Source organism: Rufibacter immobilis, from assembly GCF_003721565.1.
GTDB lineage: Bacteria > Bacteroidota > Bacteroidia > Cytophagales > Hymenobacteraceae > Nibribacter > Nibribacter immobilis.
In genome coordinates this window covers 747120-804790 of record NZ_RJJE01000009.1, presented here as the reverse complement: position 1 = coordinate 804790, position 57671 = coordinate 747120, and the positions used below count along the sequence as shown (strand labels likewise).

Below are 57671 nucleotides of genomic sequence, written 5' to 3'. Positions count from 1 at the left end.
CAGGACTAAGTTCCGATAAGCTCGATTTAGAACTTCATAAGATTAAAAATAAAATTTCAGAAGAAGCTAAGAAACAATTAAATGGAATCTTGAAAATAGATGAGCCTTTAAGTGACCCAGACAGAATAGAAGAGTATAAGAAGAATTTTAGTGACGTTGTAGCAAAAGTAAATGCAGTAGGGCAAACAGATTTGGCTGATTATGTGATTCATAGAAAATTAATTCTGTCTCTGTTTGAGAAAATATTGTCAAAAAAAGAAAACGGTGAATATGAGTATGAATCTCAAGTGCATAATCTCCTGTTTCCTATGAAAAATGATTCTGAAAGTATTGATTATAATCATCAAAATTTATGGATAATTGATGAGAAGCTTTCTTACCATAAGTTTTTAGCATCAGATTTACCTTTACATGAGAATAAACAGGGAAAGGATGGAAGTAGGCCTGATATATTGGTTGGCTTTGATAAGCCCGTTGCTTACATTGACAAAAAAAGTAGTGTATATTCATCAATGGTTATCGTTGAGTTTAAACGACCTATGAGGAACTACTACTCTGCTAATCAAGATCCTGTTCAACAAGTTATCAATTATGTTGAAGAGATACAAGATGGAAAAGCTTTTGATCCAGCTGGAAGACCTATTAATGTTACAAAAAATTGTAAATTTTTCGCATATATTATTTGTGATATAACAGATAAAATCCAAAGCTCATTGAGGAGATATTCATTTCAGAAGACAGCAGATGAGGCAGGGTATTTCCATTTTAATACTGAGATGAATGTCTATTTTGAAGTTATATCTTATGATAAGATGTTGATGGATTCTCAACAAAGGAATCAAATTTTATTTGATAAGTTAGGTATCAAGTATTCGTAAGGGATTTATTCTTTTATGATTGTCTAACTACCTGAACGGCCACTTCACCAGACTCACCTGCCCCATGGCGTCTTTCTGGTACACGGCCAGGCACTGCGGCTGAAACTGGGCGTCAAAGTTCTTCTCGCCGGGAGTGACGCTCTCCGGAGCCGGTTGGCCTTTCGGGAAAAAGTAGACGGTGGTGGTGCCGTATTTGGTGTGGGGCATGTAGTCGCCGTACTGTTGCATTTGCTCCCAGAGCGTGTCTGCCACGGTCACGGCATAGATGCGCTGGATGGGGCCGGTATTATTCTCGTTGCGGTAGAGGGCTACTTCCTCAAAATCGCCCTGAAGGTCCTGCACGCCGGGTTGGGTGAAGGCGTCTTTCATGAACCAGAACATCAGCACCGCGCACACCGCGATCAAGGCATATTTCAATTTCTTTCCAGACATCTCGTGCTTCTTCTATTGGTGAAACGCCCAAACTTACGCAGCCTAGGCCGAAAGGCAAGAGAAAACAGAGCTTCTGTTTAGGGGCCGTTTTCAGAAAAACAGCCCCTAAACGGAGTTTCCGGCAGTCAATCGCCTTCTTCCAACTGGAAAAGCTCAGTTACCGGTAATTGAAGCGCCGCCGCCAGCTTAAACGCCAGCACCGCCGAGGGCACGAATTTCTTGTTCTCAATGGCGTGGATGGTCTGCCGGGAAACTCCTACTTTCTCCGCCAAATCGCCCTGTGACAGGTTGTGCCGCGCCCGCTCCACTTTCATACAGTTTGTCATGGAGGCCGGACTAATTAGCAGAAGTGATAGACTGCTTCTTGACGTAGTAAATGATCAGGAAAACAATGAGTTGAAGATTGATCAGGTAAGACGGATGTATCCTGAAACCATGGCTGAAGAAATAGCCAATACTCACAATCACTACTGTGAGGAAGAAAGTGATTTCAATAGCCTCCATCCGGAGCCACTGCAAAAGCTCGTCGTGGATCCTGTCTTTGGCCATGGCATACAATACAATGCCCAGAATGGCTATGATTTCCAGAATCCACAGGGTTTGGCTCGGTAGCGGGAGCAACGAGGTGTCACCGCTGGGACTGGCCTGGTGAAAATCATAGTAGCCACTGGTAATGCCCCTTATGAAATCTGGCAGGCTGGCGCCAACAAACAAAATCAGCCCAATCTTCTTAAAATAATGCGGAAGTAAACGAAGCGTCATAGAGGTAAAGTTTAATTATCTAAATGTAATGTAAACTTTACATAAAGCAAGAGTCTCTTTACATTTATTTTCTTCTGTCTTCCCTAATCATTGATAGAAACCGCGGCAGGATCGCAAAGCCGTTTAGGGGCCGTTTTCAGAAAAACAGCCCCTAAACAGGATTTTTCTGCATTCTGATCACGAGCAGCTCATTCTGGATAACATTTTTCCAAGGATTGAGTAAATGCTATACCACTATGTCTTCTAGGGTGCGGCCCTGCGGCGCGCCTGCCACGGTACACGGTGGTGCAACGGTTGTGAACGCAGCCACATCTTCTATTTATCAAGACAACAGACAACTATGGAACTGGATGATATGGCCCCTGAGGTGGCCCAGGAATTTTACCCGCAGGCCCTGCGCATGCTGCATGAAAGCGGCTTGCCTTTCTTGATGGGCGGCGGTTTCGCCCTCAGGCAGTACACGGGCATGCAGCGCGCCATGAAAGACATGGACGTGTTCTGCAAGGCCGGCGACTGCCCACGCCTGCTCAAGATCTTCTCAGATGAAGGCTTCAAGACCGAACTGGTGGACGCCCGCTGGCTGGCCAAAGCCTACAAAGACGGCAAGTACGTAGACTTCATCTTCAACAACCCCGGCAACAACACCCCCGTGAACGATGGCTGGTTCCGGAAAGCGCCCGAAGGCACCGAGTTTGGGGTGCCGGTCAAATACATCTCCGCCGAAGACCTGTTCCGCTGCAAGATTTACGTGCAGAACCGGGAGCGTTATGACGGCTCAGACCTGAACCACCTCATTCTTCGGCACGGCCACCTCATGGATTGGGAACGCATTCTGCAGACCCTGGAGCAGCACTGGCAACTGGTGCTGGCGCAGCTGCTGTCTTTCCAGTTCGTGTACCCAAGCGAGCGAGACATCATTCCGCGCTGGTTGTTTGACGAACTGCTGCTGCGGGCCAAAGAACAGTTTGACATGCCGCCGCCCACAGAGAAAGTATGCCGAGGCCTGCTCATTGACCAAACGCAGTACGCCCCTGCCGTAACGGAGTGGGGCTTCAAAGCCATGACCATCATGACCATTTAGCAGACGCCGGATGTTAGATTCTAGAGGTTTGATCTTCAATAAGAAAGGAGCGAACGAGCATCTGGTTTAAACCAAGGCCCGTTCTTCTCCCGTATGATATGACTCAAACAAGAGGTCTAACCTTTATTGACTAGCGTCTAAACTCTAAACTAGAATGGAACAACAACCGCAACCCTACGTTACGCCACAGCCCGTTCAGCCCATGCAACCTGCCCCACAAGCTACGGAGGCACCAGCGCCCGCAGAAGCGGCGCCCAAGCCCGTCAGGATTGCGGCCGTAGGCGACATTCATGTGCGCGAAACAGACAAAGGCAAGTGGGTTGATTTTTTCAAAGTGGTTTCTGAACAGGCAGACGTGCTGCTGCTCTGCGGCGATCTCACCGACCACGGTTACGCCAAGGAGGCCGAAGTGCTGGCCGAGGAAATGCGGGCCTGCACCATTCCGGTAGTCTGTGTGCTGGGCAACCATGACCATGACAAGCACGAGCACGAGAAAATCAGAGACTGCCTCCTGCGCGACAATGTGCACTTCCTGGACGGGGAGGCTGTAGTGATCAAGAACGTAGGGTTTGCCGGAGTAAAAGGCTTTGGCGGCGGCTTTGACAAATACATGCTCTCCATGTTCGGCGAAGCCAGTAACAAAGCCTTTGTGCAGGAAGCCGTAGACGAAGCCCTTAAGTTGGAGGCCGGTTTGGCGAGGTTAGACACTGAGCACCCCGGCATTAAGAAAATTGCGGTGCTGCACTACGCGCCCATCAAAGCCACGGTAGAGGGTGAGCCAGAAGCCATTCATCCGTTTTTAGGCTGCTCCCGTCTGGCAGAGCCGCTAGACCGGCAAAACGTATTGGCCTGTTTCCATGGCCACGCCCACGTAGGAACGCTGGAAGGGGAAACGCACAACGGGGTGAAAGTCTTCAACGTGGCCAAACCCATCCTCCAAAAAGCCGGCTTTGCCCTACCGTTTTTCCTGTTTGATGTGTAAAAGCCACTTCGGCCATGAACCAATAGAGATCCTTTTGCCGCACTTTCCTGGGGAAGTAGGTAAAAGGATTTCCTGTTTAGGGGCTGTTTTTGGAAAAAGAGCCCCTAAACGCAAATCGGTGCAGACGCCTGTAGATTGAAACAAGTCCTGAGTCTTGAGTTCTGAGTCCAGAGTTTGGTTCTGGCTTGGTTTGGGACGAAGTAGCCATAGAGGGGAAAAGGCGCAGACGCTCGCAGGTCCTCCGGACGCTGCGAGGTCTTTTGAGTAGACAGTAGCGCGGCGGGAGGCGGGTTGGACCCACCCCTACCCCTCCTAGGAGGGGAATTATCTGCTAGATTGGGAAAATTGCTTAAGCAGTCCGTTCAAGAGTAAATCTTCTGCTGCCTCTACGCCCAAATAAACAACAATTCTGTATTGCTTCCGCTATGCAATAAATTCCCCTCCTTGGAGGGGTTGGGGTGGGTTTACATCTGCACCACTTCCGCCTCCAAGCTCCAACAGCCTCTGCTACCCGCACCATTTCCAGTCTTTCCCTAGAGCGCCTCGCTTGTGGCCACAGAAAGGCAATACTAAGAGGAAGCTGCATTCCTTGGCCGCAAGGGCAGTGCGAGAGGGGAAGACGGGGCCCCGCGGCCGTGAGCGCTTACCGCCAAAGATGGAATAGTAAAGTTCATGAACCCACGGGCAAGCGGTTACTCCAAGGCATCAACCAACAACAGCATCAGTCAACAACAGAAACAACCAACAACGTACACAGAAAAGGCTCAAATTGCAGCTCCGCAGCTTCCGCCGGAGGCAATAAAAGAGAGAACAAGGTCATCCTCACCGCGGTTAGCCTTTTCCCTCTCTAAGCCTTACCTTTGCTGCTCAAGTGTTTATTTGTATCCAAACCAACAAAGCATATGTCTAACGGATTTTTCAATGTTCCTATCCCGGTGAACGAGCCTGTGAAGAGCTACGCACCAGGCAGTAAAGAAAGAGAAGAGCTTCAAAAAGCATATAATGAGTTGCGCGAGCAGCAACTGGATATTCCCATGTACATTGGCGGGCAGGAAGTGCGCACTGAGAACAAAGTGCCGTTCACGCCTCCGCATGACCATAAGCGCGTAGTAGCGCATTACAGCTACGGTACCGGCGAGCACGTGCAGCAGGCCATTGACGCCGCACTGGCTGCCCGTGAACAGTGGGCCGCCATGCCCTGGGAAAGCCGCGCCGCCATCTTCCTGAAAGCCGCCGACCTGCTGGCCGGACCATTCCGGGCCCGCATGAACGCCGCTACCATGATTGGGCAGTCCAAGAACGCGTTCCAGGCCGAGATTGACGCCGCCTGCGAGATGATCGACTTCTTCCGGTTCAACGTGAAGTACATGACCGACATCTACAAAATGCAGCCCGAGTCTATGCCCGGCATGTGGAACCGCCTGGAGCACCGTCCGCTGGAAGGGTTTGTGTTTGCCTTAACGCCGTTCAACTTCACTTCCATTGCCGCCAACCTACCCGCCGCCCCGGCCATGATGGGCAACGTGGTGGTATGGAAACCGGCCAACACGCAGATCTACTCTGCCAACGTGATCATGGAGCTGTTCAAGGCGGCGGGTCTGCCAGACGGCGTGATCAACCTGGTGTATGTAGACGGTCCTGAGGCCGGCGATGTGATTTTCCGTCACCGTCAGTTTGCGGGCATCCACTTTACCGGCAGCACCGGCGTGTTCAACCACATCTGGAAAACCATTGGCGAGAACATCAACACGTACCGCGGCTATCCGCGCATTGTGGGTGAGACCGGCGGAAAAGACTTTATTGTGGCCCACAAGTCTTCCAACGCGAAAGAAGTGGCCGTGGCCATTACCCGCGGGGCGTTTGAGTACCAGGGGCAGAAATGCTCGGCGGCCTCGCGCGCATATATTCCCAGCAACCTCTGGGACGATGTGAAGCAGTACGTGGTGGAAGACCTGAAATCCTTCAAAATGGGTGACCCCGAAGATTTCAGCAACTTCATCAATGCCGTGATTGATGAGAAATCCTTTGACAAGCTGGCCAGGTACATTGACGCCGCCAAAAACGATGACTCCGTGGAGATCATCGCCGGAGGCAATTATGACAAGAGCGTGGGCTACTTCATTGAGCCTACCATCATTGTGGCGCAAGACCCGCAGTACGTGACCATGTGCGAAGAGCTCTTCGGGCCGGTGCTCACGCTGCACGTCTATGATGCCGAGAAGTTTGAGGAGACCCTGGAGATGGTGGACAAGACCTCGCCGTACGGCCTCACCGGCGCTATCTTCGCCACAGACCGTTACGCCGTAGAACTGGCCACCAGAAAGCTGAGCCACGCGGCCGGTAACTTCTACATCAATGACAAGCCTACCGGTGCCGTGGTGGGGCAGCAGCCGTTTGGCGGTTCCCGCGCCTCGGGTACCAATGACAAAGCCGGTTCCATGCTCAACCTGCTGCGCTGGACCAGCGCCCGCACCATCAAAGAAACGTTTGTGCCGCCGGTAGATTACCGCTACCCGTTCCTGCAGAGCGACAAATAGTTTTGCCTTGTTTTTAGAAAAAGAGCCCCTAAACCCCACCGTTTAGGGGCTCTTTTTCTGTAAATAGGCCTAACCTAGAGAAGGTTGGTGTTTTAGATGCGAAGCAAAGCCTTTACCTTACCCTAAATAAAAATGACTGCCATGAAAACACCCGTTCCGGTGACGCTGCAAGGGGAGCACGTCATCCTGCGCCCTTTACAGGAAAGTGACATTCCAGCACTGGCTGCCGTGGGGCTGGAGGAGGAGCTCTGGCGTTTGGGCACCACAGTGCTGCGTACCCCGCAAGACATGGCCACCTATGTGCGCGCGGCGCTGAAGCAGCAGGAAGCCGGTGCTGGTTTGCCCTTCGTGCAGGTGCACCCGCAGACCGGGGCGCTCATGGGCAGTACCCGTTTCGGGAATATAGATGTGCCCAATGCCGGGCTGGAGATTGGCTGGACCTGGATTGTTCCCGCCTACCAGCGCACGGCCGTGAACACTGAGGCCAAGTACCTCCTGCTGCGGCACGCCTTTGAGGAGCTGGGCTGCATCAGGGTCACGCTGAAAACCGATGTCCTGAACAAACGCTCTCACCGGGCCATGCTCCGGATTGGGGCCAGAGAGGAAGGCGTGCTGCGCAACCACATCATCACCTCAGAGGGCCGCGTACGCGATTCCGTGATCCTGAGCATCATTGACCGGGAGTGGCCGCAGGTGAAGGAGCGTCTGGAAAACCTGCTGCAGCCAAGGCTCCCTGCATAATCCTGCGGGGGCGGTTCTGCGTATGCCCTAGAAACGTACGCTTCTATGAACCAGAACACATCACCGGTTTCCTCCCTGGATGAACGCCTCAAGTGGGTAGATTCTTTCTCTAAACTGCTGGATAACCAGTTCCTGCTGCCCGGCACCAAGTTCCGGTTCGGGCTGGACCCTATCCTGGGCTTGCTGCCCGTGGTGGGGGACATGACTTCCTTCGCTATGTCGGGGGTGTTGGTTATGACCATGGCCAAACACGGGGCCAGCCGCGCGCTGGTGATTAGGATGCTGTTCAATATTTTCCTGGATGCCGTCATTGGCAGCATTCCGGTGGTAGGCTGGCTGTTTGATTTCGGGTACAAAGCAAACCAGCGCAACGTGGAGCTGCTGCGAAAACATTACCAGGAGGGCAAGTACCAGGGCAAAGGCACCGGTTTTGTGCTGGCGGTGTTGGTGGGTTTTCTGGTGCTCTTCGGGCTGCTCCTGTACGGCCTCTGGAAACTGGCGAACTTCCTGTGGTACTGGGCTTCCTCGGCTTGGTAAAGCTGGTTTGGCGCTAATTTTCAAAAAAGAGGCCCTAAACGTAAATGATAGATGGCTCCGCCGGATGGGGCGCTGCTTGAAATAAAAAACTACTGCTGAACCGCCTCTCCTGTTTAGGGGCTCTTTTTCCAAAAAGAGCCCCTAAACAGGAGAGGCGGTTTTTTGCAGGGTTATTAGCAGGGTGGATAGGTTTGTGTTTAAAAATTTAAAAAGAATAAACACATTTTAATTTTATTTAATAACTACATCTTCTATATTTATCCAGCAATAGGCGGCGTGGGTGCTGCCTTGCCATTCATCCTTTAAAGCCTCTGTCCTTTTTCTATGAAGAAAGTCTCCAAACTGCTTTTCATGTTATGCGTGTCTGGGTATGTGCAGGCCCAGTCTTTAGAACCTAAGTTAAACCAGGCCATCCTGCAAAGCAAGCAAGGGGCGGTGGTGGAGTTGCCGGGCTTCCTGAAGCAGAATTTCCGGTCTATTGAGTACCAGAAAATTGTGCAGCCGGGTCCGCAGTTCCTCATTTCAGATGACCCCGAATACATCAGAGTGCCCGAGGCCATCGCGTTTCAGGAGCCGGTGCAGCCCGGGGCGGTGCGCCTGTACGTCTACAACGTGAACGGCGTGAAAGAGCCGCAGAAGATAGACCGCAAAATCACCACGGTCATCAAAAATACTGGTACCGCAGACATGCACCTGCGCATGCTCAAGTACTCGTCGCAGAAGCCCACCACCAACTACTTCCTGGCCGGCAAGCAGGGCCTCGCCGATTTCTTCGCGGCCCAGCCCGAAAAGAAAATCAGGACCATTAAGCCGGGGCAGGTGGTGGCCATTGACGAGCAGCTGGAGAAAAACGTGGTGAAGTACGATGAGCTGGTGCACGGTTTCTATGAGTTCGTGATTGACCAGCCCGGTCAGGTGAGCGTGATCCAGACCGATCTGAAAACCTCAGGACCGGCCGCGCTGGCCAGAATCAAGGAAATATTGCCGCCCAAAGGCCATAGCGGCGCAGGCCGGGGCGTGTTTGGGGTAAGCAATTACCGCGTCATCACAGAAGGCGTGCTGGATACCAAAAACGGCCCCGCCGAAATCATCATGGCCGATGGCAAGAAAGACCCCTGGGTGAAAGGCCACGAGAGCACCCGCGACCAGGTGGCTACCCTGGCAGGAAACTACGGCGTGATGTACGAGGTGGAAATGAAGTGGAAAAGCTCAGACGGCAAAGGCCTGGCCCTGGTCACCTGGAACTCCCGCGCCGACGACAACCAGTGGTGCGGCGGTATGGCGGCTACCATGGTCATGAGCAAAGGCAAGTTTGACGCCGGTATCATACAACTGCCCAGCGACCGCCTCAACACCAAGAAAGACCCGGAGGCCATTGTGATTCAGGTGTTCCCGCCGGCGGCCAACGGGGAAGAGCAGACCATAAAATTCACGTACTCGCCCCCGGGCGCGTCTTGTCTGCCCACTCCGCTTATTTTTGTACCAGTAGACATGAAATAAGACCGCCGTTTTAGTATGAACAGAAGTATCAAATTTGGCTTCCTGCTGGCGCTGCTCTGCATGGTTTACACCGCGGGGGGCGCTACGGCACCGGGCCAAGAGAAAACCGCGGCTACGCAATGGCACGCCGCGCAGCAGTTTGGCGTGCGGGGCCTGGGTTGGGAAGAACTGGCGCAAACCTTCACCCGCCTTCCGGCAAAAGCCCAGGGAGTTGTCTCTGAGGAAGTCTGGCGGCTGGGGCAGAACTCGGCGGGGCTGCATGTGCGCTTTGTCTCCAATTCCAAGAGCATCAAAGTAAAGTGGAGCGTGCGCGGGAACGTGAGCCTCAACCACATGGCCGCCACGGCCGTGAAAGGCGTGGATCTGTACGCACGCAGCCCTCAGGGGTGGCAGTGGGTAGGCGTGGGCAAACCCTCGGGCAAGAAAAATGAAGCCGAGGTGGTGACCAACATGGCGCCCGGCGAGCGGGAATTTCTGCTCTATCTGCCCTTGTATGACGGCGTAGATTCAGTGGCTATTGGGGTAGAGAACGGCGCCAGCATATCGGCTGCCGCCCCATATGAGAAGAAACCCATCGTGTTCTACGGCACCTCCATTACCCAGGGAGCGTGTGCCACCCGGGCCGGGATGGCGTACCCGTCCATCATCGGGCGCTGCCTGAACCGCGAAACCATTAACCTGGGCTTCTCGGGGAACGGGAAAATGGATCCCGCCATGGCCAATCTGCTGGCTGAACTGGACCCCGCGCTCTACGTCCTGGACTGCCTGCCCAACATGAAACCGGAGGAAGTGCAACCCAGAACCCTGGAGGTGGTGCGGCTGCTCAAAGCCAAAAGGCCAGACACGCCCATTCTGCTGGTGGAGAGCATCACCTACGCCCACGTCTGGATAGACCAGCGCGTAGCCGATGTGGTGCAGAAAAAGAACCAGGCCTTGCGCAAAGCCTATGAGCAACTTGCCGCTGAAGGCGTGAAAAAGCTGTATTACCGCAATACCAAAGATTTGGTGAACCCCAACGGAGAAGGCACGGTAGACGGTATCCACCTCACAGATTTAGGCTTCACGCACTTAGCCAACGCGCTGGTGAAAGAAATCAAAACCATAGACAAGAAAAACAAACTCAAATAATTCTTAGCTTTCCGGTTTGCGTTTAGGGGCTGTTTTTCCAAGAACGGCCCCTAAACGCCTTTACCGTTTCAACTAACTTTATACCATCCTATGATCAGACAATTCTCTTTTGCTGCCGCGCTTCTGTTGTTTTTAAGCGTTTTCTCTTTGCCGGCGCTGGCCCAGAAACCAGATAATCCGGCGGCCTGGGAAAAAGAAATACAGGCCTTTGAAAAGAGTGACAGCGCCAACATGCCCGCCCCAGGCGGAATTGTGTTTACTGGAAGTTCCTCCATCAGGGGCTGGCGCAACTTGCCGCAGGAGTTCCCAGATTATCCCATCATCATGCGCGGCTTCGGGGGCTCCCGCATAGGCGACGCCACCTACTACTTTGACCGTATTGTGAAGAAGTATCAGCCCAAGCAGGTGTTCTTCTACTCCGGCGACAATGACGTAGCCAGCGGCAAAACCGCCGAGATGACCTTTGAGCAGTTCAAGGGCTTTGCGAAGAAAATGAAGAAGGAACTGCCTAGGGCGGAGCTGGTGTACCTGTCTATTAAGCCCAGCATCTCCCGCTGGAATCTGTACCCTACCATGCAGGAGGCCAACAAGAAGATCAAGCGCTACGCTTTCTGGCACCGCAACGTGAAGTTTGTAGACGTGGGAACCGCCATGCTGGGCACCGACGGAAAACCCAAGCCTGAACTCTACATTGGCGACGGCCTGCACATGACCCCGGCCGGTTACGCCATCTGGAATGAAATCATCAAGCCACACCTGAAGAAATAAGCATACGATGAGGATTGGGCAGAGAAGGTCTGGGAGGATGTATGCGCTGCTCCTGCTGCTGGCACTATGGGGTGGCCTGGGCTGCCGGTCTGTTCCCCCACCGCCGCAAAACACAGCTGATCTTGCCGCTGCCGCTCCTGACCTGATCCCGTACCCCCGGCAGTTGCAGCTGGGGCAGGGAGCGTTTCAGCTGAAGGCATCCACGCGTATTCAGGTACAGGTTACCTCTGAGGAAGTGACCCAAACAGCGCAATTCCTGGCGCAGGCCTTGCAAGAATCCTTGGGGCTAGCGCTGAAGGTAGAAAACAAATCAGGGAAAGCGGCTAATGCTATCGTCCTCAGGCTAAACTCAGAATTGCAGACGGGGCCGGAAGGTTACACGCTTTCCGTGACTCCTACTTCAATCATCTGCGAAGCCAAAACGGGGAAAGGCTTGTTTTGGGCGGTGCAAAGCCTGCGGCAAATGTTGGCGGTTAGATTAAATGAGCCCAATGCAGATAACATTTTTGCCGTTCCGGCGATGACTGTCACAGACGAGCCGGCTTTTGCCTGGCGCGGCTTGTTGCTGGACGTGAGCCGGCATTTCATGTCCAAAGATTTCCTCAAACGCTACATAGACCTGCTCTCGTTCTACAAACTGAACACCCTGCACCTGCACCTAACCGATGACCAGGGTTGGCGGCTGGAGATTCCGGGTTACCCCCGTTTAACGCAGGTGGGCGCCTGGCGCCAGGAGCCTGAGGGGACCCGGCACGGCGGCTACTACACCGCCGCCGACATACGGGAGCTGGTGGCGTACGCGCAGGAGCGGCACATTGCCATTGTACCTGAAATAGACGCTCCGGGGCACGTGCAGGCTGCCTTGGCGGCGTATCCGGAGTTTTCCTGCACCGGCGGCCCCTTTGAAGTATCCAATCATGCTGGGGTGCATCCAGATATTCTCTGCGCCGGAAATGAGAAGACCTATGACTTTCTGGAGGCGGTGTTCGCGCAGGTAGCAGGCTTATTTCCGGCAGAATACGTGCACATAGGCGGAGACGAAGCCCCTAAGGCCCGTTGGGAAAAATGCCCTAAATGCCAGGCACGAATGAAGCAGGAAGGCATTGCCCATGAGGAAGAGTTGCAAGGATATTTCACCCGCAGAATGCTGGCTACGCTGCGGAAGCACGGCAAAAAGCCCGTAGCCTGGGATGAAGTCATGAAGGGCGGCATTGGGTCTGAAACGACGGTGCAGGCCTGGCACGGGGTAGGAGCCGTGAAAGAAGCGCTGGGTAAAGGGGCTGCTGTCATTGTTTCGCCGCGCAGCAGCTTTTACTTTGACCTTAACAGCGGCATTACTAATCTCCGGAAAGTGCTGGAAACGCCCATCATTCCCCCAGATGCCCCGGCCGCACAGCAGTCTTTAGTCCTGGGGTCGGAAGCCGCGCTTTGGACGGAGACCGTGCCCCAGGAAAAAGTAGACGCTATGATTTTTCCCCGTCTGTTGGCGTTTTCCCAGAATGTGTGGCAGTCTAAACCAACGGTTCCCTTTGAGGACTTTGCCCGCCGGTTGCCGGCCCATTACGCTTACCTAGACAAAATTGGGGTGCGGTATGGCTTTGAGACTTGGCCGGTAATCCTTCAGCCGCGGTATGATCAGGCGGCCGGAACATTCCAGGTGCAATTACAGCCGGGGCTGGCTAATGTGGCGCTGCATTATACGCTAGATGGTACGGTTCCCACGCTTTCGGCGCCGGTGTACACCGGGCCGCCCGTTCAGTTCTCTACTTCGGCCACGCTCAAAGTAGTGCCTTTCAAAAACGGGGAACCTTGGAATGAGCCCGTGGAGGCTACATTTGTGAAACATCTGGCTTTGTATAAAACACCGGTTTTCACCCACAGCTACCACCCGGCTTATCCCGGGGGAGGCCCCAACGCTCTCACTGACGGCATTCTGGGAGATCAGGATTACCGAAAAGGGTTCTGGCAGGGCTTTGAGCGGAAAGACCTGGAGGCAGTCATTGATCTGGGACAGGAGCAGGTGGTGCAAGAAGTGAGCATCCGGTTTTTGCAGGACGTGAACTCATGGATTTTTCTGCCGACGATGGTAGAGTTTCAGGTGGCGGGAAATGACAAGAAGTTCTCAGTGGCCAAACCCCAGGAGCACACGGTGCCCGTTACATTGGAGAAACCTCTGGTAAAGGAATTCTCCCATCAGGCAGCTTCTAAAAAAACGCGCTACATTAAAATCAGAGCGAAGAACATAGGCGTTTGTCCGCCAGGGCATCCGGGAGCGGGCGGTGGCGCTTACCTCAAGGCCGATGAGATCATGGTCAAGTAAAGCCGTTCTAAGAACTTAACTTCCAGAGGAAGAACTTAGACTTGCCTATTCCTGGTGTAACAGCTAGAAAAGGTACAGGATCTGAAGAGCAGACATTTTCTGCACTCACAAAGACACGTTTACCAAAAGCCGTTTAGGGGCTGTTTTTTGAAAAACGGCCCCTAAACGGCTTTTGTAATGATGGGACGGAAATGTGGTTGGGACTATTCCAGCGCGAGCAGCCGGTGGCGCACCAGCAGGCAGGCGCCAATCACCCCGGCTTGTTCGCCCAGTTTGGAGACTTTCAGCTGCGTGTCATTATTCACCAGGCTAAGCGAGTACTTCTTGATAGCACTCTTGATGGGCAGCAGAATGTAGTCTTCGGTAGAGGAAAGGCTGCCGCCTAAAATCACCAGTTCGGGGTTGAAGAGGTTGATGAGCACCGCTATGCCCTTGCCAATCTTCTCGCCAATTTTGGCAATGAGTTCTATGGCCAGCACATCGTCATTGTGGGCAGCGGCAATAATATCATCTAGCCGAAGGTCTTCGGGCTGCACGTTGTCGCGGAGGGCCAGGGAGGAGGCGCCGTCTCTGAGGCGTTCCTTGAACATTTCCACCAGCGCCCAGCCAGAGGCTTCGGTTTCCAGACAGCCTTTCTTGCCGCAGTTGCAGATGATCTCGTTCTGGAAAAGGGGAATATGGCCAAATTCACCGGAGTACCCAGACTTGCCGTAGTACAGCTGGCCGTTCATCATCATGCCCATCCCTATCCCGTAGTCCAGGTTGAGGAACAGGACGTCTTTCTCATTGTTGACCACACCGGAGCAGAATTCGCCGTAGGCCATGGCGCGGGAGTCGTTCTCCAGAAAGACCTTGATGCCCACAGCATTTTCAATGATCTTGCTCAGCGGGTCTTCATGAAAGTGGAAGAAGCTGTAGCTGTAGCCTTGGGTATAATTGATACGGCCAGATAAGTTGATGCCCATGCCCAAAATTTTCTCTCTGGAGATAGGCAGCTCTTCTATAAACCCATTGATGATCTGGCAAAGCTCGTCCAGAGACTCTCGGGTGTTGACCAGTTTGTACGGGTACTGCTTAAAGTCACTGGCCAGGCTTTTCTGGAAGTTGGTAAGGCCAATATTAATATGGTGCGTTTTTACCTCAATGCCCAGAAAAAACGCTGAGTCCGGAGCCAGGCCATATACGTTGGGCTTTCTTCCGCCGGTAGAATCTACTTTGCCGTGGTCTTGTACCAGTCCGTCCTGGATGAGCTCGTTCAGCAAGCTGGTAACCTTGGGTACGCTCAGGTTCAGTTCTTTGCCCAGTTCTGCAATGGTGGCGTTCCCTGTATTGGCGAAATAAGAAATAACTTTCTTTTTAAGGTTCACATTCTTGAATGCTACCCCGGTTGGACTGTCACTGTTAATTTCCTCAAAGAAAGTTCTCGTCATCTTTTGAATGTTGTATAGTGGATATGAATTCTGCCGCAGCTGCTTTAATAGGTTCAAATGCTCCGGCCAAGTACTATATGTAATATTGAATACTTAGCAATTTAATAAAGCAGAAGTTTATTACGAAGAAGCTCACTTAATAAAAATATTTAATAAGATTTTTTAATTTATTAATTTAAATAATTACCTTGGTAGTAAATATTCTTGCTCATGCTAACTAAACCCAAAGCTTACTCTTTTCTAGCGTTTATCTGCTTTATATTCTGTGCTTGTCTGGTGCAGGCGCAAGTAGTAAAGACCGATTTATTGATCATTGGCGGAGGCGCCAGCGGTACTACCGCTGGGGTGCAGGCTGCCAGAATGGGTACAAAGGTATTGATTGTGGAGGAAACTCCTTGGCTAGGCGGTATGCTTACGGCCGCCGGGGTGGCCGCCATTGACGGAAACCATCAGATGCCGTCTGGTTTGTGGGGAGAGTTCCGGCAGAAGCTGTACAATCACTATGGCGGACCTGCCGCGGTAGAGACGGGCTGGGTAAGCAACACCTTGTTTGAGCCAAGCATTGGCAACAAGCTGCTCAAAGAGCTGGCCAATGAGAAGAACCTGACAGTTTGGTATAACACCACCTGGCAAGAGGTGAAAAAGAACGGCACTGGTTGGCAGGTAACCGTGAAAAACGGAAAGAAAAAACGCACCATTGAGGCCAAACTGGTGATAGACGCCACTGAACTAGGCGATGTGATGGCCAAAACCGGTGCCAAATATGACATTGGTATGGACAGCAAACATGACACCGGTGAGGAGTTTGCCCCAGAGCAGGCCAATGACATCATTCAGGATATGACTTACGTGGTGGTGCTGAAAGACTACGGCAAAGGCGCAAACAAAACCATCAAGAAACCCGCGGGCTACAACCCAAAGGAATTTGACTGTGCCTGTGATGTGTCTGACCCAGCCGCCGATGGAGGACCTAACGAGAACTGCCTCCAGATGATGGGCTACAGCAAGCTCCCCAACAACAAGTACATGATCAACTGGCCTAAGTGCGGCAATGATATTTACCTGAACATTATAGAGAAAACTCCGGCAGAACGCACCGAGGCCCTGAAAGAAGCCAAACTGCATACGCTCCGCTTCCTGTACTACCTGCAAACCGAACTAGGCTTCAAGAACCTGGGAATTGCCGATGATGAATTCCCTACCTCCGATAAAATGCCGATGATTCCGTACCACCGTGAATCAAGAAGGGTAAAGGCATTGGCTCGTTTCGCGTTGCAGCACGTGTCCCAGCCGTTTGACCAGAAAGAAGCCTATTACCGCACCGGGGTAGCCGTGGGCGATTACACCATTGACCACCACCACCTCAAGAACCCCAACGCCCCGGCCATTGACTTTGTGAAAATCAAGGTGCCTTCTTACAACGTGCCGCTGGGGTCCCTGATCCCGCAGGGCGTAGACGGTCTGATTGTAGCCGAAAAAAGTATTGGCGTGACCAATATCGTGAACGGAGCCACCCGTCTGCAGCCGGTAGTATTAGGAATTGGGCAGGCGGCTGGAGCTTTGGCAGCAGTGGCTCTTAAAAACAACGTGCAGCCCCGTGAGGTGAACATCAGAGAAGTGCAGCAGGCTCTGCTGGACTCCAAAGCCTACCTCATGCCTTACATTGACGTGAAGCCGCAAGACCCGCATTTTGCCGCCCTGCAACGCATAGGTGCTACCGGAATTCTGAAAGGAACGGGTCTGCCTTACAAATGGGCGAACCAAACCTGGTTCTATCCAGAGCGCCCTGTGAGCGAATACGAACTGGTATCTGGTCTCAAACCTTACTATGAATCCCTGAAAGCCTTCCAAGCCTCGGGCAGTAATCTTACGCTCAAGTTCCTGGGTGAAATTCTGGCCACGGTGAATACCTCTATTACCTATGAGAAAGTGGCCGCCGAATATGGAGCCCTGAAACTTAATAGAGCTGCCGCGCCAGAGCTGGAGCTAAACCGCCGCGAAGCTGCACTGTTGGTAGATCGTCTCTTAAACCCGTTTGCCCTCAAGATCAATTTTGACGGTCATCTGGCAGGGCAAGGAATATAATCTTTACCTAATAACACCGCTTACTGCACAAATTTCTCACGCCTAATTAAAAAGATAATGGTAAACACTCCAGGAGGAGCAACTTGCAAAAAACTACTGGTTGCCCTCATGCTTCCCATTTTTATGTTACTCTGCGTGTCCTCTGGCGTACTGGCGCAGAGTAGAACCGTCTCCGGAGTAGTGACAGATGCGGCAAAAGAGCCGCTACCAGGAGTATCCGTGATTGTGAAAGGAACCACCAACGGGTCATCTACAGATGTGGAGGGCCGCTTCAGTCTGCAAGTGACAGAAGCCAATCCGGTGCTGGTGGTGAATTATATTGGCTATGAGTCACAGGAAGTGACGGTACAGGGGAACAGCCCGGTGACCATTGTGCTGCAAACTTCTGCCAAGGCCCTGGAAGAAGTGGTGGTGGTAGGGTATGGCACCCAAAAGAAGGTGAACCTGACTGGTTCGGTATCAGTGGTAGATGGAGGGGAGTTGACTAAGCGTCCCGTGGCCTCTACCGGTTTGGCCTTACAGGGTATTGCCCCCGGGGTGAACGTACAGCAGCAATCAGGTTTGCCGGGCGGTGATTCGCCCACCATCCGAATCAGAGGACTAGGTTCTATTGCCGCCGGCAGCAATCCGTTGGTGCTGGTAGACAACGTGGAGATGAGCTTAGATGCCATTGACCCCAACAACATTGAAAGCATTTCTATTCTGAAAGACGCTGCCGCCGCGGCGGTTTACGGTTCAAAAGCAGCGAATGGCGTGGTGCTCATCACTACCAAGCGGGGCAGCGCCAAGGGCATTAACGTGCAGTACAACATGTACGCCGGTTGGCAGAAAGCCACCAACATGCCAGACAAGGTGAATGCCCTGGACCACATGAAGTATTTTGACATTGCGCAGGTGAACGACGGCAACCGGCCTTCTTTCACAGATGCCATCGCCCGGTATGAGGCTACCGGACCAGACAATTTCTCTCTCTTCAATACAGACTGGGTAGATGAAGTGCTGTCTAACAACGGCGCTATGCAGAGCCATAACCTCATCCTCACCGGGGGAACAGACAAAATCAAAACCTTCGCCTCTGGTTCTTATCTTAACCAGAACGGACTTACCCAAAATACTAATTACCAACGGATAGATTTCCGGTTCAATACTGACATGGAACTGGCCAAAGGGTTGACGGCTTCCATGGACTTGGTCATGAACCGTGGTGACAGAACCTGGCCGGGAGATTCGTCTCCAGGGTTCCTCATCCGGCAGGCCATTGGTTTGCCCGCTTACGTGCCCGGCAGATTCAACACCGGTGAGTACGGTGCCGGTTGGGAAAACCGTAACCCCATTGCGCAGGCAGAGGCCTCAGGGTTTAATGACAAGATCACCAATTCCAGGATCATCAGCGGTACTTTGCGTTACACTCCTATTGAGGGCTTAGAATTATTTGCCACTTACAGCATTAACAGAGCCAATGAGCGGAGTACTAACCTTATCAAGCAATATCAGGTGTATGAGCCGGACTTGGTGAACAATGTACTGAAACTAAAAACCCTCTATCCGCCTAATACCTCTATCTCAGACATGTCTACAGATATTGGGCAAGACCTTTTCCGTACCCAGGCTACGTACAACAAGTCTTTCGGGAAACACAATCTTACCCTGCTGGGCGGTTTTAGCACAGAAGACAATATCTATAGTTTCATCAACGGTTCCCGCGCCAATCTGCTGACCCCGGATCTTCCGTTCCTCAGCAGCGGCGACCCTGCCACGCAGATAGCTTTGTCTGGTGCCAGACGCCAGACCATGGTGTCTCTCTACAGCCGCGTAGCCTATAACTATGACGAAAAATACCTGCTGGAACTGAACGGCCGCTGGGATGCCTCTTCCAGATTCCAGGATGGAAACCGTTGGGGCATGTTCCCGTCTATCTCTGCCGGTTGGCGTATTTCCCAGGAAGATTTCTGGGAAGGGATTTCTGGCGTAGTGAACGAGGCTAAAATCAGGGCTTCTTACGGTGCCTTGGGCAACCAGAACCTGGGCAGCAGCACCTTCGGGTTTTACCCAACTTATCCTTCGTATGCTGCCGGTAACGCCTACAATTACTTCTTCAATAACTCCGTTAGCCCAGGCTATGTGCTGTTAGATACCCCAAACCGGGGCATTCTGTGGGAGACCTCCAAAATCTTTGACATTGGGGCTGACTTCGGGTTGCTGAACAACCAACTCTCCATCACCGCCGATTATTTTAGCCGCGATATTGAGGACATGCTTCAGCGCATTCCTATTCCTAACTACGTAGGCGCCGCCGCCCCTTATGTGAATGCAGGTACTATGCGCAACACGGGCTGGGAACTGGGCGTGACCTGGAAAGATGACATCAACGATTTCCACTACCAGATACAGGCCAACCTCTCAGATGTGAAAAACGAGGTGACCAACCTGAATGGCCAGGAGTACGTGACCGGAAACCTGATTGGCCGTGAGGGCTATGCCTACAATTCTTACTATGGCTACATCGCCGAAGGCCTGTTCCAGAGCCAGGATGAAGTAAACGCCTCACCGCGTATTGCTGGCAACAAGCCCGGTGACGTGAAATACCGCGATGTGAGCGGCCCTAACGGAATCCCGGATGGCTTGATTGACACCTATGACCGCGTAGTGTTGGGCAACTCCATGCCACGCTATGAGTACAGTGCCAACTTTGCCGCTCAGTACAAAGGTTTTGACGCCACTATTTTCTTCCAGGGCATAGGCAAGCGTGACAACTACATGTCTGGTACTGGTGTGCAGCCGTTCTACTCCGGTGGTTTCCAGGGTACCATGTATGAGTTCCAGAAAGACTTCTGGACCCCAGAGAACCCAGGGGCTGCTTACCCACAGCTGAGCATCAAGAACGTGTCTGACAATCCTAACTATCGGCCTTCTTCTTACTGGATCAAGTCTGGCGCTTACCTGCGGTTGAAAAACGTGGTATTAGGTTACACCCTGCCCAAAGAATTGACCCAGAAAGTGAAAATCAGCTCCTGGAGATTCTACGCCAGCGCCCAGAACCTCTTCACCTGGGATAACTTCTACCCAGGCTTTGACCCGGAAATCAATGACAACACCGGTGATTTCTACCCTATCATGAAAACATTCACCTTCGGGATGAACATCAAATTCTAAGGACTAAGAAGATGAAGAAAAAGGTTTTATATATAGCGAGTTTGTGCTTGTCCATGTCTTTGCTGCCTGCCTGCGATGATTTTCTGGACCAGGTACCATTAGATACCCCCACCACGGCCACTTTCCTCGCCACTGAGGTAGAGATGAACGCTGGCCTCACCGGCGTGTACAGTTCCATCAGGTGGGAGAGTGCCACCGTTCCGTTCCAGGTATTCTTTGACCACTGGACTGATATTGGGATAGAGCGTAACCAAGGCAATGCCGCCGGAGTGTTTGATGTGAACAACGGTTCGGTTTCCAGCCTTTGGAACTTCGCCTACACGTCCATACAGCGGGCCAACAACCTGCTTGCCGGCATGGAAGCAGGCAAGGGCAATGTGGCGGAAGCTACCTACAACAGAATTCAGGCCGAGGCCCGGGTGCTGAGAGCGTTCGCTTACTACCACCTGGTGTTCATGTACGGTGACGTGCCTTTGATCACCCAACCGCTGCAGCCCGAGGAGTTCTATACCCAAACCCGCACGCCCAAGGCTGAAGTAGTGAGTTTCCTCTACAAAGAACTGGACGAAGCAGCCGCAGCCCTGGACTGGACCGCCAAGGAAAGAGGCCGGCTCAACAAAGCCGTAGCCTATGGTTTAAAAGCCAGAATTGCGCTTTACAACAAAGACTACGAGACGGCTGCCGCCAGTGCCCAGTTGGTGATGGCAAATGCCGGGCTTGATCTGAACCCTAGATTCCAGGACCTGTTTACCCGCGCGGGGCAGAATGCAAACGTGAACAAAGAGATCATGTTTGAGCTCCTGTACTCAGATGCTTACACCAATTCTATTACCTATGTGCCACTTGGCCACGGCTCCAGAAGCTTGGGCGGGCAGTCGGGACGTTTCCCAACCCAGCGGTTGGTAGATATGTTTGAAGGCAAAGACGGCAAACGCATAGACGAGTCTCAGGTGTATAACCCAACTGCTCCGCGCCTCAACCGCGACCAGCGCTTAAAATACACCGTGGTGATGCACGGAGACACCATCACAGAGAACAAGCAGACTGCCGTCTACAACATTTACAGTGACAACACCAAATTCTTTGAGAACGGCAACTGGGTGTCCAGAACCAACGGTGACTTCACTAATGCGTTTGGACCGGTGAAAAACGGGGTGGGCTATCTGTGGGCCAAGTACAGCTTCTCAGATGAAACGCTCTTCACCTCCAAAGTAAGCTGGATTTTTATGCGCTACGCTGAGATTCTGCTCACCTACGCCGAGGCTAAAATTGAACTGGGCCAGATCGATAATACGGTGATTGACGCGCTCAATAAAGTACGTGCCAGAGCCGGTCAGCCGAATGTGGATGGCTCCATTGCGGGCAACCAACGGGAGTTGCAGGAACTGGTGCGCCGGGAGCGTACCGTGGAACTGGCTCTGGAAGGCTTCCGCTGGTTTGACATCCGCCGCTGGCAGATCGCTGAGCTGGTGATGCCGGGTGCCGTGTACGGTGCCGCGCTGAACCCCGCCAACGTGCCGGCCACGCCAAACTTTAAACTCTCTGACAAGCACGACCTGAACAGCATTCCGGACTATACGGCTTCTGCGGCCCTGCGCTTCAAGCGGGACAACCGCCTCTTTGAGGCCAAGCATTACCTGTTGCCTATTCCGCAGCGTGAGCGTGACCTGAGCAAAACCCTTAGCCAGAACGACGGCTGGAACTAATCTGGTTTCCCGTTTAGGGGCTGTTTTTCCAAAAAGAGCCCCTAAACGGGAAATACCACTGAAGCGCTATGGCGGCGCTTTTCTGTAAAATTCTGTTTTAACATTCGCTTACATGAAGAAGATCTTTTTACCGGTGATTGGGGCTGCTTTGATGGCTTCCCTGAGCATGTGCTCTAAACCGCAGGCTGCCTCTACCGCCGCCCCCTCGGCGCAAGCCAATACCAATCCCATGGGCAACACCAAAGGCCGCAACCTGCTGTACTTTGACGCTACCGCCAACTTTAAGCGGTTCTCTTACCAGGATTCCGTGAAGTACTATCTGGCTAAGTCAAAAGATGCGGGCGTGACCGATGTGATTGTGGACGTGAAGCCTATCTCCGGGGAGGTGCTGTACCCCAGCCAGATTGCACCCGTGATGAACGAGTGGGCGGGCTTTACCAAAACTGAGAAATTTGATCTGCTCACTGCTTTCATTGAAGAGGCGCACAAACTGGGCATGACCGTTCATGCCTCCACCAATATTTTCGTGGCGGGCCACAACCACTTCAGCCGCGGACCGGTGTTCACAGACCCGGCCAAGAAAAACTGGCAGTCATTGAATTACACTGCTGAGGGCATGAAACTTATTAGTACCCTCAAGCACAAGTACTCGGCTATGGTGAACCCGGCTTTGCCTGAGGTGCAGAAATACGAGCTTTCCATCCTGAAGGAACTGGTGAGCAAATACCCCAAGCTGGACGGGGTGGTGCTGGACCGCGTGCGCTATGACGGCATTGAGGCCGATTTCTCTGACGCTTCCAGAAAGCTATTTGAGAAATACATCGGCAAAGCCGTAGCCAACTTCCCGGCAGACATTTACACCTACTCCAAAGACGCCAAGACCAAAGACGGCAAGCCCGAACGCGTTCCTGGCCCGCTGTACAAGCAGTGGATTGAGTGGCGCGCCAAGGTCATCCATGATTTTATCTACGAGGCCCGTGCAGAGCTCAAGAAAATTAACCCCAAACTCATCTTCGGGGATTACACCGGCTCCTGGTACCCTACATATTATGAAGTGGGCGTGAACTGGGCCAGCAAGGAGTATGACCCGTCGCAGACCTACAGCTGGGCCACGCCAAACTACAAGAACTTCGGCTACGCCGAGGCGCTGGACCTGTACACCACCGGCAGCTACTACTTTGAGGTAGCCAAGTCTGAAGCCAAGAACATTGACGTGAACACTGTGAACCGCACCGAGGCGGGCCAGGGCAAAGGCAAAGAAGACTGGTACACCGTGGAAGGCTCCGCCGAAATGGCCATGAAGATCACCAAAGGCAAAGTGCCGGTGTACGCCGGTGTGTACGTGGACCAATACATTGGCCACCCGGAGCAATTTGTGAAAGCCCTGAAAATGTGCCGCGCCAAGTCTGATGGGGCCATGGTCTTTGACATTGTGCACGTGATCAATGAAGGCTGGTGGGCTGAGCTGAAACGCGGCCTGACCGAATAAACAAACCAAAAGCTTGAAGCTGCGTTTAGGGGCCGTTTTTGAAAAAAGAGCCCCTAAACGCAAAGCGATTTATCGCATTCCTCGCATTGATTGTCATTCCTGCCACGAAGCTGCTGGTCAACAGCGGGCGCTCTCCACACATGGCGCCATTGTTAGCCAGGGCCGGGCAGGGTGACAATTAGAGGGAATTCAGAAACAGAATAGTAGCCTACCAGACCCAAGCCCCACGCCTTAAACACTGTTCGCTATGGCTCTACTTGCCACTCCAACCCTTAAAACAAAATCATTTGCTGAAGCTCCCGCTGCTGTGGGGAAGCCTGCGGCTGCACGGGCGTTGGGCATAGATGCGCTGCGGGGTTTGGCTATTATTGGCATGGTGTTCTCCGGGGTATTCCCGCATGAGGCCCCGTGGCCGGGCTGGATGTTCCATGCGCAGGTGGGGCCGCCCAATTTCACTTATACCCCAGAGGTGCCCGGCATTACGTGGGTAGACCTGGTGTTCCCGTTTTTCCTGTTCTCCATGGGGGCGGCGTTTCCGCTGGCCATGGGTAAGAAACTGGAGCAGGGGCAATGGTCTGAGGTGCTGCTGAACGTGCTCAAACGCGGGGCGCTGCTGCTGTTCTTTGCTCTGGTAATCCGGCACTTGAGCTGGTTCGGGCTGCAAGGGCCGGGCTGGGTGAACCAACTGACCTCGCTGCTCACCTTCGGGTGTTTTTTCCTGGTGTTCATGCGGTTCCCAAAGTTGGGCAGCGGCCAAGCAACAGGATTGAAAATAGCGGGTTTTGCCCTAATTGCGGCACTGCTGGGCGCGCACCTGATGTTCACCGACTTCACCTTTGACAAAAGCCGCAACGACATCATCATTGTGGTGCTGGCCAACATGGCGGTGTTCGGGTCCATCATCTGGATCTTGACCAGAAACAACCTGCTGCTGCGCATGGGCGCGCTGGCGTTTTTTGCCGCCATTAGGCTCACGCATGACCTGGAAGGCAGCTGGACCAGCGCGATCTGGGACTTTCACCCGTCAGTGAAGTGGATGTACCAGTTCATGTTCCTGAAATACCTCTGCATTGTGCTGCCGGGCTCGGTGCTGGGTGATCTGCTGGTGAAGTACCGTAGCACAGAGCCTTCCGCCGGAGCTGGTGTTTCTAAAGGCTTGCTGAGCTTGGTTTGCTTCGCTTTTATAATAGTAAATCTATACGGCCTCTATACCCGGCAGATTGGGTTAACGCTGGCACTGGACGCGCTCTTAAGTGGGGCGGGGCTGTGGCTTTTGCGCAAACCGGCCACGGTGCAGGAGCAACTGTTCCAGAAACTCTTCGGCTGGGGCGTGTTCTTCCTGTTTTTAGGCCTTGCATTTGAACCGTATGAGGGCGGCATCAAGAAAGACCCGTCTTCTTACAGCTTCTGGTTTCTAACAAGCGGCCTGGCCTTTTTTGCCTACATTCTCTGTGAATTGCTTTCCCAGAAACTTTCCCAGAACCTGCTCTGGAAATCCATCATCCAGTCGGGCCAGAACCCCATGGTGGCGTACGTGGCCGCTGGGTTTCTGGTGTCTCCGCTGCTGGCGCTCACGCACCTTTCTGAGGGGCTAGATTCCCTGCGCGAGGCCAATGTGTATCTGGGCGTGGTCAAGACCTTCGTGATTACCGGTGCCGTGGTGGCCGTGACGGCCTTTACCACCCGCAAAGGCTGGTTCTGGCGCACCTAGCTTCCTTGAAAATTGACAAACCAACAAACAAACCGCCCAATAAATAGAATAGAATGAATTTAAGTGTATTAGATATTGCCATCATCTTTGCCTACATCGTGGGTATCTTGGGCATAGGGTTTTACATCTCCAAGCAAGCCTCTAAAGACATGCAAAGCTACTTTCTGGGCGGCAACACCATGAAGTGGTACTACCTGGGGCTGAGCAACGCGTCGGGTATGTTTGACGTGTCCGGCACCATGTGGACCGTGATGATCTTGTTTGTCTACGGCCTCAAAAGCGCTTGGATTCCTTGGCTCTGGCCAGTCTGGAACCAGGTGTTCGTGTTTGTGTTCCTGGCTATCTGGATGCGCCGCTCCAAAGTAATGACGGGCGCGCAGTGGATTACCTTCCGCTTCGGTGATGGTAAGGGTGCCAAGCTTTCGCACATCATCATTGTGGCTTTTGCTGTGATCAGCGTACTCGGGTTTATCGCTTACTTTTTTGAAGGGATAGGCAAACTGTGCACCACCATTCTGCCCTGGGACATGAGCTTCTACCTGGGCGATTGGTTTGTGTCTTCGGAGCGTTCTTACGCACTCATTATCTGCGCTATTACCACCCTTTACACCGTGAAAGGTGGGATGTACAGCGTGGTGGCCACTGAGATTCTACAGTTCATTATTATGACCATCTCGTGCTTTGTGATTGGGTACGTAGCCTACACCTCAGTGAGCGCGGAGCAAATCAATGCGGCCATCCCAGCGGGCTGGAAAGACCTGACGTTTGGCTGGAACCTGAACCTGGACTGGAGCAATACACCCTTCCCGGCGGTGAACCAGAAACTGGAAACCGACGGGTTTGACCTCTTCGGGCTGCTGTTCATGATGATGCTGTTCAAGGGAATCTTCGCGTCTATTGCTGGTCCGGTGCCGTCTTATGATATGCAGCGCGTGCTCTCGGCGCGTACGCCTTCAGAGGCCGCCAAGATGAGCTTTACTACCATCTGGGTCATGTACATTCCGCGCTATTTGATGGTGGCCGGGTTTGCGGTGCTGGCGCTGGTATACCTGGTGCCCGAACTCAACAGCATGGGCGCCAACATGGACTTTGAAAAAATTCTGCCATTCGCCATCAATAAGTTTGTACCGGACGGCTTCAGGGGCTTGCTGCTGGCCGGTCTGTTGGCGGCGTTCATGGGTACGTTCTCGGCCTTCGTAAACTCGGCCCCGGCCTACATTGTGAATGACATTTACCGCAAATACATCAATGACAAGGCCTCTGATAAGAAATACGTGCGCCTGAGCATCATCTCGTCTATTGTACTGGTGATGGTGGGCATTGTGTTCGGGTTCAACGCGGGTTCTCTGAATAAACTTACGCTTTGGATTACCTCGGCGCTGTACGGCGGTTACGTGGCGGCTAACCTGCTCAAGTGGGTGTGGTGGCGCTTCACCGGCTACGGCTACTTCTACGGCATGCTGTTCGGGTTGATTGCGTCTACCATCAAGCTGTTCGTGTTCCCGGAGATTGTGGATATCTACGTGTTCCCGGTCATTTTGCTGTTCTCTCTGATTGGCTGTCTGGTGGGCACTTATATGTCGCCGCTGCCTAACCGCGAGGCTGTGAAGAACTACTACAAAGAAACCCGTCCGTGGGGTTTCTGGGGACCTATCAAGCGCGAAGTGATGGCTGAAGACCCCACGTTTGTGCCCAACAAAGACGGCGGCCGCGATGCCCTCAACATTGTGGTGGGCATTGTGTGGCAGATGTCACAGGTACTCATTCCTATTTACTTCATGATTAGAGAGAATTACTACGCCGCCGCCTGGACCGTGGTGCTGGTGATCACGAGCGTGATCCTGAAGAAGAACTGGTGGGACAAACTCAAGGAAGCAGATCAGGTTCCGGTAGCGCCGCTGCCCACCCAGGAGAAAATGGTAAAAGTTGGCTAGCCCTATGATTAAATCCATCATGATGGGCCTGCTGCTGGCGGCTTTCCTGGATCCCGGTACTGCCGTGGCGCAGGAAGCCGCCCGCATAGACAGCAGCTACGCCAACTCCCATTACCGCATGCGTCTGGATTTTTTCCGGCAAATGCCGAACAGGAAGAAGGAGATTGTCTTTATGGGCAACTCTATCACGGAGGCGGGCGAGTGGCAGGAGTTGGTGCCGGGCAAAAACGTGGTGAACCGCGGCATCAGCGGAGACGTGACCTGGGGCGTGCTGGCCCGTTTGGACGAAGTGCTTGAATCTAAACCTGCCAAAGTTTTCCTGCTCATTGGCGTGAACGACCTCAAGCGCGGCCTGGACCCGGCAATAATAGCCAACAACCACCGCCGCATCTTGCAGCGCATCAAAGCAGAATCGCCCAAAACCAAGGTGTACCTGCAAAGTGTGCTGCCCGTGAACGAAGGCCTGTTGAGCAGCGCCTACCAACACGTGACGTTGGCGCGAATTTCTGCACTGAATCAGGAACTGAAGTCGCTGGCACAACAGCAGGGCGTCCCGTTCCTAAACCTGCACCCGGCCTTGGCCGATGTCCAGGGACAACTGGACAAAGAACTCACCACCGATGGCATTCACCTCAAGTTAGTGGCCTACATCAAGTGGGTAAATCAACTGAAACAGGCCAAAGTCCTGTAACGCCGTTTAGGGGCCGTTTTTCCAAAAACGGCCCCTAAACGGAATTTGAGTTTTTATCCTCCAACCCGAACATTAGAGACCACAAAGTCTTTAGTAGCCGGGGCGGAGGTTCAAAGGAAAAGACGTTTAGCGCCTGTTTTTGGAAAAAGAGCCGCTAAACGGAAAAGAAAAGAAGATGAGAAAAAACGCTTTGCGGTTTCCGGGTTTGCGGTGGTTAGTGGTGGTTACGCTTTGTACGCTGTTGCCCTTAGGTGCCTTTGCCCAAACCGCCAAGATTGACAGCAACTACGTGAACTCCCACTATGAGCTGCGCATGAAGGAATTTAGTGCGCAGCCCATTCCTAAAAACGCGGTGGTGTTTCTGGGCAACAGCATCACGGCGCGGGGCAAGTGGGCGGAGCTGCTGCCCGGCGTGCCGGTGGCCAACCGCGGCATTGGCGGCGACATCACGCACGGGGTCCTGGCAAGGCTGGATGCCATTTTAGCGGCCAAACCCAAGAAGATTTTCCTGCTCATAGGCATCAATGATTTGTCACGCCGTATTCCGGAGTCCATCATTTTGCAGAACTATGAGCGGCTGGTGCGGCGCGTGAAACAGCAGTCGCCTAAGACCAAGCTGTACGTGCAGAGCGTGCTGCCGCTGCTGGATGACATGCTGAAACCTGATTACCTCAAGAACCTGAATCCAGCGGTGACAAGCCTGAACACGCAGCTCCAGGCCTTCGCCAAAAAGCACAAACTCACTTACATCAATCTGCACCCAGTCTTCGCAGATGCCAGCGGCCAGCTCAAGAAAGAGTACTCACTGGATGGCATCCACGTCACAGACGCGGCCTACCCGGTGTGGGTGCAATATCTGAAAGAGAAGAAATACCTGTAACCATACCCCTGAAAACAAGGAAAGCTGCGCCTGGCAGTTACCCCACTTTGAATAAACACGCATGAAGATTACCGGAACCTTTATAGACGAAATCTCCCACGACATCCCGCACCAGAACTGGGGCCGCGAAGAGTGGGACCGCGATTTCGGGTACATGAAAGCCGTGGGCATTGACACGGTCATCATGATCAGGAGCGGCTACCGCCGATTCATCACCTATCCGTCACAATACCTGCAGCAGAACTTCAGGTGCTATGAGCCGCCGGTAGACCTGGTGCAGATGTATCTGGAGCTGGCCGAGAAACACGGGCTCAAGTTTTACTTCGGGCTGTATGACAGCGGCCATTACTGGGACACCGGTAATCTGCAGTCTGAGATTGACGCCAACCGCTACGTCATTGACGAAGTCTGGAAACAGTATGGCCATTTCAAGAGCTTCGGGGGCTGGTACCTGAGCATGGAAATCAGCCGCAAGACCAAAGGCGCCACCGAGGCTTTCCGGACGCTGGGTCAGCAGTGCAAAGACGTGAGCGGCGGGCTGCCCACGTTCATCTCGCCCTGGATAGACGGCAAGAAAGCCGTGATGGCGGCTACCTCGCAACTCTCCAAAGAAGACGCAGTCTCGCTGCGCCAGCACGAGGAGGAGTGGAGCGAGATTTTCTCGGGCCTGCACGGCTCCGTAGACGCGGTGGCGTTCCAAGACGGGCACATTGACTACCATGAGCTGGAAGACTTCTTCGCCATTAATAAAAAAATGGCCGACCGTTTTGGTCTCCAGTGCTGGACCAACGCCGAGAGCTTTGACCGCGACATGCCCATCAAGTTCCTGCCCATCAAGTTTGAGAAGCTGCGCCTCAAGCTGGAGGCCGCCCGCAAGGCCGGGTATGACAAAGCCATCACGTTTGAGTTTTCACATTTCATGAGTCCGCAGAGCGCCTATTTGCAGGCGGGCCACCTTTACAACAGATACAAAGAGTACTTACAGAGTTTACGATAATCAAAAATTTTATGAACCACTATTCTAAGCTGTACAAGCAGGAGTTACTGGAGAATGTGATTCCCTTCTGGATGAAGCATTCTAAGGATGAGAAGCACGGCGGATTTTTTACCTGCTTAGACCAATTCGGAAACGTATTTGATACAGATAAATTCATCTGGCTGCAGGGCCGCGAAACCTGGATGTTCTCCATGCTCTATGACAAAGTGGAGCAGCGCCCTGAGTGGCTGGACATGGCCGTGCACGGTGCCGAGTTCCTCAAGAAGCATGGTCGTGATGCCGAGGGTAACTTCTATTTCTCCCTGAACCAACAGGGCCAGCCGCTGGTACAGCCGTACAATATCTTCTCAGACTGTTTCTCGGCCATGGGCTTTGGCGGAGCTTACAAAATCACGGGCAACGAAGAGTACGCAGACATTGCCAAGAAAACGTTCCAGAACATCCTCAACCGCCGCCAGAACCCCAAAGGCAAATACAGCAAGGCGTACCCCGGTACCCGGGACCTGCGTAACTTCTCGCTGCCCATGATTTTGAGCAACCTGTCGCTGGAGATAGAGCACCTGCTGGACAAAAGCCTCATTGATAACCTTATGCACGAGATCATCCATGAAGTGATGGAGGTGTTCTACCATAAGGAAAGCGGCCTTATTTTGGAGAACGTGTCGCCAGACGGTTCGTTCGCCGATTGTTTTGAGGGCCGTGTCATCAACCCCGGGCACATCATTGAAGCCATGTGGTTCATCATGGACCTGGCCGTGCGTTTGGGCGACAAAGCTTTGGTGAACCGCACCATTGAGATTGCCCTCAACGCCCTGGACTACGGCTGGGACAAGGAGTTTGGCGGCTTGCTGTACTTCAAAGACATCAAAGGCTACCCGCCGCAGCAGCTGGAGTGGGACCAGAAACTTTGGTGGCCGCACGTAGAGGCCCTGGTGTGCATGGCCAAAGCCTACGCCGCCACCGGCGATGAGCGTTGCCAGAAATGGTTTGATAAACTGCATGACTACACCTGGAACAATTTCAGAGATGAGCAGTACGGCGAGTGGTTCGGCTACCTGAACCGCCGCAATGAAGTATTGTTGCCGCTTAAAGGCGGTAAGTGGAAGGGCTGTTTCCATATTCCGCGCGGCCTGTACCAGGTGTACAAAACGCTGGAGAACGTGTCTGTGGGGCAGCCGGAAGTAAACACGCTTGTCAAGTAATTTTCAAGCAATGGTCAAGGGACCGCTACAGCGGTTGGCCTGCCATTGTTTCTGTACGGACGCTTTTCTCAGTAGGTAGGCGTTTGCCAAGTCTAAATTCCAAAGCAAGTCTGCCGGTGCCGGCATTCTGTCTTCACCCCCAGTTGGGAAGATTGGTCAACGGCAGTAGAAGTTAGTTGCGTTTAGAGGCTGTTTTTCCAAAAATAGCCTCTAAACGCCTTTCCCGCAGTTTTATATGACTGAACCTGATTTTCTGGCGTTATCTCTAAAAACATACCTATGATCTCATTTTTTGTGTCTGTTGTGGCGCTTATTGTAGGCTACTTTGTTTACTCTAAAGTAGTGGAGCGCATCTTTGGGGTAGACCCTAATCGGCCTACGCCGGCAATCACCATGGAAGATGGCGTAGATTATGTGCCCATGCCGCGCTGGAAAATCTTCCTCATTCAGTTCCTGAACATAGCCGGGTTGGGGCCCATCTTCGGGGCGGTGGCCGGGGCCATGTGGGGGCCGTCTGCTTTCCTCTGGATTGTGCTGGGCTCCATCTTCGCCGGAGGTGTGCATGATTATTTCTCCGGAATGCTGTCTCTGCGGCACGGCGGGGAGAGCATCACCGAGACCACCGGCCGATACCTGGGCAATGGCATGAAACAGTTCATGCGCGTGTTCACTATCATTCTCATGATCATGCTGGGCGCGGTGTTCATCATGGGGCCCGCCAAAATCCTGAATGACATCTCGGGCAACGCCGGGGGCGGCGTAACCATGTGGGTCTGGATTATCTTCATCTATTATTTTCTTTCCACCATTCTGCCTATTGACAAGCTCATTGGCAAGATGTACCCGCTGTTTGGGGTGGCCATGCTGTTTATGGCGGTGGGCATCTCCCTGGTCATGTTCAAAGACGGCCTGCACGTGCCTGAGGTAACCTGGGACAGTCTGTACAACCAACACACCAGCCCCGACAAGTTTCCGCTGTTCCCCATGCTGTTTGTGACGGTGGCCTGCGGAGCTATCTCGGGGTTCCATGCGTCACAATCACCCATGATGGCGCGGTGCATGACCAATGAGAAACAGGGCCGCAGTATTTTCTACGGGGCCATGATCACTGAGGGCGTGGTAGCCTTGATTTGGGCGGCCATCAGTATGAGTTTCTTTGGCGGCGTACGTGAATTGAACGAGGTCATGACCCAGCAGAACGGAAACGCGGCCTGGGTGGTGAGCCAAATCTCCAACTCCCTGCTGGGTAAAGTAGGGGGTATTCTGGCCTTATTAGGGGTGGTGGCTGCGCCGATAACCTCCGGCGACACCGCCTTTAGAAGTGCCCGCCTCATTGTGGCAGATTTCCTGAAGTCTGACCAGGGGCCGTTCAAAAACCGAATCTTCATCAGCTTACCCCTTTTTGCCGCCGGTTACGCCCTTACCCTCATTGATTTTGGGGTGGTGTGGCGTTACTTCGCCTGGACAAACCAGTCTCTGGCCACGGTGGTGCTGTGGGTAGTGACGGCGTACCTCATCAGGGAGAAGAAACAGTACTGGATTTCACTGGTGCCGGCGGTGTTCATGACGGCGGTGGCTACGTCCTATATTTTGGTGGCCCCCGAAGGATTCCAGCTGCCAGTGGAGATTTCTTATGCGGTGGGAATTGGTGCGGCGGTGGTGCTGCTAGGGTTCACTTTGCTGCACGTGTCCCGCGTGAAGAACAGTCCACCCACCGTGGAACTGGTGAAATAGCCCCAGTATGACAGGGAGGACAATGTCTGTTTAGCGGCTCTTTTTAGAAAAACGGCCCCTAAACAGACACTTCCTCTCGGCTGAATCTTCCATGGAGTGGCTTGCCGTTTAGCGGCTCCTTTTCTGAAAACAGGCTCGAAACGCATTTTCTATACCTCTGGAGGAAGGAGTTTGCTTCTTCTCAGCTATCTCTTTGCCCAATGATATCCTTTTGCCGCATGTCTAGAATTGGCTTTCTGCTTCTGTTGGTACTGGTCAGCTCCTCTGTTTTCGCCCAAAAAGCCAAGCCCGCCCCCGCCTTGGCCCTGATTCCGGAGCCGGTGCAGGTAGCGCAGACCAAGGGCACGTTTGAACTCACCGCCAAAACCGTTATTGTACTACCGAAGGGGCACGAGGCCCATCTTGGGGTGGCGCAGCTCCTGTCACAGCGTTTGCAGGTGCCCACCGGTTTTGCGCTGCCCGTGAAAGTGGGTGCCCGAAAGAAAAATAGTATTCAGTTCCAGCTGTTCCCGCAGCCGCAGCCAGAATTGGGCTCCGAAGGCTACACGCTGGAAGTAACGCCGCAGGCTATCCTGCTTCAGGCCAACGCCCCGGCCGGGTGGTTCTACGGTATTCAGACACTGCTGCAACTGTTGCCGCCCGCGGTAGAGAGTAAGCAGACGGTAGCTGGCGTGCGCTGGGAGATTGCCGGGGTGAAGATCAAAGATTACCCCCGGTTGGCCTGGCGCGGGCTCATGGTAGACGTGAGCCGCCATTTCTTTCCCAAGGAGGTGATGAAGGCCTACATAGACCAGATGGCCAAATACAAGCTCAACACGTTCCACTGGCACTTAACCGACAACCAGGGCTGGCGCGTGGAAATCAAAAGCCTGCCCAAACTGACCCAGGTAGGTGCCTGGCGCGTGCCCCGCACCGGCTACTGGAAAGGTTTTCAGGCGCCGCAACCCGGTGAGGCGGCCACCGACGGCGGCTTTTACTCCCAGGAAGACATCAAAGAGATTATCCGCTATGCGGAAGAACGTTTTGTGACCATTGTGCCTGAGGTAGACGTACCCGGCCACAGCCTCGCCTTGATCGCGTCTTATCCCAACCTGTCCTGCACCCAGACGCCGCAACAGGTGCTGGCCGGCGATCCCTGGAACCCCCAGCGTACCAACGTGCTGTGCGTAGGCAATGATTCTACCTTCACGGAGCTGGAGAAAGTCTTCTCTGAGCTGGCCCAGCTGTTCCCCGGCGAGTACCTGCACATGGGCGGCGATGAGGTGACCCGTTCTTACTGGGACAAATGCGCCAAGTGCCAGCAACGCATCAAAACCGAAGGTCTCAAAAACTCTGAGGAGCTGCAGACTTATTTCCTGAAACGGCTGGCCCGCATCATCCAAAGCAAAGGCAAGAAACCCATGGGCTGGTACGAGAAACTGGAGGGCCGTTTGGCCCCCAACATGGCGGTCATGAGCTGGAAAGACATGAAAGGCGGTATTGCCGCCTCGCAACAGGGGCATAAAGTAGTCATGACGCCCGCCTTCAACACCTATCTGGATTTTTACCAGGGAGACCCTTACCTGGAGAACGGCCCCTTCACCGTTACCCGCCTCAATGCCACCTACAACTGGAACCCTGTTCCCCTGGAAGCCAATGCCGCCAATATTCTGGGCGGGCAGGGGAGCCTCTGGACCGAACAGGTAGCCCACGAGCGGAAGCTGCAATCTATGACCTGGCCCCGCGCCCTTTCCCTAGCCGAAGTCTTCTGGACGCCCCAACCCAAACGCCAGTGGGAGAACTTCATTCCGCGCCTGGAGGCCCATTTGCCGCGGCTGGACGCAGCGGAGGTGAACTACGCTACCCATTTCTATGAGCCCATTGTCTGGGGGGTGAAAGACAGTTCAGGTGCTCTCCAAGTGGTGCTTTCCTCAGAGATCAGAGACATAGAAATGTACTACACCTTTGATGATTCCAACCCAGACAAGTTCTACCCTAAATACCAAGGCCAACCGCTGGACATCCCCAAGGGGGCGCATCACATCAGGGTGGTGAGTTACCGCCACGGCCAACGGGTGGGCCGCGAGATTAACTTGCCGCTGTCTGAGGTGGAGAAACGGGTAAGGAAGTAACTATTATGTTGCCTGTTTTGGGCCTGTTTTCAGAAAAAGAGCCGCTAAACGGAAAGGGATTTCTGCCCATCAATCATCAGCATCAAACTAATTATATAACCCTTTTACATCCTCAAACTTACCATGCGTATGCGTATTCAACCGCTGAAGAAAGTGGCCCTTGGCCTCCTCTTCGTCTCTGTGCTGGGCTGCAAAAGCACCTCGTCTTCCTCTACGTCTAATGGCGGCGCTCAAGACCAGAAAATTGCCGGCGAAATTCCTCCGGAAGCCTCCATTCCCTGTTTCCCCGGGGCCTATTACCGCAAGGTGGTGAGCAGCTATGACACCTGGACGGGCATTACGGGCGTAGTGGTCCTGGGACACCCCTCCACTGACCCCAATCGCCTGGACAGCCAGCGCAACAACCTGCCACTGGACAATTTCTCTATTTACATGGGCGGCAACGCCGGCGGGCATTATGAGGTGGATGCGGGCATGACCTGGACGTTCTCCGTAGACAAAGCCACCGGCAAAACCAGCGCCCAACGCATTGCCTGGCGGCCGTTCTGGCGCACTAAGGTTTGGAACAACCCGCCCAACGTAGAGCAGTACACCTGGCACCCGGGAGACACCATTCAAATGTCGGTGGTGATGGTGGCGCCCCAGAAACTGCGCATGGTCATTGCCGATGCCGGGAAACACCCCAAGAAACGCTTCGAGGTGGACTTTGACGCCGAAGGCTTCACCCCAGACGTGAAGCGCCAGTTCAAACGCGTGAACGCCATTGATCAGGTGCGCAACGAAGGCAAACCTGCGCAGGCCACCACGGCCAAGGTCATAGGTTCTGAATGGCTCTACACCACCCTGCACCGCGGTGATCTGCAAGTGTCCATGCCCCCCGCCCGCCTCACCGACATGCGCTGCCCAGATGCCCAATACATTGTGGTCACCAAGACGGCTAACATTCAAAAAGGTGGCGAGAGAATTGATATTGTAGGGAAGCAGTAAGCGTACTTCCTGTATCAGTAGAACAGCTTGGCCGGGGCTCCGGTCAAGCTGTTTTTTATAGGAACGGCGAGCTCCTGCCGAGGTGGTTTAGCCTGGTTTTCAGAAAAGGAGCCCCTAAACGCACGGCAGATGCGGTGCTGTTTTCCTGGGTGGGGAAAAATCTGTTCAAAAGAAAGAGGCCGCTCCCCAGATTTTTGCCTGGGAGCGGCCTCTTTCTTGTAAGCCTTCTTAAAAGGAAAATGATGTACTATGGAAGTACCGTAATCTCCAGTTCCTTCACCATGGATTTCTGCCCGTCTATAGTGCCGTTAGTGGCCACAAAAACAACTTTATACGTGCCTGGTTTGCTGTATAAATAAGCATGAGAAGATTTGCGTCTGGAGAACTCTTTGATGGCTACCCCCCGGTCTGGCGTGACTTTGTTGGGGTTGAACGGCTTGGAGATGGCCCATTCCTCTGAGGCGTCAAGGGTAGAGAACGGGTTGAAATACACCAAGGCAGAGGTATATATCCATTTACTGGTTGGGTTGGCGAAATCTACGCTCACCCAGTCGGTCGTGGCAAGCGTAGAAACTAAGGTAGAGTTGCCGTTGGGGAACGAATTGGTTACGTTGAACGCATAAAGTCTCCAGAGCCATTGTGATGTCTTGGTGGTGGTACTGGCCTTCCCAACATATTTGTAGGCAAAGTAGATGGGTTGGCCGTTCGCCAGCAAATCTGTGACATCAACTTTACCAGACATAGTCCTAACCCCAACGGCGCCTGGTGCTGCGGTGGCAAAGGTAAATCTATTGCTGATGTCTACCCAAGTGGCTTTGGTCACTTCCTCAGGAGTGTAAGTGCCACTGAAGTTGGTAGATGCCAGCAAGGAGATGTAATCTGTGTCTCTGCCATATAGGGTTTGCGTCTCAAACTCCAGTTCTAATTTGCCTCCGGTTAATTCTACCCTGTCACGGTTCTGGTATTCTTTCCCAATCTCTCCGGAGTAAAAGGTGAGAAAGTCTGGGTCACCGGTGAAGTTGAACCGAACGGAGTCGCCGAGCTTGTACTGGAGGCTGGTAGGCTTTACGTCAAAGGTGGGGGCTTCCACTTCCGTGTCCTGGCAGGAGTAGAAGCTGAGCGGAAGCAGCAGGTAAAAAAGATATTTGAATTTCATGTTACGGATGTTGCTTGAAGTGGAACGTCAGGAATCTGGCGGCGCTACCAGCCGCTGTTCTGCACAATGGCATTGTTGAGGGTGGTTTCTCCAGTAGGGATGGGCAGCAGCAGGTGCTTCTCGGTCACGTTGGTAGCCGCTCTTCCTGCGTAGACCAAGTTAGAGGGTGCCGAAACCGCTATCTGGCTAGACAAAGCGCGCATCACGTACAGGTACTCGCCCCAGCGGATGAGGTCAAACTTGCGGAGACCTTCAGAGAACAGTTCCTTGGCCCGCTCTTCCTGAATAATGGTGAGCAACTGGTCCTGGTCTACCCCCTCGGATACGTCATCGGGAGTGCCCGCTCCGGGGGTGTTGCGGTCTGGGGTCACGGCGTAGGCGCGGCGTATAACCTGGTTCACGGCATCCTTTGCCAGAGCGGTAGGGCCATTTACGGCGTTTTCAGCCTCCGCCAGCATCAGGAGCACATCGGCGTAGCGCAGGATGGGGAAGTTGGCCGGGGAACTGTTATTGTTCTTAGGCAAGGCCAACTGGTAGATGCGTCTCCACTTGCCGTTTTTACGGTTGTAGATCTGGTCTTTGCTGTAAGCCACGGTGTCTTTACCTGAGTAGTAGAACGGAGCAATGTTCCAGTCGCGGCGGGTGTCACGGGAATCTTCCACTATAATGGTGGCCGGCGTGACATTGGTCCTCACCACGGTCCGGGGGCCGCTAACGGGGTACAGATCATAGTGGCTTTTCAGAATCTGGATAATGCCGTAGCTGTAGCCAATCTCTGGGTCTCCGGTGTTAATACCTCCGGTAACGCCCAAAGAGCCTTCCTCATAACTCAGGCCGGGCCCGGCGCTGGCAAACTCGGCTTCCCACATAGACTCACGGTACTGGAGGTCATAGCGGTCCTGCATGTGGTTGATGAAGATTTGCTTATAGCTGGGGTTGAGGCTATGTAAACCAGACTCTTTTACTTTGGTAGCCCACTTGATCACCTCATTGTAGCGGCTTCGGTCATTGAGGGGAGCGCCGGCCATTTTAAGGTTCACCCGCGCAAGTATACCCTGTACCACAGTGTTGGTTACCCTGCCGGAGTGGTTGTACTTAAAGCTGACGGTAGTGCTATTAGGGCTTTTAGTGCCAGTGACATCTACCATGGCTTCTGCTTCCTCCATTTCCTTCACAATGAAGTCATAGATGGTTCTGGAAGCGGTTTTAGGCACGTTCACTTCCTTCACAGAGGCCGTAGCGTTCAAACGCAAGGGTACATCGCCCCAATTGGTTACCAGCAGAAAATAGTAGTACGCCCGCAGAAACTTCGCCTGCCCCAGCACCTTGGTTTTGGCGTCTTGGGGCATGTCTGCTTTGTCCAGGTTTTCCAGCAACATGTTGGCTCGGTTGATGCCGAGATACAGGGCTTCCCATAGGCCGGCTACTTTGGTGTCTGTGGCGTCATAGTTGTTTAAAGACATGTCCACAATGGCGTTGGAGCGGTTGTCAAAAAACTGGTCGGCTACGTCCAGTTCCCACCACAGGGTGCGGCCGTAGGTTTGGTTACGGCCCAGGATGTCATAGACCCCGGCCAGGGCGGCGTTCACCTCTTCCTCGTTGCGGTAGTAGTTGGCCGGTGTCACAAAATCATCTGGGGTGGTCTCCAGAAAATCCTGGCAGGAGGAGAAGCCCAGGGTTGCCAAAATAGTGGCGGTATAGAAAAATCTTTTCATGGCGATTCTCAGGAATGAATTAGAAAGTAACATCTACCCCAACGGTGGTGGTTCTGGCCCGTGGATAGGCAGAATAGTCAAAGCCTTCGGTCAAGGCACCCGGTCTCACTGATACTTCCGGGTCATAACTGCTGTAGTTTGACCAGGTGTGCAGGTTCTGGGCGGCCACATACAGGCGCAGGCTCTTGATCTTCACGCGGTCCAGCAGGTGCTGCGGAATTCTGTAGCCCAACTGTACCGTTTTAAGCCGTATAAAAGAGCCGTCTTCCACAATGCGGGAGGAGTAGGAACTGTACAACTGACCTTTCGCGCGCGGAATGTTAGAGGTGGGGTTCTCTTCAGACCAACGATCAGCGTAGGTGCCAAACTGGTTCACGTTATAGCGGTAGCCAGACTCCAGGAAGATTCTGTTGGCATTGATGATGTCATTGCCGTAAGACCACTGGAAGAACACACTCAGGTCAAAGCCTTTGTACGCGAAGTTGTTGGAGATGCCGCCAAAGTGTATCGGATTAGGATTCCCGATGATGGTCTTGTCGTATTCGTTGATAATACCATCTCCATTGATGTCACGGTACTTGATATCGCCGGGGCGGATGCTGGTTCTGGGGGTACCGTTGTCGGGCATCAGGTCTTTCAAGGTATACGCCCCGGAAGCGGTTACGTCAAAGTCCTCATAGGTGTACACGCCGTCCCAGATGAGGCCGTACATCTGCGCAATTGGTTTCCCTATCTTGGCAATGTAGGCGGGAATAGCGGTCCAGCCGTAGTCCCAGCCAATGGCGGTGAGCAGAGAGCTTTCGTTCTCGGCCAAGGCCAGCACTTTGTTACGGTTAAAGGAGATGTTGATGTCAGTGGTCCAGGTGAATTCCTTGCCTTGAATAGGGGCTAAGCCCAAAGCCATTTCCAGACCCTGGTTCTGCACTTTCCCTATGTTCTTGAAGCCTCTGCTGTACCCAGTGGAGAGGGGCAGGTTGGCGTTCAGGAGCAGGTCATCGGTGGTTTTGCGGTACACATCAGCGGTAAACGTAACCCGGTGGTTGAACAAGGCCAAGTCTATTCCAAAGTCTACCTGGCGGGTGCTTTCCCATTTCAGGTCAGCGTTGCCCAGATCTGTAGGATAAGCACCTTTAAATGGCTGGTTCCCGAAATAATAGCCCCCGTCTAAGGGCACGGTAATGCGTGGCATGTAGGAGTAATCGCCTACGCGGTTGTTGCCCGTGATTCCCCAGCTGGTTCTCAGTTTGGCGCTGTTCACGAAGGTGAGGTCTTTCATGAACTTCTCTTTGCCCAGTTGCCAGGCCAGTGAGCCGGAAGGGAAGTAGCTCCACTTATTGCCGGTAGCGAATTTGGAGGAACCGTCTGCCCGTACCGAAACCGTGAGCAGGTACTTGGATTTATAGTTGTAATTCACCCGGCTTAGGAAAGAAAGCAGCGCCCAGTCTGAAGAGGCAGCGCTCACGGTGCCTGGGGTTCCCTCATCTAAGCCACTCAGCCCTAAGGTCTCGTTGGGCAGTTGCAGCGCGGTGGCACCATAAGTGGAACCATCGGCCCCTTCGGCACTGAACACTCCTATTACGTTCAGGTTGTGGTGGGTGGCAATCTTCTTGTCAAACGTAAGCGTGTTAATACTCTGCCAACTGGTAGAGGCTATTTGGGTGAACCCGCCGTTCACTCTACTGTTGGTCTGGGCGCTTCTGGACTTGGAGCCGTTGAAGAACTCAGATTTGCGGTTGGTGCGGGTAACGCCTCCGGCTACGCGCAGCTTCAGGCTTTTCAGGATGCTGTACTCTGCAAACGCGTTCCCAATGAGGGTCTCAAAGTTATTTTTCCGAAGTTCATTCTGCACCGTGAGAATAGGGTTGAACCGGAATTCATTGTTGGTTTCAATCTCAGGGTCATCAGTTAGTTCTATCAGGTTGATGCCTTCAGAAGACACAGGCCTATACCCCCAAACGCTGTAGAGTAGGTTATTCTGGCCAGAACCCTGGGCGGCTGAGGGAGGAGTACCAAAGGATTTGTATTGGGAGTAAGAGGCATTCACGTTTACGCGCAGCCTCTCAGACACCTCCTGGGTAAGGGAGAACCTGGTTTGGAAGCGGTCAAAGCCGGAGTTGATGATCACGCCTTCCTGGTCAAAATACGAGGCAGACAGGTTATAGCGGGTTTTCTCACTGCCCCCGGAAAGTGAAAGCTGGTGGCTCTGCATTGGGGCGGTCTGCATGATGGCGTCTTCCCAGTCATAGCCTTGCACGTTGCGGTAGTCTTCCAGGGTTTTTCCTTTCTTCTCCAGGTACAGTTCAGCAGTTTTGATGGGGTCCAGTTCCTGCTGGAGTTTTACAAACTCGTATGGGGTCAGGACAGGCATACGTTTGTTGCTTTCCTGAACCCCGTAGTAGCCGTTATAGGTGATGGCGGGCGTACCGGTTTTACCTTTCTTAGTGGTGATGAGCACAACCCCATTAGCACCCCGAGCCCCATAGATGGCCGTGGCCGAGGCGTCTTTGAGAATGTCAATAGACTCAATCTCATTAGGGTTCAAGGCATTGATGCTGGGGTCTTCAATAGGGAAACCGTCTATCACGTAAAGCGGGGAGTTGCCTTGGGTAATGGAGTTTGCCCCCCTGATCACGATGTTGATGGGCGAGCCGGGCTGTCCTTCTGAGGAGGTGACCTGTACCCCCGCCACACGGCCGGCCAGTGCCTCGTCAAAAGACTTCACCGGGGCCTTGTACAGATCGGCCATGTTCACGGTACCAATGGAACCTGTCAGGTCGGCGCGGCGGGCCTCGCCGTAGCCAATGTTCACCACCTCAATCTCGCGCAAAGACTGCGCGTCGTCCTGCAGTTTTACATTGTACACCGTAGCCTGGGTAATAGGAATTTCCTGGGTGGTATAGCCTATGTAGGTGAACACCAGCGTGCCGCTCTGAGCCGGTACAGACAATGTGTAGACCCCGTTCTCATTGGTGGAGGTGGCTATAGTGGTGCCTTTCAGCACTACCGTAACTCCCGGGAGTGCCTCTCCGGTGGCCGAAGTGACCTTGCCGGTAATTTCAGTAGCGGCAGGAACCGGTAATGGCAACATACGAACCGCAATGGGCGGAGGGGAGGGGACAGGACTCTTAGCGGTAACGGCTTCTTTCCCGTGGGCCACGGAATATCCCAGAGTACAGAAAAGGAGCGTGAGTCTTAGTGAGTAAAGATTGTTTTTCATGCGCAACAAAGAACAAATGCCAAATGAGTCATACAGGTAAACAAGGAAGAAGGGCTCCGGGTCAGAAAGCTTCTCTACAGGAGTTACTGCCCCAGGGGAACACCTTATTTTGGGTTAAAACAATAGTTGCATCGTATGCGAAGCGGCTCTGGCAAGAAAGTGCGCCAGAACCGCAACGGCAGAAAAGCAGCAAAACAGGTGCTGCTTTTTCTGCCGGAGACCTTACCGGTCTGTTTCTTCCAATGGAAGATAATTGGGGGACTTTTTTAATAGAATGGTTAAATATAGGTAACTATATTATTAAAAAAAATTAAAATGTTAAATATGTTGTTAATTTTTGGCTTGTAAGATAATAGGTAAATACCTTTTTATTTAAATAGATAACTATGGCCGCTTTAAAACAAGAAGAAGAAGGACTGTGTCTACAGAAATGGTAAGAAGTTATGAATGAGAAAATGAGAGAGATGCCCAAGAGGAGAGAAAAAGCAAAGGCGGCGTGCAAGCTCCTCTTGTGGTCGTTTAGGGGCTCTTTTTGAAAAAACGGCCGCTAAACGCGCGCGCTCTGCGCCAGACCCCGTACCTTGCTTCTATGAAATCTCTTGCCATCTTTAACTGGAGCGGCGGCAAAGACTCCGCCTTGGCCTTATACAGGGTCCAGCAGCAACCCCAATTTCAGCTTCATGCCCTTTTCACCACGGTAAGCCAAATCCACCAGCGGGTAACCATGCACGGCGTACGGGAGGAACTCATGCAGGCCCAGGCCCAGGCATTGGATTTACCGTGGCAGCCGCTGTATTTACCGGAGAATACCACCATGTCGCAGTACAACCAAGCCATGGCACAGGCGTGGACGGGCTTCAAGGCCGCCGGGGTAACGCATGGAATTTTCGGGGATCTGTATCTGGAGGATTTGCGGGAGTACCGGGAAACGCAACTCAGGAGCGTAGGCATCCAAGCCCATTTTCCGCTTTGGGGCGAACGTCCGGTTGCATTGCTTGAGGAATTCTGGCAAGCGGGTTTTAAGGCCAAGGTGGTGTGCGTAAACGGAAAGCATTTGGATGCCTCCTTTGCCGGGCGGGAACTGGACGAAGCCTTTGTGCGGGATCTGCCCGCCATGGTTGACCCCTGCGGCGAAAACGGCGAATACCACTCCTTCGTCTATGACGGCCCCAACTTCCGGCAGCCGGTGCCGGTGCAAATTGGCGAAGTGGTGTTTAGAAGTTACGCGCCCGCTACCCCAAACCAACAGGATACTTGCTTTCAGGCAGACACCCCCGCCTATGACACCGGCTTCTGGTTCTGTGACCTGTTACTATCTACCGGCAAAGAGCAAGGGTAATAAGCGAATCTACGTTTTGGGCCTGTTTCCGGAAAAACGGCCGCTAAACGCAAAGTTCAGTTTACCGGTAGCCAATTCATTTCCGTTTAGGGGCTGTTTTTCTGAAATCAGCCTGAAAATGCGTAGTTTCCTAACATTAATCCAGAGGCTGTATGCTGTACTTTCTGCTCAAATCACTTTTCCAGATTGCGTTGCGCGTGTTCTTCCGGCGGTTCACGGTCAATAACCGGCACCTGCTCTTCTCTGAGGGACCGCTCATTGTGGTGTCTAACCACCCCAACACGCTCATGGACCCCGTGGTCACGGCCTCGCTCATGAAGCAGAACATCTACTTCCTGGCCAAAAGCAGTTTCTTCAAACCGGGCATTCAGGGCTGGCTCTTCCACAAGCTGTTCATGATTCCGGTGTACCGCCGCGAAGACGTAGGCGATGCCGGCTCGGCGCAGAACGACGCCACCTTTGCCAAATGCTATGAGTTTTTGGGGAAAGGCGGCACGCTCATGGTGTTCCCGGAGGGCAACAGTTTCATGCAGCGCCGCCTGCGGCCTCTGAAAACCGGAACCGCCCGCATTGGCCTGGGGGCTGAGGCTCAGCATGGATTCAACCTGGGTTTGCGCATTGTTCCGGTGGGCGTGAACTACTCAGACCCCTCACGGTTCAGGAGCGATGTCTTTGTGAACGTAGGTGAGCCCATCTACGTCAAAGATTTTGAGGCTGCTTACGCCCAGGACCCTTTCCAGGCCGCCCATGCGCTCACAGACCATCTCAAGGAACGGCTGGAGGCCCTAGTCATCCACACTGAGACCGACGAGGAAGACGCGCTGGCCCGGCAGGTGGAAGCCGTGTACCAAGACATACTGGTGGAAGAACTTGACCTGGACAAATCAGAGACCAAAGAGCGCTTTCTCATCACCAAAGGCATCTTGCAGAGCATCAAATATTTTGAGGCGCGGGAGCCGGAGCGGGTACACCATCTTCGGGCGCAGCTCCAGGATTTTCTGCAGCATCTGGAGAGCGTGGGGCTGGTACCCGAGGCCCTGAAAGGCATTCCCCGTCGGCGCGATGTGGCCTGGGGTACGGTGCAGACCATTCTCTATCTGGCGCTGGGGTTCCCGTTTTACCTCTTTGGGGTAGTCCATAATTACCTGCCGTATTATCTGCCTGCCAAGATAGCCCGCTCGCTCACCAAAGACATAGAGTTCCACGCGCCCATGATGATGACCATTGGCATGTTCACGTTCCCTATTTGCTATGCGCTCATAGGTTGGGCGGTGCATGCCTGGCTGGGGCTGTCCGGTTGGGCGCTGGTAGGGTATCTGGTGGCGCTGCCCGTGACTGGCTTCTTCGTGCTGCACTACTGGCACCGCATTGCAGTGGCCCGCCGGCATTGGATTTTCTTCTCGCTGTTTTACCGCCGGTCTACCGTGTTACAGAGCCTGTTGACCCAAAGAGCTAACCTCATGCAAGCACTGGAACAAGCCCGCGACGAGTTCATGGCCTCTCCGCCGGAAAGCAATTCCAAGACTGAAGTGGCCTAAAATCTTCTGGTTACCGCGGTGGAGAAAAGGTCGCTGGTCACGGCCGCCGTTTGCAACTACAACCGAGGTTCACTTTCAGGGTACTAAAATTTTAGCGGCTGCCTTAATTTGGAACGGTATCTGCATAGGGGCTTTTAACGCGAAAGCGGCAACAAAAACTCTAAAGAAATCCCGTATGAAAATGAAATTGAACGCAGTTGGTGCTTGGTTGGTGGCGGGTATTACGTTGGTGTCGGGTGCCCCGGCGCAAGCACAGCATAAAACGATTGCCTTGAGTAAAACGCCGGTGGCCACCGAGGCCGCCATTGGCAACGGAACGGTGCCGGTACGCCGGGAAACGCTCTCGGGCATTGACCTCTTCCCCGAGAAGAAGAACGCAGATATCTTCCTTCTTTCTTTCCAGCAAGACATGACGGAAGACGGCGTGCTGGAGTTTACCAATGCCTCCGGAAAAGTACTGTACACCAAACCCGTTCCGGCCGGTGACCATACCCTGGCCCCGCCCGTGAACATAGGGAAACTGAAATCTGGGATCTATCTGGTGGAAGTGAAAACCCCTACCACGGTGTATTGGAAGAAAGTTCGGATTAGGATGAGATAAAATTAAGCTTTAATGGAAACGGGCTGCGGGAAGACAAAACCGCAGCCCGTTTCTTTATAAGTCCTGGTCACGAAACTTACCGCTCATCTGTCTGCACCCACCCCTGCCCCTCCCACAAGGAGACTTTCTTATATTAGTTTAGCTTATACTAATTTAGCAGGTGATTCCCCTCTTGGGAGGGGCAGGGGTGGGTTACAAAGTCCTATCAGAAAATATACGGTTACCAGGTAAAGGTAAGGGTGATCAGCTCAGAGGAACCGTCGTCATTGTCGGCAACGGCGACGGCTTGCAGTTCATGGCGGTCTTCCTCCATGATGCACACCGACTCAATCTTGCCTTTATAGGCGCTGCCGTCCTGCTCTTTGATGGGTACCACTACCTCGGGTTTCAAGGCTTGGGGAGACGGGTCTGGATGTGTTTTGAGCCAGCCAATCATGCTGCCGTACACCTCACCGTCTAGCACCGCGTTGGGGGTTTCCTCCGCCGAGGCAGTGAACAGCATGCGTCCGCCCAAGGCCGGGGCCAAGCCCGAGAAACCCGTCTGGATGTTGGCCAGCTGGGGCAGCGCCCAGGCCTGTACCGCCGAAGGTTTGGGAGCCGGTTCGTGTTTCAGGAGGAAGGGTGTGAGCTCAGAGAGGGTATAGGTGATCAGGACGTTGTGCCCGCCGGGCGAAAAACGCTGCAGCAGGTACAGGTACTCCTCATCGGCCGATAGGCCCTCTATATTAAGGGAGGCCTGGCCCGTTATGGCTTTGTTCTGGCGCAATTGGTCATAGAGGCCTTGGAGCGGAATAGCCTGTGGTTGGCCCACCCCATCTCTGGTCACCGCCAGCAGGTAAGCTGTGTTGCGGGCGGGGGTGGAACCGGAACCCGTCACCAGCAGGTACGGCTGTCCGCTCAAAGTAACCATGGTAATGGCTTCCAGGTCTGGTTTCACCGGTTTGGGAATGCGCCCGTTCTGTACTTTGCCAGTATCTAGCAGCGCCACTTTCTGCACTACCTCAAACGCGGCGTTCAGCCGGAACAGGTACGGCGAATCATCCCCGATGACATAGTAGAAATCGCCCACGCGCTCAATACCGGAGGCCGAGGGAACTCCTTCCAGAACCATTTTTTTGGTGACAACCGCCGCGGGCTGCTCCTTGGCAGTCTCCGTGCCCGATTGGCAACCCGTGGAAAAATACGCCATAGACACAAGGGTGCAGGAACAGAAAAAACGTACTAAAACTTTCATAGGGGGAAGTAGCTGCGCCGGTAAGTCCGCTGCCATAGCAGGGCTTTACCGACGGATGATCGTTTTATTTCCTATAGGTACGTAGATTACGCTATTTTCTTTCACTTTTTCTACTCAACAGGATAGTTCTGTGCCGATTTCAGAAAAAGAGGCCCTAAACGCATCACACCAACGCCAGTTCCTGCAACACCTGACGCGCCCTAAGGCAGCTGGCCTCTTTGTCTTTTATTTCCAGCATGATGTCTACGTCCAGCCCATGGAGATGGGTAAGAAACTCTCTAAATAGGTCTATATCCATGCTGGTGATGTGCTTGCCTTTGCGCTCGCCGGGAGATTGGGAACTGTAGTCCATCATGAGCACGCCGTCTGTTTCAGGGTGCCAGGTGCCGGCGGCCAGTTGCAGGGCCTCGGCCATAGGCTCCCCGTGGTTGAGGCACTCGTGGTGGAAGTTGTCAAAGAGGATGGGAATACCCGTTTCGCCGTGCAGTTCAAGGCAGTCTCTGAGGCTGTACAGACGGTCATCATTCTCCACCACCAGGCGGGCTTTCACCTCTTGGGGCAGCAGGGTATGATACGTCTGGATAAAGCGTAGGAGGGCTGCGGGTTTGTCGCCGTACACGCCGCCCGCGTGGATCTGCAATTTGGCCGTGGAGTCCAGCCCCATCAGGTCCATGACGCTGCCTTGGTAAATCAGCTCCGCGATGCTGTTGCGCACAATGCGTTCGTCTGGCGAGTTGAGCACCACAAATTGGTCTGGGTGCATGGAGATGCGCATGTTATGTTTCTTGATGAAATCGCCCAGGCGCTTGAACGTCATCTGGAAGTGCTGCTGCCAATTGTAGGTGCAGACGTCATGCGAGGCAAACGGCACCAACCCAGAGCTCATTCTAAAGAACAGGAAGCCGTGCTCCAGGTTGTACTCCAGAATGCGGCGCAGGCAAGCCAGGTTTTTCTCCACGGTCTGCACCAGCCGCTCCTCACTGTAAGAGGCCAGCCGGAACGTGCCAGACGAGCTGCAGTCCATTGATTCATTCACGCAGGGATATCCTATTTTCATTGTTTACAGGGTTTGGGGCTATGAACCGTTGCCTGGGGCAGATGTTTAAACTTTTGTAAACGGAAGGCGGCTGGGAGTGTTGGGCGGGAGGTGGTAGTTAGAAAAGGAAATACGTTTTTGGGGTGTTTTCAGAAAAACAGGCCAAAAACGGTTTGTCCGGAAAAACCTTGGTGGTTCTGGTGGTTTCCATTTTATGCGGCTAACGCAGTAGGACAACCGCCAGGTATTGCCCCTGCTTGTCTCTTTTCAAGTACATTTCCCAACTGCAAGACTCAGTACTCAAAACTCAGGACTTGTTTCCGTTTTTGGCCTGTTTTCAGAAAAACAGGCCAAAAACGGAAACAGCTATTATTTCACCTCCACCGTTTTCAGCTTTTCCCGCCCGAAGAACGTGGGGAAATACATCAATTCGGCCTTGGCAGGATTCAAGGTGTAGGTGCCTTTATAGCGGGGCAACAGTTTGATGGTGAAGGTGTAACGGCCAGAGGTAAGGTAGTTGGAGAAGATGGAAACCTTGTGCCGAAAGTACTCGCGGTGCGCCTCATTGGAACCCCAGCTGGACTTGGTGTCATAGGAGCAACCGGCGGGTATGGGCACTTCTACCATCACGTAAGACGCGTTGTTTTTCACATATACTTCCACCTCCAGTTCAATGGGTTTCCCGGCGGCCAGCGTGGCTTGGGTGGAGCCGGTGCCGGCGAATCTGGTTTTTACTATAAAGTCTTTCTCTACCCGCTCCGGCTGGGTGACCCATTCATTCTGATAGGCGGTGAGGTACAACGCCATGGCGCCTTCTTTCTGAATAGTGAGCGGTTGGGTTGGCGTAAAAGTGGTGTCTGCCGGGAATTTCTTCAGCGTAGTGTTCACCCCGCCCGAGAGTGTCAATTGGTTTTCAGGCGTCTGGCCTTTCTCTTTTATCAAATCTGGCAACAGCGTCTCCAGAATCCTGGCAGATTCATAGGTGTTGCGCCAGTGGCCGGTGCGGCGTTCATTGAGCAAAAATGCCTGAATCCTGAGCAAATCCCGCTGGTGGCCTCCGGCCGCTTTCAGAATCTCATAGGCCAGCAATGTGTTGGAGATGTGGCTGTCAAATAGGCTGCTGCGCTCGCGGCCCCAGTACATGCCGCCCAGCGCGGTGGTTTGCCGGTAGTGGTTCAACGTATCCAGCGGGGCTTTCATCTGGAGTTTCTGCCGGAGCCGGGTCAGCCTGAATTGGTCTTCCAGAGGCAGGTTTTTCTGTTTTTCCAACTGCGGAATGTAGGCGGCGAAGTCAACCTTGCCGTCTAGCTGTTGCAGTAGCTCCAGGCCTCTGATTTTATCCTGACCGTCTTTTTTCTCCAGTTGGTAGGTGAGGTAGTCAATGAGGGGTTGTTTCTTGAAGTTGGTGGAATATCCTTCAGTTTGGGCCATGACCAGTGCCTCGGTGACGTGGTGGCTAATCCAGAGGTAGGCGGGGCCGTTTTCCCACCAGCTCCAGGTGCCGTCCTGTTTCTGGGTTTTCTCCAGGTGCCTGATGAGGCGGCGCACCATGCGGTCGTGTTCAAACGCTTCGCCCAGCGCGGCTTGTATGCGTTTCTCCCAGAGCAACCCTTTGAGTTTAGAAGCGGCCTGCTCGTTGCACCAGTACTCATATTGGTGCAGGTACTTGATTTCATCTAGCATGACCTGCAACAGGTTGCTTTGGGCGTAGAAATGCACGGGGCCTTTGGCGGGGTCAAACGTGAGGGTGAGTGTGGTGTCTATGGGCAGGGACAGGAAAACGCCTCTTCGCTCTAAAACGCCTTTTTTGTACACGCCTATGTGCCGTCGCTCGCCGTCTGAGAAGCCGTTGCCCTGTTGCAGGGAGTACAACAATTCCACAGAGTCTGGGGCTACGGCGGGTGCTTGCACCATAAAGGTGTCGGTGGCTACGCGGCCCAGTTTCAACTGCTTTTCCCGGAGTAACTTGCCATTCAACTCAAATCTGGTGTTGACGGCGGCAGTATCTGGTAAATAATTCACGGCTTTGCCGATGATTTGGGTTTTATCTCCTTCAATCAGAAACCTAGGGCCGCTGAGCGTGGCCATCATGGCTTTGAAAGAGAGAATCTCCGTAGAAGTTTGGCCGCTGCGTTTGTGGCCGTCCATGGCCAGTACGTGGGTTTTCCAACTGGTCACATCACCGGGGAACGTGACCGGAAAAGTGACTTTCCCTGACTTGTCCGTGACTAGGCGCGGCTGCCAGAAAGCGTAATCTGAGAAGTAGCTTCTGATGGAAGCACCGGCCCCGGCTCCCTCGGGTAACTCCTGGTCAAGACCGGGCACACCGGCTTTGTTGGCCAATATGCGTCCTTTTTTAGTGGTAATGACAATAACCCCATTCGCTCCCCTGGAGCCGTAAATGGCCGTGGCGGCGGCATCTTTCAGAACAGAGGAACTGGCAATGCTTTGCGGGTCAAGGTCTGCCACATTTCCGCTGTACGGAAGGCCATCTAAAATGATGAGCGGCTGGGCGTTACCCTGAGAAGAAACTCCTCTGATACGTATTGACATTCCGCCGCCGGGCTGGCCATTAGAGGCTTGTACACCCGCTGCTTTGCCCTGTAAGGCTCCCTCTATGCCATATGCTGTCACCACTACTTCTTGTAATTGTTTGGCATCACCCTGCATTTTAACATCAATCCTACTGCTGTTCCTAACAGGCACTTCCTGATTTACATAGCCAATAAAGGAGAAAACCAGCACCCCGTTGCCCGGAGCTTGAATGGTGTATCTTCCGTCTATATCTGTTACAGTTGCTATTGTAGTTCCTTTAACTATGATAGATACACCCGGCATTCCCTCCCCAGTATCAGGGTCTATAATTTGGCCTCTTACTTCGCTGGAATAGCCTAAAGAACCGCCGTACACCACAGATGAAGTTGAAGTGTTGGCAGGGGCAGGCGTTAAGAGCGGTACGGTAACGGAGGCCGTGCGTTTAGCGGCTTCTACGCTGTTCTGCAGGTACGTTTCCAGCGCCTTGGTTTCTGCCGTTGGAGCTTTTACTTGAGATAGATTGAAGTGTAAACGCAGTTCCCCGTTGGGTTTTACCGTAACCAATGTACTGATGTGCCGGTGGTCTGGAAATACAAGTACCAGTTTGTATTGCTTTGGGTAAATCTGGTTCAAGTGCCGGGTGCTGCCCCCATACATGGCTATCTGATGGTTGGCGGCGTTGGGTTCATAAAAGAAAACGAATTTGGGGCTTTCCTGGAAGGTAGAATCCAGCTGCCAATGCAGGCGGCCATTGCCGGCCTCGGTGCGGTACTCGGGGCGTTCCAGAATTTTAGAGAGCCAGTAGTTGTATTGGGAGGTTTCCCATTGGGCCCTTAGACCTTCTTCTGTATAAGCGGTTTCTGCCAAAGTGCCAGAAGGAATTTGGTGTGTTTTGTTTCTGGGCGATAAGTGTACTTTCCCGGGGAACGTCTGTTTTTCGCGCATTTTTAGTAAACCAGGCTCAAAACGGTGAACATAGTTGGCTTCTGGCGTGAAAGCTGTTACAAAATTCCCCATGGAATAAAACTCCATGACCCTTGGTCTAAACGGACCTGCTAAGACCACGCGGTCCCAATTTGTACTACGGGTAGTGTACGAGCGGTTGGAGCCGTTGGGCAGATATTGTACCTGTTGGCCTTGTTTTAGATACGTGAGCCCATTGCCGAAATTCTGTTCCACAGGGACCAGGTATGGGGCAAGGGCACCTTGCTCCGTTTTAGAAAGGAACCCCTTTTCGGCTTTGCCGAATAAGAGGGACTTCTTGTTCTGGTCAATGCTCAGCACCAGTTTCTGTCCGTGTTTAAGGTACACGCTATCCAGGTGAATCTCATGGTGGGCGGTGCGCAGTTTGATGAAATGGTAGCCGCTGTCGGCGGGGAAGGAGTACGGGGGAACCACGTCTGTGCCCGAGAAATAAACAGGTACCTGGTCTAGATACACCACATGCACCGGAACCACCCGTCCGGAATCTACCACGAAGGGGGCAAACTGGGTTAGGCTGTCTTTGGTGAGGGCGTAGTGGGTGTAGAGTCCTGTCTGTGGGTAAAGCAATTGGTAGTACGCTAAGCTATCCAGCCCCATGCTTCGGCGCCAATGCTCCCAGTCCATCAGCTGGAAACCCTTCTCTGGCACATCTTTCAGTTTGAAGGTGCGGCGGTCTTTTCTGCTTTTATATTTGGTGAATGTGGGAAGGTCTGGTGGTGAGGCATCTTTGAACTTAGACGTAAGCGCGTAGGATGTGAGGTCAACGTTAGGTACGGGTTTACCTTTGGCATTGGTCACCTGCACCGTGAAACTGGTTTTCTGCCCCGGGTACACCGTGGTGGGCCCTTGTACGGCTATGTCTAAATTGTTCTTCCGGAAGGGGGCATTGTATTCCTCGCTATAGATTTTCCCGGCCCAGAGGTACTGCACAGATACGTAATACGGCTCCTGGTTGCTAGCCTTTCGGTTGTACTGCCACAGTGAAGTGGTATCCTGGCCACGGTCCACCAAGTGGTTGTTCTTATAGACAAAGTACCAAAACGGCACGCGCCTGGGGTTCTGAATGGTGAGGAAGAGCGAGTCTGCGGTACGGTCTGAGTAGAATTGCAGGTTGGCTGGTTCGTCTTGCAGGCGGAGGGTACTCTGTAGTTTGCCCGCATTGATTCTGTATTCTCGGGCATGGGGCTGCAAGGGAAGCAAGGCGGGCAGTTGTACTTGCAGCGTCTGGAGGAGTTCCCCGTCTCCATCTATCATTACTACTTCGGCCTGTTTGGGCAGAGAGGAGGTGCCTTCCAAATAGTCGGCTTTGAGGCTGTCATTAAGGAGGCGCATTTCCAGGCGGCCCTCTTCAAAGGAATACCGCGCCCGTATGGTCTGTTGGGCCCGCTCGTTATTGGAGGTCAGAAAGACGGCGGAAATCTGGTAATCAAGCTTCGCTTTGGGGAAAATGGAGTCAGGGATTTGAATGGTGGTCTCTCCGGAGCTTTCAAGCGGTTGCTGGTGCACCCAAAGCGTGTCTGGGATAAACTGTACCGGGGCGGCGGTCTGCCTAATTTGCGTGGTCAGGACAGTTAATTCTACCCGCGCATCGGTTAAGGTAAGGCCGTTGGCGTCTGCCCCGCGCAGCATGAGGCGGTTGGTGGTGCCGGCAAAATGCTCCAGCTTTTCCAGTCTGGCGGTGTAGGTATTTTCCTTCAGTTCATAGTCTTCATACTTGAACTGGGCCCGTGCCACATTGTCATCGTCCCATCTTTTCTCTTTGATTAAATTGAGATAAACATAGGTGTCTAGCCTGAGCCGGAGGGAATCATGCAGTACAAACGAGCCTTCATACGCCCCTGGGCGGAAGGGGGCAAGCTCACCGAGTTTTTTGGGTTTCCCGCTCCCGTTAATCTCCGCCCGAAGTGTTTTCTTATAAGGGTTCCCGTTTTTCTTCACCAGAAACGCCTTGTACCGCACCGTGTCGCCGGGCATGTACTTGGGCTTGTTCAACACCAGATAGCCGTTGGGCCAATCACTCTCGCGGTAGCCGAAGTCATCAAAAAGATGAATGGCTTTGTAAACGAAACCGGTAGGGCGCAAATGGATTAAAGTAGAGGCGATATCCCGGAAAGGGCTCCAGAGATAGTAAACAGGTTTGCGGTAGATGATTTTCCGCCACAGCGGAGTATTCCATTGGCGGCGGTTCTGCTCTACCGGCACGTAAAAGGTAAAGCCCTCATGGGTCACTGAAAGTAACCCGCTCTTTTTGCTGTTGGCCAACCGGTAGGTTTGGGAAACTTTGTCAAACGGTACTTTTTTGTTTTTGAGCGTTAGTTGCGCGTTTGGAAGAATGGAGCCTAAAGAATCATACAGTACGGCGGCAAAGTCTACGTGATTATTGAGGAGTTGAAGCTGCGCATTGATGCTACACTGTAGCGTATATTCTAAATCCGGCCCGGAGGTGAGCGTGTACAGGTAGTGCCCCTGTGGCAACTGCTTTTGGTAAGGCAAATTAGTAGGAAAGGAGTCTACCCGCGTATGGAAAAAGCTTTGCCTGGCGGCATCCATGCCCTTTTCAAACAACACCTTGGCTTCTGCGTCTGTGATTTTGTAGATGTAGGTGAAATAGCTGGTGGTGCGGCTGTTGGCTAGATTCTGCTGGGCGCGGGCGGTAGAGCAAAGCAACAACAGGGCGGCTAACAGCGGAAGTAAACCGGATAGCAGGGAGGAGAGCAGAGACATAGCCAGGGTGCTTTTTGTTTTAAGATAAGTATTTCAGGGAAATATCTCACGGCAACTATGTTTACTTTCTCCCCGTTTTTGGCCTGTTTTTCTGAAAACAGGCCAAAAACAGAAATGGGAACGCAAAACTTCCTATTACCGCAAAGTAACAGTGTGATCTGTTGCCCAGCGGCTCTGGCATGGAATGAAGAGGCTGCAGAAAAGAGATTCGTCTGATCTAAATGCTGTATTCTTCTTCAGGATTGACTACTTCTACAAGACTTCTGCTATATTAGGTATTGATTGGATAATCTGCTGCAGTATATATAATTGCTTCTCTTCTTTTGGTAAAGGCCATAATAGAGCATCAGCTACAATTACTGCCTCAGAAGTGAGAAGAAGAGAATCAAGCAGAGCTTAACACCAGGCACAACCCCACATGAAATTTAAAGCATTCCTGCTAGTATTTGCCCAAGTGGCTCTGCTGAGTATCGTCTTCCACCGCGCTTGGGCACAAACCCCGGCAAGAGTTTCTATCCAGGGTGAGGTGGCCGGAAAATCAACTGGAGAAGATTCTATCCTGTTGCATAGGGCAGAGATAGATGCCAAATATTTTGAAAATTCCTTTGCGGCAGCAAAAATTGAGAATGGTAAGTTCCTGCTGAAAACTGAGTTGCCCTACCCCAAGATGTACATGACCGTGTTCGCCAGCGACAGGGGTATGTTAGTCTGGCGGCACGGACGCTACTTCATTGACCAAACCACCACGGTCATGCGTGTAGATACTATGATGAATGAGTGCGGGTACGTGAACGGCCAAACTTCAGAGGAGTTCCGCACAAGGTACATTCCGTTCATGCATAAGGCAGAAGCATTTAATTGTAAAGAGGCCAGCCTAGACGCATTGATAATGGATAAGGCAACGGCATATGACACCTTGTTGTACGAGTACGTAAGCAAGTATCCAGACTCTTATGTGGCTCTCTGGGGATTGATTGAGAGGTTTAGTCTATTTGGTCATTCCAACCTTAGAGCAAAGACGCTGCTGCGCTTCTCTGATAAAATCAAGAAAGAGAAACCATGGCTTTTGCTGGAGAATGACCTGCGGGCAATAGGCATTAAGGAGAATGGAAAGTTTCCGCAATTCCCTGTACAGACAGAGCAGCTTACCAACCAACGTCTCGTCCTTCCTAAGGCAAAATACACCCTGGTGGACTTTTGGTTCAGCCGTTGCAAACCCTGCCTTGACGCCTTCCCTACCCTGAAGAGGCTCTACTCAACCTACCATCCCAAAGGCTTTGAAATAATAAGCGTGTCCACAGACCGAACCAAGGATCTGTCTCTGTGGCCCAAAAGAATCCAAGAGTACGGGCTGCCTTGGGCACAGTACTTAGACGAGAACGCCGTAGAATCCATTAAACTTCTCATCCGTAGTTTCCCCTCCACATTCCTGCTCAATGAGAGGGGGGAAATAGTAAAAAGAGACCTTACCCTGCCGGAGTTAGAGGCTTTTCTGGAGGCCAACCTGAAGAGTAGTAAGTAAAGCGGGTGCTGCCGTAGCTTGTAAGGGGATAGAATACATGAGGCGAATGTCAAATCTGCTACGCCCGGAGCCGAGCCTATAGGTAGAGGAGGAAGGAAAGGGGCCGCAGGCGGGCACAAACAACAAAAGGCTATCAGAAGAGGAAGGGGGGATAAAGAGTGAGGCTACGTACTGTATGCGGAGCGCCAGCTGATGCCTAGCTTCAGTGCAAGAGGCATAAAGTCAGTATGCCAACGAGAACGTTTCCCATTCCAGAGCGATACCCTTGGGGCGAAAGCTACATCAGAGGAAGATAAAAGAACAAAACTATGCTAAAACAACTGCTGCTCCTGATGTTGATGGGTGGGTGGTTCCCATCAATGGCCCAAGACACAGATAAAAGGGTAGCTTATATCCAGAAGACTGGGATACTGATCCAGGACATGGAGCCGTCCAATGAGGACTTTACAGATTTGCTTCCCCTGAAAAGCATATTGAAAGATACTGAAATCATAGGCTTGGGAGAGCAAACCCATTATGACGGCAGCACCTTCCAGGCAAAAACTAGGCTAATCAAGTTTCTGCACCAGGAGCTGGGGTATAGTGTCATTGCCTTTGAAGGCGGGTTCTATGACTGCTATAAAGCCTGGCAGGAGACACAAAACGGGAAACCAGCCCTGGATGCCGCCCGCAAAGCCATCTACCCCTTCTGGATATCGGCTGAGACAGAGGAGCTCTTCAGGTACATTGACCGGCAGAAGAACACAGACCACCCGTTACTCATGGCCGGGATAGACTGTAAATTCTCAGGCGTTAACTCCGCAGAAAGCCTGTCCCATGATTTTCAGGAATATCTGGAAAGCATACAGGCCGAAGCGTTAAAGGACTCCCTGCAATGGGTAAAGTTCGATGTGTCTTTGCGTAAGGCCATAAAAATCTCAGATTACCATACAAAGCTAAGTACGCAAGATACATTGCTCCTGCATAAAGCCTTTTCAGGGATCTTGCAGGAAATAACAACCAGAGTGTCACAGGGAACGGGCTCCCCACAGGATCTCTTCTGGCAGCAGTTTTGCCGCAATGCCCTGGTGGAGGTGACCAGAAAATTCTCTTCCGGTCAGGAGCGAGACAGGCAAATGGCCCAAAACCTGAACTTTCTGCAGGGAGAGCTGTACAAGAGCCACAAAACCATAGTATGGGCAGCCTCCTCCCACCTTACGTACGGTGGCGAAAATATTGACAGTGAGTTCTACCGGCGAAACCTAAGACTGGGAGACTATTTGAAAAATACCTACGCAGACCGCTACTACAACATAGGGTTTACAGGCTATGAAGGCAAAATAGGCAAACTGTTGTTCTTTCCCTTGATCAAGGTGAAAAAGCACAAGAAAAACAGCATTGAGTACGCCTTGGGGCAAACCCAGCAGCCTTTCCTGTTTCTGGACCTGAACCGCCAAGACCTGCCAGATTGGATGCAGGCGCAGTTGATTGCCCGCCCCTTTGGGTACAGAGAACTGGGAATGAACCTCCCGAAGGTAATGGACGGCCTGTTTTACACCAGAAAGATATTTGAGAGGCAGGCCCTCAGAACTGCACCAGGTAAGAAGTAAACAGAGCTGTGGGTAATTTTGGTTTTGCCTATATGGGCTGGGGCAAGGCTGGCCGGGCAATGACTTTAAGCCTATTCTTGGTTTGGATGCGCGACAAAAAAGCCTATTTTTGCGTACAGTTTTAACTAGAGCGTACATCTTTCACATAATCCACTACACATGAGTGTTTTAGTAAATAAAGATTCCAAAGTGATTGTGCAGGGCTTCACCGGCTCAGAGGGTTCTTTCCACGCACAGCAAATGATTGAATATGGTACCAATGTGGTAGGGGGCGTAACGCCAGGCAAAGGGGGTTCTACCCACTTAGACCGTCCGGTGTTCAACACCGTGGCCGAGGCCGTGGAGAAAGCCGGTGCCAATGTGTCTATCATCTTCGTGCCGCCGGCGTTTGCCGCCGATGCCATCATGGAAGCCGCCGATGCCGGTATTGAAGTGATTGTGGCCATCACCGAGGGTATTCCGGTGAAAGACATGGTTGCCGCCAAAAACTACATCAAAAACAAAAACGTGACCCTGATCGGGCCGAACTGCCCAGGCGTGATCACGCCCGGCGAGGCGAAAGTAGGCATCATGCCCGGTTTCGTGTTCAAGCCAGGTAGAATCGGGATCGTTTCTAAGTCTGGTACTTTGACCTATGAGGCCGCCGACCAGATTGTGAAAGCCGGTTTGGGTATCTCTACCGCCATCGGGATTGGCGGTGACCCG

At 52.9% G+C, this 57671-nt stretch carries 40 protein-coding genes (2 of these 40 cut by a window edge); 30 read left to right on the top strand and 10 right to left on the bottom strand.

Annotated features, from left to right (window positions below):
* Positions 1-878, top strand: the final stretch of a protein-coding gene (locus tag EFA69_RS10495) for an ATP-binding protein (RefSeq protein WP_123133029.1). It extends 1159 nt beyond the left edge of the window; 878 of the gene's 2037 nt are visible here — the last part of the coding sequence; the start codon falls outside the window, past its left edge; it ends in the stop codon at positions 876-878.
* 27 nt (positions 879-905) lie between these two features.
* Here EFA69_RS10495 and EFA69_RS10490 read toward each other — a convergent pair whose 3' ends face one another.
* From EFA69_RS10490 to EFA69_RS10480, 3 genes are all read right to left on the bottom strand, one after another.
* Positions 906-1310 (bottom strand): hypothetical protein, encoded by a 405-nt coding sequence (locus EFA69_RS10490; protein WP_123133028.1) that lies wholly within the window; start codon positions 1308-1310, stop codon positions 906-908.
* A 125-nt stretch (positions 1311-1435) separates the two neighbouring features.
* Positions 1436-1636, bottom strand: a complete 201-nt coding sequence (locus EFA69_RS10485; RefSeq protein ID WP_123133027.1) for a helix-turn-helix transcriptional regulator — start codon at positions 1634-1636, stop codon at positions 1436-1438.
* Between the two features lie 10 nt (positions 1637-1646).
* On the bottom strand, positions 1647-2072 hold the full coding sequence (locus EFA69_RS10480) for a hypothetical protein (protein WP_123133026.1): 426 nt from the start codon (positions 2070-2072) through the stop codon (positions 1647-1649).
* Positions 2073-2412: 340 nt separating this feature from the next.
* On the opposite strand from EFA69_RS10480, the gene EFA69_RS10475 reads away from it, so the two are divergent.
* The 9 genes from EFA69_RS10475 to EFA69_RS10435 all read left to right on the top strand — a co-directional run bounded on the left by EFA69_RS10475 (position 2413) and on the right by EFA69_RS10435 (position 13666).
* A complete protein-coding gene (locus EFA69_RS10475; protein WP_123133025.1) occupies positions 2413-3153 on the top strand; it encodes a nucleotidyltransferase family protein in 741 nt (246 codons plus the stop codon).
* Between the two features lie 154 nt (positions 3154-3307).
* On the top strand, positions 3308-4135 hold the full coding sequence (locus EFA69_RS10470; RefSeq protein ID WP_245964541.1) for a metallophosphoesterase family protein: 828 nt from the start codon (positions 3308-3310) through the stop codon (positions 4133-4135).
* Between the two features lie 902 nt (positions 4136-5037).
* Positions 5038-6672, top strand: a complete 1635-nt coding sequence (gene pruA / locus EFA69_RS10465) for an L-glutamate gamma-semialdehyde dehydrogenase (protein WP_123133024.1) — start codon at positions 5038-5040, stop codon at positions 6670-6672.
* A 141-nt stretch (positions 6673-6813) separates the two neighbouring features.
* Positions 6814-7413, top strand: a complete 600-nt coding sequence (locus tag EFA69_RS10460) for a GNAT family N-acetyltransferase (protein ID WP_123133456.1) — start codon at positions 6814-6816, stop codon at positions 7411-7413.
* 45 nt (positions 7414-7458) lie between these two features.
* Positions 7459-7950, top strand: coding sequence for a DUF4112 domain-containing protein (locus tag EFA69_RS10455; protein ID WP_123133023.1), 492 nt, complete (start codon positions 7459-7461; stop codon positions 7948-7950).
* 324 nt (positions 7951-8274) lie between these two features.
* A complete protein-coding gene (locus tag EFA69_RS10450) occupies positions 8275-9450 on the top strand; it encodes a copper amine oxidase (RefSeq protein WP_123133022.1) in 1176 nt (391 codons plus the stop codon).
* A 15-nt stretch (positions 9451-9465) separates the two neighbouring features.
* Positions 9466-10578, top strand: coding sequence for an SGNH/GDSL hydrolase family protein (locus tag EFA69_RS10445; RefSeq protein ID WP_123133021.1), 1113 nt, complete (start codon positions 9466-9468; stop codon positions 10576-10578).
* Positions 10579-10668: 90 nt separating this feature from the next.
* Positions 10669-11346 (top strand): SGNH/GDSL hydrolase family protein, encoded by a 678-nt coding sequence (locus EFA69_RS10440; RefSeq protein WP_123133020.1) that lies wholly within the window; start codon positions 10669-10671, stop codon positions 11344-11346.
* A 37-nt stretch (positions 11347-11383) separates the two neighbouring features.
* On the top strand, positions 11384-13666 hold the full coding sequence (locus EFA69_RS10435; protein WP_183906745.1) for a beta-N-acetylhexosaminidase: 2283 nt from the start codon (positions 11384-11386) through the stop codon (positions 13664-13666).
* A 203-nt stretch (positions 13667-13869) separates the two neighbouring features.
* Here the strand turns inward: EFA69_RS10435 and EFA69_RS10430 are convergent, their stop codons facing one another.
* On the bottom strand, positions 13870-15096 hold the full coding sequence (locus tag EFA69_RS10430) for an ROK family transcriptional regulator (RefSeq protein WP_123133018.1): 1227 nt from the start codon (positions 15094-15096) through the stop codon (positions 13870-13872).
* A 210-nt stretch (positions 15097-15306) separates the two neighbouring features.
* Between EFA69_RS10430 and EFA69_RS10425 the strand changes: the two genes are divergently transcribed.
* From EFA69_RS10425 to EFA69_RS10365, 13 genes are all read left to right on the top strand, one after another.
* Positions 15307-17181 (top strand): FAD-dependent oxidoreductase, encoded by a 1875-nt coding sequence (locus EFA69_RS10425; protein ID WP_123133017.1) that lies wholly within the window; start codon positions 15307-15309, stop codon positions 17179-17181.
* A gap of 108 nt (positions 17182-17289) precedes the next feature.
* On the top strand, positions 17290-20334 hold the full coding sequence (locus tag EFA69_RS10420) for a SusC/RagA family TonB-linked outer membrane protein (RefSeq protein ID WP_183906744.1): 3045 nt from the start codon (positions 17290-17292) through the stop codon (positions 20332-20334).
* Between the two features lie 53 nt (positions 20335-20387).
* Positions 20388-22040 carry a RagB/SusD family nutrient uptake outer membrane protein gene (locus EFA69_RS10415; protein WP_221175709.1) on the top strand — a complete coding sequence of 551 codons (1653 nt, stop codon included), beginning with the start codon at positions 20388-20390 and terminating at the stop codon, positions 22038-22040.
* 112 nt (positions 22041-22152) lie between these two features.
* The gene (locus EFA69_RS10410) at positions 22153-23529 is read left to right on the top strand and encodes an alpha amylase family protein (protein WP_123133014.1); all 1377 of its coding nucleotides are present in this window, start codon (positions 22153-22155) and stop codon (positions 23527-23529) included.
* Between the two features lie 247 nt (positions 23530-23776).
* Positions 23777-25240, top strand: coding sequence for a DUF5009 domain-containing protein (locus EFA69_RS10405; protein ID WP_123133013.1), 1464 nt, complete (start codon positions 23777-23779; stop codon positions 25238-25240).
* 53 nt (positions 25241-25293) lie between these two features.
* Positions 25294-27174 (top strand): sodium:solute symporter family protein, encoded by a 1881-nt coding sequence (locus tag EFA69_RS10400; protein WP_123133012.1) that lies wholly within the window; start codon positions 25294-25296, stop codon positions 27172-27174.
* Positions 27175-27178: 4 nt separating this feature from the next.
* Positions 27179-27865, top strand: a complete 687-nt coding sequence (locus EFA69_RS10395) for a GDSL-type esterase/lipase family protein (protein ID WP_123133011.1) — start codon at positions 27179-27181, stop codon at positions 27863-27865.
* 175 nt (positions 27866-28040) lie between these two features.
* On the top strand, positions 28041-28745 hold the full coding sequence (locus tag EFA69_RS10390) for a GDSL-type esterase/lipase family protein (RefSeq protein ID WP_123133455.1): 705 nt from the start codon (positions 28041-28043) through the stop codon (positions 28743-28745).
* A gap of 61 nt (positions 28746-28806) precedes the next feature.
* Complete coding sequence (locus tag EFA69_RS10385; protein ID WP_123133010.1) at positions 28807-29742, top strand: DUF4434 domain-containing protein; 936 nt, start codon at positions 28807-28809, stop codon at positions 29740-29742.
* 11 nt (positions 29743-29753) lie between these two features.
* On the top strand, positions 29754-30944 hold the full coding sequence (locus EFA69_RS10380; protein ID WP_123133009.1) for an AGE family epimerase/isomerase: 1191 nt from the start codon (positions 29754-29756) through the stop codon (positions 30942-30944).
* 279 nt (positions 30945-31223) lie between these two features.
* Positions 31224-32678, top strand: a complete 1455-nt coding sequence (locus EFA69_RS10375) for a carbon starvation CstA family protein (RefSeq protein ID WP_123133008.1) — start codon at positions 31224-31226, stop codon at positions 32676-32678.
* A 218-nt stretch (positions 32679-32896) separates the two neighbouring features.
* Entirely contained in the window at positions 32897-34789 is a 1893-nt protein-coding gene (locus EFA69_RS10370; RefSeq protein ID WP_123133454.1) for a beta-N-acetylhexosaminidase, read from the top strand.
* A gap of 129 nt (positions 34790-34918) precedes the next feature.
* Positions 34919-35776 (top strand): hypothetical protein, encoded by an 858-nt coding sequence (locus tag EFA69_RS10365; protein ID WP_123133007.1) that lies wholly within the window; start codon positions 34919-34921, stop codon positions 35774-35776.
* A gap of 247 nt (positions 35777-36023) precedes the next feature.
* Here EFA69_RS10365 and EFA69_RS10360 read toward each other — a convergent pair whose 3' ends face one another.
* From EFA69_RS10360 to EFA69_RS10350, 3 genes are read right to left on the bottom strand one after another with little or no spacing between them, the layout of a single operon-like run.
* The gene (locus tag EFA69_RS10360; RefSeq protein ID WP_123133006.1) at positions 36024-36932 is read right to left on the bottom strand and encodes a DUF5017 domain-containing protein; all 909 of its coding nucleotides are present in this window, start codon (positions 36930-36932) and stop codon (positions 36024-36026) included.
* Between the two features lie 44 nt (positions 36933-36976).
* Complete coding sequence (locus EFA69_RS10355; RefSeq protein WP_183906743.1) at positions 36977-38647, bottom strand: RagB/SusD family nutrient uptake outer membrane protein; 1671 nt, start codon at positions 38645-38647, stop codon at positions 36977-36979.
* Between the two features lie 19 nt (positions 38648-38666).
* Positions 38667-41864 (bottom strand): SusC/RagA family TonB-linked outer membrane protein, encoded by a 3198-nt coding sequence (locus tag EFA69_RS10350; protein WP_221175708.1) that lies wholly within the window; start codon positions 41862-41864, stop codon positions 38667-38669.
* A gap of 23 nt (positions 41865-41887) precedes the next feature.
* Here EFA69_RS10350 and EFA69_RS10345 point away from each other — a divergent pair, with 23 nt between their 5' ends.
* The 4 genes from EFA69_RS10345 to EFA69_RS10330 all read left to right on the top strand — a co-directional run bounded on the left by EFA69_RS10345 (position 41888) and on the right by EFA69_RS10330 (position 45342).
* A complete protein-coding gene (locus tag EFA69_RS10345) occupies positions 41888-42178 on the top strand; it encodes a hypothetical protein (protein ID WP_123133003.1) in 291 nt (96 codons plus the stop codon).
* Positions 42179-42453: 275 nt separating this feature from the next.
* Positions 42454-43203: an adenine nucleotide alpha hydrolase gene (locus EFA69_RS10340; RefSeq protein WP_123133453.1), complete on the top strand. Its 750-nt coding sequence runs from the start codon at positions 42454-42456 to the stop codon at positions 43201-43203.
* Positions 43204-43355: 152 nt separating this feature from the next.
* Positions 43356-44741: a lysophospholipid acyltransferase family protein gene (locus EFA69_RS10335; protein WP_123133002.1), complete on the top strand. Its 1386-nt coding sequence runs from the start codon at positions 43356-43358 to the stop codon at positions 44739-44741.
* Between the two features lie 175 nt (positions 44742-44916).
* Complete coding sequence (locus tag EFA69_RS10330; protein WP_123133001.1) at positions 44917-45342, top strand: T9SS type A sorting domain-containing protein; 426 nt, start codon at positions 44917-44919, stop codon at positions 45340-45342.
* A gap of 220 nt (positions 45343-45562) precedes the next feature.
* Here EFA69_RS10330 and EFA69_RS10325 read toward each other — a convergent pair whose 3' ends face one another.
* The 3 genes from EFA69_RS10325 to EFA69_RS10315 form a co-directional block, all read right to left on the bottom strand.
* A complete protein-coding gene (locus EFA69_RS10325; RefSeq protein WP_148041326.1) occupies positions 45563-46531 on the bottom strand; it encodes a DUF6929 family protein in 969 nt (322 codons plus the stop codon).
* A 208-nt stretch (positions 46532-46739) separates the two neighbouring features.
* Positions 46740-47633 (bottom strand): UV DNA damage repair endonuclease UvsE, encoded by an 894-nt coding sequence (uvsE, locus tag EFA69_RS10320; RefSeq protein WP_123132999.1) that lies wholly within the window; start codon positions 47631-47633, stop codon positions 46740-46742.
* Positions 47634-47981: 348 nt separating this feature from the next.
* Positions 47982-53855, bottom strand: coding sequence for a carboxypeptidase-like regulatory domain-containing protein (locus tag EFA69_RS10315; RefSeq protein WP_123132998.1), 5874 nt, complete (start codon positions 53853-53855; stop codon positions 47982-47984).
* A 418-nt stretch (positions 53856-54273) separates the two neighbouring features.
* Here EFA69_RS10315 and EFA69_RS10310 point away from each other — a divergent pair, with 418 nt between their 5' ends.
* From EFA69_RS10310 to sucD, 3 genes are all read left to right on the top strand, one after another.
* Positions 54274-55377 (top strand): TlpA family protein disulfide reductase, encoded by a 1104-nt coding sequence (locus EFA69_RS10310; RefSeq protein ID WP_123132997.1) that lies wholly within the window; start codon positions 54274-54276, stop codon positions 55375-55377.
* A 308-nt stretch (positions 55378-55685) separates the two neighbouring features.
* Complete coding sequence (locus EFA69_RS10305) at positions 55686-56966, top strand: erythromycin esterase family protein (protein WP_123132996.1); 1281 nt, start codon at positions 55686-55688, stop codon at positions 56964-56966.
* A 159-nt stretch (positions 56967-57125) separates the two neighbouring features.
* Positions 57126-57671, top strand: the 5' portion of a protein-coding gene (gene sucD / locus EFA69_RS10300; RefSeq protein WP_123132995.1) for a succinate--CoA ligase subunit alpha. 345 nt of this gene lie beyond the right edge of the window; 546 of the gene's 891 nt are visible here — the first part of the coding sequence; its start codon is at positions 57126-57128; its stop codon lies beyond the right edge, outside the window.

Excerpts from the sequence above, each read along its gene's own strand:
- EFA69_RS10490 (WP_123133028.1), bottom strand. The coding sequence starts at position 1,310 with ATGTCTGGAAAGAAATTGAAATATGCCTTGATCGCGGTGTGCGCGGTG.
- EFA69_RS10485 (WP_123133027.1), bottom strand. The coding sequence starts at position 1,636 with ATGACAAACTGTATGAAAGTGGAGCGGGCGCGGCACAACCTGTCACAG.
- EFA69_RS10480 (WP_123133026.1), bottom strand. The coding sequence starts at position 2,072 with ATGACGCTTCGTTTACTTCCGCATTATTTTAAGAAGATTGGGCTGATT.
- EFA69_RS10475 (WP_123133025.1), top strand. The coding sequence starts at position 2,413 with ATGGAACTGGATGATATGGCCCCTGAGGTGGCCCAGGAATTTTACCCG.
- EFA69_RS10470 (WP_245964541.1), top strand. The coding sequence starts at position 3,308 with ATGGAACAACAACCGCAACCCTACGTTACGCCACAGCCCGTTCAGCCC.
- pruA (WP_123133024.1), top strand. The coding sequence starts at position 5,038 with ATGTCTAACGGATTTTTCAATGTTCCTATCCCGGTGAACGAGCCTGTG.
- EFA69_RS10460 (WP_123133456.1), top strand. The coding sequence starts at position 6,814 with ATGAAAACACCCGTTCCGGTGACGCTGCAAGGGGAGCACGTCATCCTG.
- EFA69_RS10455 (WP_123133023.1), top strand. The coding sequence starts at position 7,459 with ATGAACCAGAACACATCACCGGTTTCCTCCCTGGATGAACGCCTCAAG.
- EFA69_RS10450 (WP_123133022.1), top strand. The coding sequence starts at position 8,275 with ATGAAGAAAGTCTCCAAACTGCTTTTCATGTTATGCGTGTCTGGGTAT.
- EFA69_RS10445 (WP_123133021.1), top strand. The coding sequence starts at position 9,466 with ATGAACAGAAGTATCAAATTTGGCTTCCTGCTGGCGCTGCTCTGCATG.
- EFA69_RS10440 (WP_123133020.1), top strand. The coding sequence starts at position 10,669 with ATGATCAGACAATTCTCTTTTGCTGCCGCGCTTCTGTTGTTTTTAAGC.
- EFA69_RS10435 (WP_183906745.1), top strand. The coding sequence starts at position 11,384 with ATGTATGCGCTGCTCCTGCTGCTGGCACTATGGGGTGGCCTGGGCTGC.
- EFA69_RS10430 (WP_123133018.1), bottom strand. The coding sequence starts at position 15,096 with ATGACGAGAACTTTCTTTGAGGAAATTAACAGTGACAGTCCAACCGGG.
- EFA69_RS10425 (WP_123133017.1), top strand. The coding sequence starts at position 15,307 with ATGCTAACTAAACCCAAAGCTTACTCTTTTCTAGCGTTTATCTGCTTT.
- EFA69_RS10420 (WP_183906744.1), top strand. The coding sequence starts at position 17,290 with ATGCTTCCCATTTTTATGTTACTCTGCGTGTCCTCTGGCGTACTGGCG.
- EFA69_RS10415 (WP_221175709.1), top strand. The coding sequence starts at position 20,388 with ATGTCTTTGCTGCCTGCCTGCGATGATTTTCTGGACCAGGTACCATTA.
- EFA69_RS10410 (WP_123133014.1), top strand. The coding sequence starts at position 22,153 with ATGAAGAAGATCTTTTTACCGGTGATTGGGGCTGCTTTGATGGCTTCC.
- EFA69_RS10405 (WP_123133013.1), top strand. The coding sequence starts at position 23,777 with ATGGCTCTACTTGCCACTCCAACCCTTAAAACAAAATCATTTGCTGAA.
- EFA69_RS10400 (WP_123133012.1), top strand. The coding sequence starts at position 25,294 with ATGAATTTAAGTGTATTAGATATTGCCATCATCTTTGCCTACATCGTG.
- EFA69_RS10395 (WP_123133011.1), top strand. The coding sequence starts at position 27,179 with ATGATTAAATCCATCATGATGGGCCTGCTGCTGGCGGCTTTCCTGGAT.
- EFA69_RS10390 (WP_123133455.1), top strand. The coding sequence starts at position 28,041 with ATGAGAAAAAACGCTTTGCGGTTTCCGGGTTTGCGGTGGTTAGTGGTG.
- EFA69_RS10385 (WP_123133010.1), top strand. The coding sequence starts at position 28,807 with ATGAAGATTACCGGAACCTTTATAGACGAAATCTCCCACGACATCCCG.
- EFA69_RS10380 (WP_123133009.1), top strand. The coding sequence starts at position 29,754 with ATGAACCACTATTCTAAGCTGTACAAGCAGGAGTTACTGGAGAATGTG.
- EFA69_RS10375 (WP_123133008.1), top strand. The coding sequence starts at position 31,224 with ATGATCTCATTTTTTGTGTCTGTTGTGGCGCTTATTGTAGGCTACTTT.
- EFA69_RS10370 (WP_123133454.1), top strand. The coding sequence starts at position 32,897 with ATGTCTAGAATTGGCTTTCTGCTTCTGTTGGTACTGGTCAGCTCCTCT.
- EFA69_RS10365 (WP_123133007.1), top strand. The coding sequence starts at position 34,919 with ATGCGTATTCAACCGCTGAAGAAAGTGGCCCTTGGCCTCCTCTTCGTC.
- EFA69_RS10360 (WP_123133006.1), bottom strand. The coding sequence starts at position 36,932 with ATGAAATTCAAATATCTTTTTTACCTGCTGCTTCCGCTCAGCTTCTAC.
- EFA69_RS10355 (WP_183906743.1), bottom strand. The coding sequence starts at position 38,647 with ATGAAAAGATTTTTCTATACCGCCACTATTTTGGCAACCCTGGGCTTC.
- EFA69_RS10350 (WP_221175708.1), bottom strand. The coding sequence starts at position 41,864 with ATGAAAAACAATCTTTACTCACTAAGACTCACGCTCCTTTTCTGTACT.
- EFA69_RS10345 (WP_123133003.1), top strand. The coding sequence starts at position 41,888 with ATGAGTCATACAGGTAAACAAGGAAGAAGGGCTCCGGGTCAGAAAGCT.
- EFA69_RS10340 (WP_123133453.1), top strand. The coding sequence starts at position 42,454 with ATGAAATCTCTTGCCATCTTTAACTGGAGCGGCGGCAAAGACTCCGCC.
- EFA69_RS10335 (WP_123133002.1), top strand. The coding sequence starts at position 43,356 with ATGCTGTACTTTCTGCTCAAATCACTTTTCCAGATTGCGTTGCGCGTG.
- EFA69_RS10330 (WP_123133001.1), top strand. The coding sequence starts at position 44,917 with ATGAAAATGAAATTGAACGCAGTTGGTGCTTGGTTGGTGGCGGGTATT.
- EFA69_RS10325 (WP_148041326.1), bottom strand. The coding sequence starts at position 46,531 with ATGGCGTATTTTTCCACGGGTTGCCAATCGGGCACGGAGACTGCCAAG.
- uvsE (WP_123132999.1), bottom strand. The coding sequence starts at position 47,633 with ATGAAAATAGGATATCCCTGCGTGAATGAATCAATGGACTGCAGCTCG.
- EFA69_RS10315 (WP_123132998.1), bottom strand. The coding sequence starts at position 53,855 with ATGTCTCTGCTCTCCTCCCTGCTATCCGGTTTACTTCCGCTGTTAGCC.
- EFA69_RS10310 (WP_123132997.1), top strand. The coding sequence starts at position 54,274 with ATGAAATTTAAAGCATTCCTGCTAGTATTTGCCCAAGTGGCTCTGCTG.
- EFA69_RS10305 (WP_123132996.1), top strand. The coding sequence starts at position 55,686 with ATGCTAAAACAACTGCTGCTCCTGATGTTGATGGGTGGGTGGTTCCCA.